This is a genomic window from Spectribacter hydrogenoxidans, assembly GCF_031846275.1.
GTDB lineage: Bacteria > Pseudomonadota > Gammaproteobacteria > Nevskiales > Salinisphaeraceae > Spectribacter > Spectribacter hydrogenoxidans.
In genome coordinates, this window is sequence record NZ_JAVRIB010000006.1 from 55,964 (window position 1) to 108,900 (window position 52,937).

Genomic DNA, 52,937 nt, shown 5'->3' on the forward strand with positions numbered 1-52,937 from the left:
AGCCAGGCGGCGACCGCCATGGCTATGTAAAGCAGCGTCCAGACGATCGGAAACGCGAGGTTGGGTGGCGTGCCGACCGGCTTGACCAGCCCGGCGTACCAGTCCCCCGGCTGGAAAGCGCTGCCAGTGCCGGCAGCGGCTGCCACGAGGGCCGCGCAGATCAGCGCGGCCAAGATACTACGCATGAAAGACCCCGCGGCGGGTGGGCACCCACCAGGTGAAGCCGAACACCAAGGTGTTGATCACCGTCAGGCCCCAGGGAATTCTCCGCTCGGCCACGGCCAGAAAGGCCAGAGGAATTTCCAGGATATGGATCACGATGATGACTGCCCACACCTGGGCCACCGGGCTGGCGAATCCCTGGGTGACGTACAGGCCGAGGCCAGCCGCATGCAGCAGCAGGATGACCAGACTGCAGGCCAGCCAGAATCCGCGGTTGTCGATCACGCACGCACCCGTCGGATAAAGCCGGCGAGTGCCTCGCCGATCGCGGCCGGGGAATCCTCTTGGATGAAGTGCAGCCCGTCGACGGTGATTTCCTCCTGGTTCGGCCAGCTGCGACAGAACTCGCGCGGGCGGCCGGTGAGAATGATGCCGGGGTCGGCGTTGATGAATAGCTTGGGCAGATCCTCACTGGATGCCAGCCACTTGCCGTAGTTCTCGATGATGGCGGTGACGTCGGCGGGCTCGCCGTCGATGGGAATCTGGCGCGGCCAGGTCAGGGTCGGCCGGCGGGCCTCGCCGGCGTCGGCGAACGGGCGGCGATATTCGTCCATTTCCGCCGCCGTGAGTTCACGCTGGATCGAGGCCGGCAGAATGCGCTCGACGAACACGTTCTTGTCCAGCACCATCTCCTCGCCCGCCGGCGAACGCATCGCCTTGAAAATTCCTTGCATCGAGTCGGGCAAGTCGGGCCACGACAATGGCTGGACGATGGCTTCCATGTAGCAGATGCCGGCCACCCTGCCGCGGTGGCGGTTGGCCCAGTCGAAGCCCAGGCCAGATCCCCAGTCGTGCAGCACCAGAATCACGTTGTCGCCGAGGTCCAGGGCATCGAGCAGTGCATCCAGATATCGCCGGTGTTCGACAAAGCGATAGCTGTCGGCGCCAGGGTCCGGGAGCTTGTCGGAATCACCCATGCCGATCAGGTCGGGAACAATGCAGCGGCCCAGGCTGGTGGCGTGCGGGAGAATGTTGCGCCACAGATAGCTCGACGTGGGGTTGCCGTGCAGGAATACCACCGGATCGCCGGTGCCCGCCTCGATGCAGGCCATGCGGCGGCCCAGCACCTCGAAGGTTTGCTTGGCTGGACGGGAAGAAGCGTCGGTCATGTCGGAAAGTCTCCTCAGTGGGCCACCAGGGACAGCAGCAGCTTGGGCAGGGAATCCGCCGTCCCCAGATAGGGATTGAGCACGATGTCCACCTCGGGATGGTTGGCACGCACCTCGGCGATCTCCGCGGGAATGTCCTCGGTGACATGGCGGCCGGCGGCCAGGAAGTAGGGCAGTACGATGATGCGCTCGGCTCCGCCCTGGATCAGCCGGACGAGCCCTTCGGGGATCAGCGGTGCGGCCAGTTCCAGAAACGCGCAGTCCACTTGATGGAAACGGCCGTCGGCCGCTGTGCTCAGCCGGGTGGTCAAGGCCCGGACCTCGTCGTTGGAGGCCTCGCGGCGGCTGCCGTGCGCGACCAGAAGCAGGCTCGTGTTCATGGCCGCGAGGATAGCAAACCCCACCGCGCCGGGCCGCCGGGTTGCTACAATTGAAACCCAGTCATCCGGATAACGGATACCTCAGTCATGCAGATGCCCAATCAGGAACCGGTTACTTTCTTGCGGGATTGCGAGGCCGTGGTGATTCCGGCCGGCGACACCGTGGAAGTTCCGGCCGGCACCCACGGCACTATTACCCAGGCGCTGGGCGGCAGTTTCACCGTCTACATCGCCGGCAACCTGCTGCGCATTGCCGGCAGTGAGGCCGATGCCATCGGCAAGGAAACCCCTGAGCCGATCGCTTTGCCCGAAGGGGCCGACAACGACGATGTCGAAGCCCTGGCCTGGGAACAGATGCGCACCGTCTACGATCCGGAAATCCCCATCAACGTGGTGGACCTGGGCCTGATCTACGGCTGCGAGTTCAACCACGACGACCCCGAACACCGTACCGCCCGCGTGGCCATGACCCTGACCGCCCCCGGCTGCGGCATGGGCGACATCCTGCTCGACGACGTCAAGTCGCGGGTGCGCCTGATACCGACCGTGGACCGGGTGGACGTGGATCTGGTGTTCGACCCGCCGTGGACGATGGAGATGATGTCCGACGCGGCCAAGCTGCAGGTCGGCATGCTCTAGCGGGGCGCCGTTCGGGATTGAGCCGGTCAAGAGCGGGCGACGGCAGTGCCGTCGCCCGAACGCGGAGGGAATCGGTCAACCGAAGCGAATCCGATTCAACAACTGTCCCAGTGACCGGCGCATCGAGCGACGGGGATGCGGGCCACCGCCCCGCGGGCACCATCAGCACCCGCGAGTAACACCGACATTAAACGCTGGGCGCCCGCTTGTACATGGGTAAACTTCCCGACCGGTTCCACCGATGTCTGCCGGGGGCCGAATGGGCTAGAGTCGGCCCCGGGGGCAAACGGGGACTTCGCGGGATGCGACCGATCTATCTCATCGTCAACGGGTTGCTGATCTTTCTGGGCTATCTGGCCTTCATCTTCACCGATTTCGACAGCCCGGACCCGTTCTACTCGGCGGTCCTGCCGCTGGTGGATATGGTCTACTGCATCTATCTGCTGTTGCTGATGTTCGTGGAAATCTACAATCGCACCTGGCGCTGACGCTGGCGCCCGCGACCACGGCAAGAGGAAATCCATGACCGAGTCTCAGCCGATTCACGCGCCGCCGCCCTGGCAACTGCGCGGGCAGGGCTACATCATCCTGATTCGCTGCTCGCGCGACTTCGGTGAACATTGTGCGGCGGACGTGCCGGGCCTGGCCGGGCGAGCCCTGGGCGGTATCGGCACCGTGATGGTGGTCGACTATAGTGAATCCGCGGTGGGCCCTTATCGCGAGTTGCTGTTGGTGCCCGGCCGCTTCGAGGTCGAGGGTCGCAAGCGCTTCGCGGTCACCGACATTCTGGTGTCATCTCAGCCCAGCGTGGACAACGGCCGACGCAACTGGGGGTTGCCCAAGGCGCTGGCTTCGTTTCAGCACCACACGGTGGAAAGCGGCAACGAACACGTTCGCGTGTCGCGCGATGATCGCCCCTTCGCCGAACTGCGTTTCGCCCGCCGGTCCCTGTCCTGGCCGGTCACCACCGCGTTGGCGCCGGGGGGGTGGCACACGCTGGTGCAACCCTGGGAAGGCCGTCGCTACACCACCCGCATCAGCGCGCGTGGGCGGGTGCGGCCGGCGCGGCTCACCAAGTGTCGGATCGACGACGCGGTGTTTCCCGATTTCAGCAGCCAGCGGGTGCTTTCCTGTCTGCAGGTGACCAGCTTTTCCATGGTGTTTCCGCCGGCCATCGTCGAGGACGCGGCCTGACGACCGCACCTCACCCCAGCAATCGTTCCACCCGCCGACGCTCGGCGGTCAGCCAGCCGGGAATGCGGTCGACGGTGGCGGGATTTTCCCGCACCGCCGCGAAGCCCGCGTGCAATAGCTCGTAGAACTCGCCGAAGCCGGCCATGCGCGCGGGCGTGCGCGCCATGCGGAAGGCCATCCAGGACAGGCGGCGGGTGGCCACGCCCGACAACTCATCGACGACGATGCCCACGAGGTCAATCTGCCGATGCCGGTCGACAATCCGGCCGACGCGCCGGGAAGCCCGGGCGAAGCCAATAATTCCTGGCTCGCCGGGCGTGGTTGCCTCGGTCGCCACCGCCTGGTCCAGGGTCTCGGTAAGCGCAAGGAATTCCAGCGCGGCGGCTGCGGCGGTGGTGTCGCCCAGCAGGCGGCCGAGCCGGGCCGCGGTGGCTTCGGGGTCGGCGGTCAGGGCGGACAGGTCCGGGCCCGTCAGCAGCCGGTCGGTACAGAACGTGAGGATCGGATCGGGGCCGTAGTTGTCCTGGATGCGTCGGCGCTGAAAGTCGCGGACGCCGGCCAGCGCCGGTGGTTCCGGTTCTCGGGCCAGCGCGGCCAGTGTGTTGAGGCTGACGGCAAGTTCGGATTGTGCGGGCGGCGTCATCGCGGTCTCGCAAAGCCCTGAGCAGGTGACAAGTGCGGGCGGCGGGCTGGCCCCGCATGCCTGCGGCGCCGATTACCCGCGCCGGACCACCAGCACCAGGCCGATGACGCTGCTGATGGCGCCGCCGATAAGCATCATCAGTGCGCGATCCGTCGGCGAGCCAGTGAAGAACTCCGACACCTCCGACTGCAGCGACTGGTACTCGTTGTAACCGAAAAACAGCAGTAGGACCCCCGTGACCAGTAGTGCCGCGCCGATGGCTTTTTGCATTGTCATGCTTCCCTGTTGGGTGATTGTCAGCCTGCCTGTCAAGCTACCAGATTCCACCGCCCAGTCTCATGGGTACTTGAAAAATGCTGCGTTGCCGCAATCGTCGCAAGTGTACGAGGGCGATCCGGGTTCGTTTCATCGACTGAAGGAAAACCCTTAATGAAAACCCCCTTGCACACCTCGCTGGCGCTGGTCGCGCTGTCAATCGGCGCATTGGGACTTGCAGCCTGTGAACAGGACACCCGTGAGGATATGAGCGAAGAGGCCTCGGAAGCCGCTGAAGAAGTCGGCGAGATGTTCGAGGACGATAATGCGGTGGAGGAGTCCGCGGAATCGATGGGCAACGCCGCCGAGGAGACCGGCGACGAGATGGAAGAGGCTGTTGAGGACAACTAGGCCAGCCCGCTAGCAGGCGCCTCCCTGTGCGTGGGTCCTCGCCGCGGGCTTGGTCGGGCTCGCGGCGATTCATCTCTTCTCGGGTGCCGGCAGCCGGCCGATGGCGGGCTGCAGCAGGCTGCCGAGATAAAGCGAGTCGCCTGCGGCTTCGACGCTGGTGATCGGTGCATAGGCATCCGGTCCGCTGGCCTGCAGGTTGTGGACGACTGTTCCCGACGAATCCAGGCCCAGCACGAAGCCTAGCTTCTGCGGCTGCGGCTGCAACGCCGACGGCAGTCGGTAGGCGATCTTTCGCAACCATGGCTTGTCCGCCATGAAATCCAGGGCCGGATTACGCGGAGCATACAGCGCCAGCCAGAACAGACCGCGCTCGGCGTCAAGGGAAATGTTGTCCGGCAGGCCCGGCAGGTTGTCAGCGAACACCTCGGTTTGCCCGGCCCGGGGTCCTTTCAGCCAGACCCGCTGAACCCGGTAGGCGCCGGTTTCGGTGACCAGGACGTAGCGCTCGTCCGGTCCCACGGCCACGCCGTTGGCGAACTGCAGGCCGTCGGCCAGCACCGTCGTCTCGTCGGCCACCGGTTCGTGGCGGATCAGTCGGCCGTTTCCGCCGTGTTCGAGGATATCGGCCATGACCGCGTGATAACCGAACCGGGTGGAGGCATCCGAGAAATAGATGGTGCCATCCGCCGCCACGTCGACATCGTCGGCGAATCCCAGCGCCTGGCCGCCGGCACTGGTGGTCAGGGTGCGCAGCGAACCGTCCGGTCGCATGGCCAGCAGGCCCTTTGTCGCATCGGCAATGACCAGCGAATCATCCGGCGCCCAGGCCAGGCCCAGTGGCCGCCCACCGGTGTCGGCTAGCGTCTCGGGCTCGCTGCCGTCGGCGGTGAAACGGCGGATGCGGCCGTTCTCGAAGCCCGCATACAGCCGTCCCGCGTCATCCACTGCGACATCCTCGGGCCCGATACCGGCGCCCTCGCCCAGCCGCTCGGCGTCGGCCAGCGCGGGGCCGTCGGCATCGGGTTCGCCGCGGGCCGGGGCCGGTGGCGCCTGCCAGGCTACCGGCTCGATCGGTACCGGCCAGAACAGCAGATAGGCCATGGGCAGGGCGAGAATGGCAAGCAGCAGCAGGGCCAGTCGTTTCATCAGGATTCAATCGCTCGGGTGTCAAAGAGGCAGTCGCGGTTGATCGCGGCCAGCGATGCGCAGCCGCACAGCGACATGGTGTTGGCCAGTTCGCGTCTGAGAATATCCAGGACGGCCGCCACGCCGGCGGCGCCGTCGACCGTCAAGCCCCACAGGGCGGGCCGGCCGATCATCACGCCGTCCGCGCCCAGGGCCAGGGCCGCGAATATGTCCGCGCCGCGGCGAATTCCGCCGTCCAGCCACAGCGGTACCTGGCCATCTACCGCGCGGGCGATCGCCGGCAGGGCCCGGATGGTGGCCGGGGCTCGGTCCAGCTGACGGCCGCCGTGGTTGGACGCCACCAAGCCGGAGGCGCCGTGGTCGATCGCCCGCCGGGCGTCGTCCGGATGCATTACGCCCTTGAGCCATACCGGCAGGGGGGTATTGGTGCACAGCCAGTCGAGGTCGTCCCAGGTGATGCCGCCGTCCACGATCTCGTTCATGTAGGTGGCAAGGCCGGAGCCGCCGCTTTCCGGCAGGCAGTCGGCGCCCGCGGCCAGATTTTCGGCCCGCAGATGCGGCGGCAGCACGAAGTGGTTGCGCGCATCGGCCTCGCGAAGTCCCCAGACGGGGGCATCGGCGGTCAGCACGATGGCCCCGGCGCCGGCGGCTTCCGCGCGGGCCACGAGGTCGCGCGTGGTGGCGCGGTCGCGATACATGTAAAGCTGGAAATGGCGCGGTGCGTGGGTGGCGGCGAATACCGGCTCCATGGCCGTGGTGGAGAGGCTGCTGAGCACGAACAGGGCGCCCGCCTCGCCGGCGGCGCGGGCGGTGGCGGTCTCGCCCTCCGGATGCGCCAGCTTGTGAAAGGCGGTTGGCGCAATGCCCAGGGGCAGCGCCAGCGGCTGGTCATCCAGGTGAGTGGCCAGCTCCGGCCGGGTCGCCCCGCACAGCGTTCGCGGCATCAGGTCGATGCTTTCGAAGGCGGTGCGGTTGGCGGTCAGGGTAAGCTCGTCCGAGGCACCGCCGGCATAATAGTCACGAGTGGCGTCGGACAGTTGTCCGTTGGCCGCCCGTTCATAGTCCCGAACACTGAGAAGCGTCATGGCGCGAGCATATCAAGGACCCTCCCGAGACACGTCCGTCGGCCGGTCCGACAGCCATCTTTCAGAGCGGCGGCAACGCAGCCTGGCGCGGGTGCGGCGCCTGGCCCACTGGCTGGACTCGTCGGTCTACGTGCCGTTCCTGCGCACCCGGGTGGGGCTGGACGCTGCGGTAGGATTGTTGCCCGTGGTCGGGGATTTCGCCGGGGTGATGCTGTCAGCGCTGTCGGTGGGTGAGGCGGTGCGGCTGCGCGCCCCGCGGCCGGTGGTGGCGCGGATGCTGCGCAATCTCGGTATCGATTTTGTTATCGGCCTGGTACCGGTGGTCGGCGATCTGGCCGACATCTATTGGAAAGCCACCACCCGCAATCTGCGCGAATTGGAGAACTGGCTCGACCAGCCGCCTGAGCGGCCACGTGCGCGATGGCCGCAGGCTGTGATGCTCGGTGGTGGGGTTCTGTTGGCAGCCGGGCTGACCTGGTGGATGGTCGACGCCAGCCTGTAACTGGAGAACGACGATATGGCAATGCTTGAACCGGGCGACCCGGCCCCCGATTTCGATACCCTCGATCACCACGGCGAGCCCGTGCGTCTCGGGGATTACCGGGGGCGCCAACCGGTGGTGGTGTATTTCTATCCGAAGGACGATACGCCCGTGTGCACCCGTGAGGCCTGCGCCTTTCGCGACCATTACGAGGATTTCGTTAACGCCGGGGCCGAAGTGATCGGCATCAGCGGTGACGACGCGGACAGTCATCGGAAGTTCGCGGCGACCCACTCGCTGCCGTTCCGGCTGGTGTCGGACGGCGATGGCGAGCTGCGGCGGGCGTTCGGGGTGTCGCGAACGCTGGGCATCATGCCCGGCCGCACCACCTTCGTGATCGACCGCGCGGGTACCGTGCGTCTGGTATTCAGTTCGCAGCTGGCGGCCGAGCGCCATGTTCGCCAAGCGCTGGCGGCCATTGCCACCGGGTAGGGAATCGGGAGAACAACGGGTGCGCGGGGGGTGGCCCCGCGCGACGCTGCTAGCCCAGTCGGTTCTTGACCGCGGCGCTGACCGCGCCCATGTCAGCCCGGCCCTGGACCTGGGGCTTGAGAATGCCCATGACCTTGCCCATGTCCTGCATGGATTGGGCGCCGGACTGGGTCACGGCGGCGGCCACCATATCCGCGAGTTCCTGGTCGCTCAGCGCGTCCGGCAGGTAGGTTTCTAGCACGACGACTTCCGCGGCTTCGGCGTCGGCCAGTTCGCCCCGGCCGGCATCCCGGTACTGGGTTTCCGCGTCGCGGCGTTGCTTGACCATCTTGTCGATCAGCGCCAGCACGCCGGCGTCGTCGAGTTCGATGCGCTCGTCGATCTCGCGCTGGCGCACCGCGGACAGCAGCATGCGCAGCACCGCGAGCCGCTCGCGGTCCTTGGCCCGCAGCGCCGACTTCATGTCGTCGGATAACTGCTCTTTGAGCGTCATGATGTGGGGGTGATGATCGCCGCGATGCGGCGGATGACCCGGATCAGTACTGCCTGGTGAAGCGCTGCTGTTCGCGCTGCACGCGCTTGAGGTGGCGCTTGACCGCTGCGGCCCGCTTGCGCTTGCGAACCTGCGAAGGCTTTTCGAAATGTTCGCGGCGGCGCACTTCGGTGACCACGCCGGCCTTCTCGCAGCTGCGCTTGAAGCGGCGCAGGGCGACTTCGAACGGCTCGTTTTCCTTGACTCGTACGCTTGGCAAAGCGATCACTCTCCGGGGGCTAGAAAGCGGCTGATGCCGCTGCCTTACAATAGGGCGGCGTATTCTAATGCTGGTTGCGGGCGCTTTGCAAAACATTCTGGGTATCGAGACTTCCTGCGATGAAACCGCTGTGGCGGTGTACTCCCGCCAGCGGGGTCTGCTGGCCCATCAGATATACAGCCAGGTGGCCCTGCACGCCGAGTACGGTGGGGTGGTGCCCGAGCTGGCCAGCCGGGACCACGTCCGCAAGCTGGCCCCGCTGATCGCGGCGGCGCTTGACGAGGCGGGCCTGTGCCGGGCCGACGGGATCGCCTACACCCGCGGCCCCGGTCTGCTGGGCGCCCTGCTGGTGGGCGGGGCGGTGGCGCGTGGTCTGGGCATGGCCTGGCGGGTGCCGGTGCTGGGCGTGCACCACATGGAGGGCCACCTACTGTCGCCGCTGCTGGAGACGGATGCGCCGTCCTTTCCCTTTGTCGCGTTGCTGGTGTCCGGTGGCCACACGCTGCTGGTGGCGGTCGAGGGCGTGGGCCGCTACCGTCAGCTCGGCACCACGGTGGACGACGCCGTGGGCGAGGCCTTCGACAAGACCGCCAAGCTGCTCGCGCTGGGGTATCCGGGCGGACCCGCGCTGGCCCGTCTGGCCGAAGAAGGCGACCCGGGCCGATTCGTGTTCCCGCGGCCAATGCTCGACCGGCCCGGCCTGGATTTCTCGTTTTCCGGCCTGAAGACCGCGGTTGCCCTGGCGGTGCGTGATGCCGATCCGGCCGATCACGCCGACATCGCCCGCGGCTTCGAGGAGGCGGTGACCGAAACCCTGACGGTGAAATGCCGACGGGCGCTGCAGGCGACCGGCTATGCCAGACTGGTGGTGGCCGGCGGCGTGGGAGCCAACCGGCGCCTGCGCGAGCAGCTGGATGCCGCCGCGGCGGCAAATGGCTTCCGGGTGTATTTCCCGCGTCAGGCCTTCTGTACCGACAATGGCGCGATGATCGCGCACGTCGGCGCGTTGCGGCTGCCCGGTGACACCGACGCGGCATCGGACCCGATGGCGGTCGCGCGCTGGCCGCTGGCCTCGCTGCAGCCGCCGGGCGCCTGATTACCGAGGGGAGCTGGCTTGGACACGATCTACATCGAAGATCTGCGCATCGATACCGTCATTGGGCTGTACGACTGGGAACGCCGCATTCGCCAGACGGTCCGCTTCGATCTCGATATGGCCTTCGACATCACCGCCGCCGCGGCCACCGACGACGTGGACCGCACGCTCAACTACAAGGCGGTGGCCAAGCGGGTGATTGCCTTCGTGGAGGCGGCGGAATTCGAGCTGGTGGAAACCCTGGCCGAACGGGTGGCGGGGTTGATTCTCGATGAGTATCCGGTCCGGCAGGTGCGACTGCGACTGAACAAGGCCTTCGCACTGCGAGGGGCCCGCGGGGTCGGGGTAGAGATCATCAGGCCGCGGGCGGACCAGACCGTGGCGGGCCGTACCTTTGTCGGCGTGGGCAGCAATATCGAGCCGGCACATTACATCCCGCAGGCTCTGCAGCTGATGCGCGCCCGCTTCGGTCCACTGACCGTGTCGCCGGCCTACACCTGCCCGGCGGTGGGTTTCGACGGCCCGGCGTTCGTCAATCTTGTGGTGGCATTTGACACGGGATCGGACGCGGCGGCCACGGCCGCGGCCCTGCGCGAGATCGAGGACGCCTGTGGCCGCACCCGGGGGGACCGGTCCCGCTCCCGGACCATGGATCTGGACCTCCTGCTGGTGGGCGACCGGGTGGATGAAGCGCTACGGCTACCGCGCGATGACATTCTGCGCTATGCCTTTACCCTCAAGCCCCTGGCCGATCTGGCGCCGGCCGCGCGCCATCCCGTGGATGGCCGCCGCTACGACGAGCTATGGCGTGATTTCGACGATCGCGAGCAGCCGTTGACCACCGCCGATGCGAGCCTCAACGACGCCATAGCCAGAGCAGCAGGGACACCAGCACGCTGACCAGCAGCATGGTGGTCAGCGGGATATGAATGCGCGTGTTGCCGCTGCCGAACACGAGGTCGCCGGGCAGCCGCCCCAGCGGCAACCGCGACAGCCACGGCCACAAAAGCCCGGCAATCATAATCAACAGGCCGGTAACGAGTATCACCTTCTGCATGATGACCAGCGTGCCATGAGCCGGCTCGAGGATGCTGACCCCATTATCGCCGCGATCCGCCGGCTGACCGGATCACGCGGGCCGGACAGGACCTGCTGTCCCTCGGAGGTCGCGCGTCGGGTGGCCGCGGACGACTGGCGGTCCGCGATGTCCGCGGTACGGGCGGCGGCTGTGACGCTGGCATGCCGGGGCGAGATCGACATCTGCCGGGGCGGGCTGACCCTGGACCCCGAAGCGCCGCTGCGCGGCCCCATCCGGCTGCGCCGGCGCGGCTGCTAAACTGGGCGCAAGTTTCGATCAACGCAGGACCATGAGCGAACAGTTCAAGGGCATTCCCATCGTCTCCGGCAGCAAGGTTGCCAAGCCGCAGGGTTTCACCGCGATCAAGAACGGCCAGAAGGTCCGGCGCGGCGCCGACCGCCCGCCGGTCGGCCGCAAGCCTGACTGGCTGCGGGCCAGACTGCCCAGCGGTCCCGATTATCAGGCGGTGAAGAAGAACGTGCGCGAGCATCGGCTGGCCACGGTCTGCGAGGAGTCCATGTGCCCCAACATCGGGGAGTGCTGGAGCCACGGCACCGCCACCCTGATGCTGATGGGGGATACCTGCACCCGGGCCTGCCGGTTCTGCGCGGTGGATACCGGCAATCCTCGCGGCTGGCTGGATCCGGACGAACCCGAGGCCTGCGCCGATTCGGTGCGCCTGATGGGGCTCAAGTACGTGGTGCTTACCTCGGTGGATCGCGACGATCTCCCGGATGGCGGCGCGGGCCACTACGCGGCCTGTGTGCGGGCCTGCAAGGCTGCCAATCCTGAAACCGGCGTCGAGGCTCTCACCCCGGACTTCTGTGGTCGCGAGGTGGACGTCGAAACCGTGGTGGATTCCGGGCTGGACGTGTTCGCCCAGAATCTGGAGACGGTCGAGCGGCTCACCCATCCGGTGCGCGACGCCCGCGCCGGCTACCGTCAGACCCTGGACGTGCTCGCCCACGCCAAGGCGCATCGCCCCGGCGTGCTTACCAAGACCAGCCTGATGCTGGGCCTGGGGGAAACCGAGGACGAAATCGCGGCGACCCTGGATGACTGCGCCGACATCGGCGTGGATATCGTCACCTTCGGCCAGTATCTGCGGCCCACGGTCAATCACCTGCCGGTGGAGCGTTACGTGCCCCCTGCCGATTTCGACAAGTATCGGCAGTGGGGTCTGGCGCGGGGCTTTCTGGAGGTGGTGTCTGGCCCGCTGGTGCGGTCCTCCTACCGGGCGGACCGGGTATTCGACAAGAACAATTGTGGGCTGGCCGACGCCGGTTGAAACGCGGAACGGGCCGTCGTCCCGGCTATTCCCGACCCGGCCGCCACAGGTACAGGAACTGCGCCGAACTCGCCGCGGACAGGCTCAGGTCCAGTGGCAGGATGTTGACTTGGGCGGGCGCGCCACCGGCCGTGGGCAGGCCGCCACTGCGGGAGTACACGGTGTCGGCCCGGCCGCCCTCGCGGGTGTAGCGGATCACCCTAGCGCTGTCCAGGCCGGCCTTCTCCCGTACCCGGTCGATGGCGTCGTCGAGCCGGCCGATGCCGTCGACCAGGCCCAGAGATTCGGCCTGCAGCGCGCTGAAGATGCGCCCGTCGGTGATGGCGGCGCGCCGGTCCTCGTTCAGCTGGTCGCCGCGACGGGTATCGACCACGGTCACGAACCGCTCGAACAGGCTGTCCAGCACCCCCTGGACGATGTCGCGTTCCTCGTCGGTGACGCCGCGCAGCGGCGACAGCAGGTCCTTGTGCGGGCCGGAGGTGAAGGTTTCGTCGGTGACCCCGATCTTATCCATCAGCCCGTCGATGTTCAGCCCCACCAGGATTACCCCGATGGAGCCGGTGACGGTGGTCGGGTGAGCCAGGATCTCGTCGGCGGCCAGCGCCACGTAGTAGCCGCCGGAGGCGGCCACGCTGCCTAGCGCCGCTACCACGGGCACGTCCTGTTCCGCCGCGAACTGCCGCAGACGGTGGAAGATCTCGTCGCTGGCGGTTACCCCGCCGCCGGGGCTGTTGATACGCAACACCACTCCGCGCACCGCCGGATCGTCGGCGGCCCGCTTGAGCTCGGCGGCCACCCGGTCCAGCGTCGAGGCCTCCTGGATCAACCCGAAGGCTCGCTGGGTGGGCTGGTCGCTAATGAACCCGTCCACCGACACCAGCAGGATCTTGGCATCGCCCTCGCCGCGGACCACGTGCTCGACCAGTTCGGGTTTGTCGCCGAACCAGTCGAGCGGGGTCAGCACCACTACGCAGCCGCCCAGCAGAGGCAGGCTGACCAGCAGGGCAATCAGTCGGCGCATCAGTGGACCTGGTTCTGCCAGGCTTCGATCGCGGCCACGATGCGGCGGGCGGCCTGTTCCAGCTGCTCGATGGCGGTGTCGCGATCATCCACCGACAGTGCCCGCCAGGCGGTGCCGATGAACGGGCCGGCAGGTTCGGTCACGTCGTGCTCGGCCAGCTGGGCGTAGGCGGCTTCCAGCGCCGCCAGGCACTGGCCGATGGCGGCTTCCTCAAGGCCGGCTTCCCTGAGCACCATCACGCAGGCAGCCACGGCGGCCTGGTCGAGCCGGTCGTTGTCGGTGGCGTGATGATCCGCCGCCCAGTGGCGTCCCAACTCGGTAACCAGATCGACCAGTGCCAGCATCGCCGGCATGTCGGCGTGCAGGGTGGGATCGCCGCGCTTGGCGGCCAGCGCAGCACAGACCTGCAGGGCCGGTCCTACCACCAGGTGGTAGGTGTCCGGGTCCAGGGCATCCCGCCCCAGTTGTTCCGGGTCCAGGTGGGTTTCTTCAGGCATCGACACGGTCGAACCATTCCTCCAGGGGTTGGGCGTAGTCGTCGCCGGCCTCGCCGAAGGGCATGTGACCGATGCCGTTCAGACGCAGCAGCTCGGCATGGGGCACGAAACGCTGAATGAGCAGACTCTGATCGAACGGCACGATGGGGTCGGCGGTGCCGTGGATCAGCAGGGTGGGGGCCGTGATCGCACCCAGCGCCGAGCGGATGTCGTGATCGTGGATTTCGTCGAAGAAATGCGCCAGGGCGCGAACCGAGCCCCGTCGCAGGTCCGCGACCATAACCCGGGCGATGTCGGCGGCCGGTGGCCAGGCCCAGTAGGCGCGTGGCCGGGTGGTGGCGAACAGCGTGACCACCCGGGCGATCATTGCATGCCGGGCCAGCAGCCACAGACCCGCCGCGCCAAGCCCGGGGCCGATGCCCGGAATGCGCGCCAGGAACTGCAGCAAACCGATGATGCCGCGCCAGCGGCCCTGGGCGAAGGGCGAGATGGCGCACACGGCGCGCACCTGATCCGGGGCTTCGGCGGCGATTGCCAGGGCCGAATAGCCGCCGGTGGAGTGACCCATTACGGTGAAGGATTCCTCGCCGATTACCGCGCGGATTGCTTCCAGCAGACCGTGGCCGAACAGGCTGGGGGGCATGGGCTGGTCGTTGAATCCCGGCGGCGGCTGGCTGGGAAAATGGGCCGGCAGACCCACGGCGTACCAGCGACGATGCCGCAGCGTGTGGTGCAGCGCATGGGGCCAGACATTCAGCGACAGGCTCACCCCGTGGATTACCACCAGTGGTGGGCTGTCGGCATCCGCGTTGTGGCTGGCGATCGCGATGCGATGGCCGTGGACGTCGATGTGACGGAGTGAGTCGGTCATTCGTGACAGTGGCGCGCGGGCATGAGAGATTGCCTGCAAGCCGCCGCGCGGCGCAAGTCATCCCGGCAGCCGCAGTCGCACGCGGCCGCCGCCCAGCGTCGGGGCACGGGTCAGATGGAGGTCGCCACCGTAGGCCTTCACGATTTCCGCTGCCACCGCCAGGCCGATGCCCTGGCCCTCACGGCGCGCGTCGGCGCGCACGCCACGCTGCAGCAGCGCATCCGGCTCTTCCTCGGGGAAGCCGTTGCCGTCATCGTCGATGAAGATCACCGTGGCATCGCCCTCCCGTTTGCCGCTGACCTGAACCCGGTGCCGGCCGTACTTGGCGGCGTTATCCATGACGTTGCCGATCACCTCGGTGAGATCGCCCTCGTCGGCGGCGACGGTCAGCCGCGGATTCAGTTGTACCTCGAAGTGATTGCCGGATTCCGCATAGACCTTGCGCAGGGCCCCGGCCAGCCGCTCGACGATCGGTGCCAGCGATACCGGCGGTGCCAGCGTGCGGGTGCCCGCTGCCGCGGCTCGCTGCACCTGGTAGTCGACGATCTCGTTGATCCGTGCCAGCTGGCCCTGCAGGTGCCGACGCTGCTCGTCGGGCAGGGCGGGTTCGTTGGTCATGCCCCGCAGCACGGCGACCGGGGTCTTCAGGGCATGGGCCAGATCGGCCAAGGCGTTGCGGTAACGCTCCAGTCGCGCCTTCTCGCTGGCCAGCAGCGCGTTGAGGCTGCGCACCAGCGAGCGCAGTTCCTTGGGATGCTGACCCTCGATGCGCTCGCGCCGGCCGGCCTCGATGTCCCGCAGGCTGCGCGACAGCCGGCGGACCGGAGCCAGGCCCCAGCGCAGGATCGCCAGCTGCACCGCCAGCAACAGCCCCGCGGCGCCGCTCAGCCATAGCCACAGCACGCCGCGGAACCGCTCCAGCTGGGCCGTCAGCGGATCCGCGCTTTCGGCCACGATCAGCGTGAAGCGGTAGTCCTGGTCCTCGCCGGCCACCCAGCGGATGCCGAAAGCCAGCTTGATCCAGCGGTTGTCATCGTCCTGCGGCGGCACGAAGCGCCACTGGCCGACGCCCGGCGCGGGCGGCGGTGCGATGAAGTCGATGATGGAGGGTGATTGCCAGATTACCGCGCCGTCACCGTCGGTCACCAGGGCGTAGAGGCCGCCGCCGGGGCGGGCGAGGTCGGAGTCGGGCAGCGAGCGTTCCGGCAGGCGGAAGCTGCCGTCATCGCCGATTTCCGCGCTGCCCAGCAGCGCATAGGTCAGGCCCTGAAGCTTGTCCCGCTCGGCCTGCAGGGCCCGCTGGTAGACGGCGCGCTCCAGCGCCAGGCCGGTCAGGGCCACGAAGGCCAACAGCACCAGCCCGGCCGCCACCAGCAGGCGCGCGGCCAGGGAATTCATCGAGCAGGTCGCGCGGAATGAATCAGGAGGTCTCCGGTCGCAGCAGACGGTATCCGCGGCCGCGCAGCGTCTCGATCGGCTGGCGGTCGCCGTTCGGGTCGAGCTTGGTGCGCAGCCGCCGGATGAACACCTCGATGACGTTGCTGTCGCGCTCGTCGTCTTCCTCGTAGATGTGTTCGTAGAGCTCGGTTTTCGACACCACGTCGCCGGCCCGCAGCATCAGCTGCTGCAGCACGCGGAATTCGTAGGCGGTAAGGCTGACCGGGGCGCCGGCCACGCGCACTTCCTGGCCGGCGGTGTCCAGCGAAATGTCGCCGACCTCCAGCACCGGCTTGGACCAGCCGCGCGAGCGCCGTACCAGCGCCTGCACGCGGGCCATCAGTTCCTCCGGCTGGAACGGCTTGACCACGTAGTCGTCGGCGCCGGCCTCCAGGCCCTCCACCTTGTCCTGCCAGCGGGTGCGGGCGGTGAGGATGAGGATGGGGAAATCCCGCCCCGCCGCGCGGGCCTCGCGGATGATCTCCATGCCGTTCTTGCCCGGCAGGCCGAGGTCGATGATGGCCACATCGATGCTGTATTCCTCGGCGAAGAACAGGCCCTCCTCGCCGTCGCCGGTGGCGTCGACGGCAAAGCCTTCGGCCCGCAGCTGGTCACGGATCTGGCCCTGCAGATCGACATCGTCCTCGATGACCAGCGCGCGCATCAGTCGATGCGGACAACGCGGACGTTGCCCTGCTTGATCAGTTTCACCCGGTAGCCGTTGCCATCGCGGCTGACTGCCAGCACCTTGCCGCCATAGCGCTCGCGCGCCTCGCGGGCGGCCTCGGCCGGGGTCTTGTCGGGTCGGTCGCGGTTGCGATCATTGCCCAGGCGGGGAATCAGGTTGGACTGTGCCAGCTGTTCGCTGGCCACACCCGGCAGCACCGCGTCGAGCGCAGCGGACGGGGACAGACCCGCGGGCCCGGCCGAAACGGTGGCGGCAGCCGTCATCAGGACGGCCGCCGCCAGCCATCGGGGCCCGTTGAGGGCGGATTTGTGGGGAAATCGCTGCATGGTGACGGGATCAGTAGCCCACCCGACGGGTGTCGTAGCGGCTGCCCTGGTTCACGCCCTGCTGGCCGTTGGCGTAACCCTGGTACTGCTGGCACTCACGAACGCGCTGCTCCCGCATGCGCTGGGCATTCCAGGCACCGCTGGCGGCACCCAGGGCGGCACCCACGCCGGTGGCCAGATCGTTGCCGCCGCCGCTGCCGAACTGGTCGCCCAGGGCCGCACCCAGCAGGCCGCCGATGATGGTCTGGCCGGTGGTGCTGGTGGCACCGCGGACCACGGCATTGCGGTTGTCGGCGCCGTTGAAGCAGCTCTGCGCCGGCTGGCCGTCAACCGGGGTTGCGGCGAAAATCGGGTCGAGCTGGCGCTCCCCGGCAAAGGCGGTGCCGGTGGCGAGGATGGCGCCGGTCATCAGGCTGGAAATCAGTACTCGCATGACGGTCTCCTTGGCTTTTGGACTGTAGCGGATCCACGGTTGTCCGCGAATCGTGGCTGCAGCCTAGCCCGTCCCCCCTGAACCGAGTCTGAATGCCGAAGCGGCGGGTGTTCAGCGCCGGTTCATGACCATCTCGCTATACGCGAGGTTCGAATCCTTCACCGGAGTTTGCCATGTCCCGATCCCTTGCCGCAGCCATCGTCGGTGGTTTGCTGGTATTCGCCGCGATGCCGCCGGCCCTGGCGGGTGGTGCCGGCTGGCACGGCCACCGGCTGGCGCCGCAGGCACCGTCGTTCCAATACCGCGGCAAGCACGGCAGTCTGGGGCTGGTGCTGCCGCGCCATTACGAGTCGCGCAGCCGTCACCGGTCGGTGATCATTCTGGGGCCCAATACCGTCTATCAGCAGCGCCACTGGCAGGCCCCGGGCTTCCGCGGCGACCGGTACGACCGGCATCACTGGTACGGGCGCGACCATCGGTTGTGCAAGCGGGGTGACTGCCGGTTCGCGCCGGGCACCCGGGTCTATCGTTTCCAGAGGTGAACGCCGTACTTCCAGTAACCGTTGACGTTGGCGAAGCGGGGGTCCTGCTCGGGTAGTGGCAGGACCTCGTGCTCCAGCAGCGGCTGCAGATAGGGAGCCAGCACCGATCCGCCACCACCAGCCAGGAGTACGGCGTCGACGTCCCAATCGTCCGCCCACAGGCGATTGACTTCCCCGGCGATTGCCGCGGCCAGCTGGCCGAAGGCGCGCTCGGTGATGCGCGCCAGGTCGTAGCTGTTGCCTCGTATCTTGATGCTGCCCGACTGCACCGCCTCGTAGAGCCGGTAAAGCTCCACCGACACTCCGCTGCGCTCCTGCAGGGCGGCGGCGATGGGCTCGAAGGCGCGGGCGATGCCGGCATCCGAGGTGCCGCTGCCGCGTTCCGAATAACGGGTGTGGTCGGCGATGCTGTAATCGGCGGTGCGGAAGCCGATGTCGATGATACCGATCTTGTCCCGGGCGAAACGGGGCTCGGCCACCCGCCCGATGTCGTTGAGCATGGCGCCGAAGAAGGCCCCGAATGGCTGCGGCACCACGCGCACCTTGTCCACCCGTAGCGTGATCTCCTGTGCCTTGCCGGCGACGTCGTGAAGGGTCAGCTTGTGCGCACCGGTCAGCAGGTTGCTGATGGCCTCGCGATGGCGCCGGAAGTAGCGCACCGGCAGGCCTGTGACCACGTGCACCGGGTCGTTGTCGCCGACCATCCGGCTCAGCCCCGCCAATGCCAGCCGTTTGGCATAGCCGGCAATCAGCTGGTCCTGATCCAGGGTGAAGCTGCGCACGCTCGACTGGCGCTCGGCCAGGTCGCCGGCGAAGAAGGCTTCGTCGTCCACGGTCAGGTGCAGATGCTCCTCGTCCCGGCCGCTGTTGCCGATCGGGGCCCGGAATTGGATGTCCGTGGCCTCGCCGATCACCGACTTGAACAGTTCACGCCGGTGGCCGTCGGTCACTTTGGTGAAGCCGAAACCGATGTCCAGGCCGATGATTTTCACGCGTCACGAGCTGCGGGTTGAGTGCGGAAACACCTTTTAGCACGGGGGTTTGCGGCGGTCAAAAGCCGCGCGCCGGCGCCAGGCCGCAGCTGTCGAGCAGTTCCGTCCAGGCTTCGCCGTGTTCCCGCGAGGCGCGCCGGTAGTCCCGCCACACGCGGCTGGACTCGCCCAGGGCCTGATTGCGGTAGCGGGTGATTGCCGCCGGCATGGTCACGGATTGGGCGTCGAACAGCTCGGCCAGGGCCTCGTGCCATAACCGGCCGGCGTCGGACAGCGCGGCCATGTGGGGTTGCAGGGCGGCAATGTAGAACTCGCGCAGCACCGTCTCGGCGATGCGGGCCTGGCGATTGGCACGGCCCCGGAAACAGAGTGGTCGCCGGGCCAGCCGCTGTTCGATCGCCCCGGTCACGGCGTCCAGCGTGGCGGTGACTGCCGTCACCGACTGCAGCAGGCGCCCGCCGTAGTGGCGGGTTTCCAGCACCCGGTAGGCCGGTTCCGTCACCGTCGGCGGCTGTGGCCCGCGCGCGGCCCGGGTCAGTGTTGCCAAGGCGCCCAGCGATTCGCCCGGCATCACGTCGGTATCCATCGGTAGCCGGCCGGCCGCCAGGCTGAAGGCATCAGCCATCGCGTCCGAGCCCAGGGTGGCGTTCCAGATCACCTTCGGCAGCTGCGCCTGTTTGCTGGCGACGAGTTCCGCCAGCCGCGCGGCGAATGCCGGGTCGTCGTCCTGCGCGCCTGCGGGCGTCGACGGCCGGCAGGCGCGCAGGCCGGCGAGCAGCTTTCGTTCGTAGTCGAGGCGCCGGGCCGGTGGTGCCACCCGCCCGAGGATGCTGTTGCGCTGGCCGATAAGGTGCAACAGCCCGCAGCGCTTGAGCTGGAAATAGCCGATCCAGCCGGTGCGCTCCGGGGGCACCGGCAGCTGGCGGTCGCGTGCCCGGGGATAGCGGGGTGGCGCGGGCGTGGCGGGTTCCACCGGCTGGTCGAGAACCCGGGCCACCCGGCTGGCGTAGTCTTCCAGGGGATCGGCCGGCCCGCAGGCGGCCATCAGCAGGGCGACCGGGATCAGCGCGGGCCACCGGTACAATCGGGCTCCGAGGGCTGTCGGCAGGGCGGATGCGATCAGCATGAATACACGAAACGGCGTCGAGCCGGCCCCGGCCCCGGGCGCCGGCGGGTCTGCCAGTGTACGCCCGCCGGCCGGGGCCGAGCCGGTGCGCAAGATCCTGCATGTAGACATGGATGCCTTCTACGCCTCGGTGGAACAGCGGGATGATCCGCGTCTGGCCGGTCGACCGGTAATCGTGGGCGGGCGGCCCGAAGGGCGCGGTGTGGTGGCCGCGGCCAGTTACGAGGCGCGCGCCTTCGGCATTCATTCGGCCATGCCCTGCGCCCGCGCGCTGCGGCTCTGTCCCGAAGCGGTGGTGGTGCGGCCCCGGTTCGATGTCTATCGCGCGGTATCGCGCCAGATCCAGGCCCTATTCCGGGACATCACCCCGCTGGTGGAGCCGCTGTCGCTGGATGAGGCCTATCTGGACGTGACCGGGTCGGACGTCTGCGCGGGCTCCGCCACCCGCATCGCGCGGCTGCTCAAGCAGCGCATTCGCGACACCACCGGCCTGACCGCCAGCGCCGGGGTTTCCACCAACAAGATGCTGGCCAAGCTGGCCAGCGCGATGGAAAAGCCGGATGGGCTGACCGTCATCGCGCCGGGCCAGGCGGCCGCGCTGCTCACTGATCTGCCGGTCGCACGCCTGCCGGGGGTGGGGCCCGCCACTGCACGGCGGCTGGCGGATCTGGGACTGACCACCTGCCGTGACCTGGCCTCATATCCCGCCGCCGGCCTGGCAGCGGCACTGGGTCGTGCCGGCACCCGGCTGGGCGAACTGGCCCGGGGCGAGGACACCCGGCCCGTGCGGCCCGACCGGCCGCGCAAGTCGGTGGGGGCGGAAACCACGTTTGATCGGGACCTGCGCGATCCGGAGGCACTCGACGCGGTACTGGACGAACTGGCCGCCAAGGTGGCCCGGCGTCTGGCGGACGGCCGTGTCGGCGGTCGGCGAGTGACCCTGAAGCTGCGCTACGCCAATTTCGATACCGTGACCCGCAGCACCACGCTGCCGGTGCCGGATCACCGGGCCGAGTGGCTGCGTTCGGTGGCCGCCTCGCTGCTGCAGCGTACCGAGGCCGGCACCCGACCGGCCCGGCTGTTGGGCATTACCGTGGGCGATCTGGTGGCGCTGGCGCCCACCGGCGGACAGGCGGGGCTGTTCGACGACTGAGGCCTGCCGATGACTTGACTGGGTGATCCGGCTGGCTGCGGGCTGCGCGCGGGCGCGCGGTTGCGTAGATTGCTCGATACCGGAATGGTCGACTGTTTCGACCATCAAACCGTCAGGGGAGTGGTCATGTTTGGCAATCGCAGGAAAAGCGCCGGCCCCGCCGGTTCCGAAAACGCGGTGCTGCTGGTGGCGCCGCCGGCCCAGACCGGCGACGAGACTCTCACCCGGGCGCTGGCCGATGCCGCCGGCGGCGAGGTCGTGCCGCTGAGCGTGGGCCAGGTCACCGACAAGGCGCTGCGCGGCGTTCGGGCGGTGGTGGCGCTGTTCCCCGATCCCGATGAATTGGATCAACTGGCGCTGCGTGTCAAGGCCGCCCGCGCCGGCCGGAACGACGGCTGGCCGGTGCTGGTCGTCGGCCTGGCACCGGGGCAGCTCACGGCCTTCGGTGCCTGGTTGACGCGCAACGCCCCGACGGACGGCGTCGACGGTCTGCGCCTGGTGGTTGATGCCGATCCGCTGGCGATTGCCGCGGCGCTGGGCGATCGGCTGGCCCCCGTTATTGGCCCCAACGTGGTGGCGATGCCCGTATCCACCGAGGTTGAAACCGCCGACTACAAGTATTTCTACTGCCTGAGTCCGCAGCTGCGCGGCCTGCTGGCCCAGCTGGCGGAACTGGCGGCCAACGGCATCGAGCGGGTTTACCTGCTGGGTGGTCCGGGGTCGGGCAAGACCTCGCTGGCCTACTACTTCTATCTGGCCCGGGCGCAGGGCAACTTCGTTACTGTCAATCTCACCTCGGAATCCACCGACGACAAGGCGGCGATGAAATCCCTGCTATGCGGCCACGTCGCCGGGGCGTTCCCCGGCGCGGGATCGCGCACCGGGGCATTCGCCCACTCGCGCGAGGGCGTGTGCTTCCTGGATGAATCGCACGGGGTGTCCGGCAGCGTCATGGAAGTGCTGATGGAAGCGCTGGATTCCGGTCAGTACCTGCCCTACGGGGCATCGGCCAAGCAGCCGCTGCGCTGTGCGGTGGTGTTTGCCTCCAACCGGACGTGGGAGACGCTGATCAGCCAGGTCAACCTGGACGAGCACGCGCGGCTGGGGGCGGTGATCCTGCATCTGGCCGACCTGTCGGTGCGCCAGGAGGACCTGATCGCGGTGCTGGCCGCCACCCTGGCCGGAATGGCGTCGAAGGCCACCAGCTGGCAGCCGCCGGCCGGCCTGAGCGACGATGCCTGGGCCCTGATCCGCGACTGTCCCTGGCGCGGCAACACCCGCGCCCTGATGCGCGTGGCCGAAACCGCGTTCGTATCCGCCGCCAGCCTGCGCATGCCCCTGATCGAACGTGAGCAGGTATCCCGGGCCATGGACCTCTGGGAGCCGGCCGAGCACGCCAGCCATGCAATCTACACCCGGGCCGGTGACAGCGGATTGGGGGACGCCGCACCGGGTTGATCGTCCGATCGGCAGCGCGGTGCGCTAACATGTCCGCTTGTTTTGCCGAGGACCAACACCATCATGAGCGATCCCCTTCAGCAGCCGCTGGACCTGCCTTGCGGCGCCACTCTGCCCAACCGCATATGCAAGGCGGCTATGACCGAAGGCCTGGCTGACAACCGGCTGCGCGCGACCGAACGCCATGAACGGCTCTACCGGCTCTGGTCGGAGGGTGGGGCCGGTGTGCTGATCACCGGTAATGTGCAGGTGGATCGCCACTGTCTGGAACGCGCCGGCAACGTTGCCATTGATTCGGATGAGAGCCGCGAGGACCTGGCCCGGTGGGCCAAGGCCGGTACCGGCAACGGCAACCACCTGTGGATGCAGATTTCCCACGCCGGCCGGCAGACGCCGATGTACATCAACCGCCATCCCAAGGCGCCGTCGGACGTGCAACTCAAGCTGCTGGGCAGCTACGGCAAGCCCGAGCCGCTGACCGACGCGGAAATCCGCGAACTGATCGAGCGTTTCGCCGTCGCCGCGCGCACCGCCAAGGAAGCCGGTTTCACCGGCGTGCAGGTCCACGGGGCCCACGGCTACCTGATCAGCGAGTTTCTTTCACCGCTGGTCAACCAGCGCACCGACGACTGGGGCGGCTCGCTGGAAAACCGCGCCCGCTTCCTGCTGGAGACGGTGGCTGCCACCCGCGCGGCGGTGGGATCCGAGTTTCCTATTTCAGTAAAGCTCAACTCTGCCGACTTCCAGAAGGGCGGCTACACCTTCGAGGAATGTCTCAAGGTGGTGAAGTGGCTCAACGACGCCGGCATCGATCTGCTGGAAGTCTCCGGCGGCAGCTACGAGCAGCCAGGCATGGTGGGCTATCAGGGCGACGAGGACACTGCCGACCCGGACGCCAAGGCCAGCACCCGCGAGCGCGAAGCCTACTTCATGGAATATGCGAAGAAGGTGCGCGAGGTGGCCACCATGCCGATCATGGTGACCGGGGGCTTTCGCTCACGCCAAGTGATGGAAGCCGCGCTGGCCTCGGGTGACGCCGACGTCCTCGGCATCGGCCGGCCGCTGGTGACCGACCCGCACTTCGTCAAGCGTCTGTTCGAAGGCACGGTTGACGAGGCCGAAAAGCAGGAGCTCAAGCTCAACATCGGCGGCGGTTTCCTGGGCCCGGCCAGCCGCAGCGTGACGCTGAAGTTCATGAACGTCTTCGGCCAGATGGGCTGGTTCTACATGCAACTGCTGCGCATCGGCAACGGGCGCGAGGCGGATTACCGCATGGGCGCGCTGCGCGGCCTGTTCGGCCATCTCTTCAACGAATACAAGACCGCGTTCCGCATCCGCGGCTTTCTCAAGGAAAAGGCCTGACATCACCCGGCGGCCGGGTGGGCGTCGGCCCGCCCGGTCAGCCGGGGTAGAGCACGGCCCAGGCCAGCACCAGCACGCCCAGGCCGTTGAGCGCGCCGTGGCCGGCGATCATGAAGCCGGGCGGTTTGCGGTCACGAAACACCGCGCCGAACAGCACCGCGCCGCCGGCAAAGCCCGCCGCAATCAGGCCGAAGGCGGCCCAGACCAGGCTGCGGCCGTCGCCCAGGGCGGCGATCAGCAGCAGCGCGAGGCCGACCCCGGCGAAGGCGCCGTGACCCAGACGCATGAACCCGGGCACCTGTTTGGACAGTCCCAGAAACAACCCGCCGGCGGCGGCGCCGGCCAGCACGATGAGTGAAATCGTTAGCATGGTTATCCCCTCCCCGAGATGACCCCGGCCGCGACCGGCCGGGTGACCGGTTCAGGGTGCGCCCGCCGGGGCGGCCTTGTCGACCACCAGTTGATCCCGCACGTCCGCCACGCCGGGAAAGTCCGCGGCCGTGGCCACCGCCGCCTCGCCGGTGGCAGCGTCCGGTACCGAGCCGTTCAGGGTGACCACGCCGTCGCCAACCCCAACCGCGATGGCGGCCCCGTCGAACCGGTCGGCATCGAGCAGTGCGCGCTGTATCGCGCGGAACAGCACGTCGTCGTCGACCGAATCCTGCACCGCGGCCTCGGCTTCCTGCACCCGCGCTTCCGCCGACTCGAGTTTGTCACGGGCGGCCTCCAGCTCGCTTTCGGCCCGGGCCAGGGCGCGCCGGCGCTCGGTGACGGTTTCCGCGGCGCCCTGGCGGGCGTCGCGGGCCTCGGTCAGCGCCTCGGTGGCGCGCTGGTAACGCTGTTGCGGCGTTTCACTGCAGCCGTTCAGGCACAACACCACGGCTGTGGCGAGGGCGATGGCCGGCAGGCTGCGGTAGCGCATTGGATGAGTCGATTTCATGGCGAGAAAGCTTACACGATGCTGCCGATCTGCCGGTCGCAGTAGAATCCGCTCATGCAGATCGGTCCCTATGCCATTGCCAACCGTCTTGCGGCCGCTCCGATGGCAGGCGTCACCGATCGGCCGTTCCGTCAGCTCTGTCGCAGTCTCGGCGCGGGCATGACGGTATCGGAGATGGTGGCAGCCAATCCGCGTACCCGGGACACGGCAAAGTCGCGCCAGCGTCTGGACCACGCCGGCGAACCGGCGCCGCGCATCGTGCAGATTGCCGGCAGCGATCCGGACCAGATGGCCGATGCCGCGCGCTACAACGTGGATATGGGCGCCGATATCATCGACATCAACATGGGCTGCCCGGCCAAGAAGGTCTGCCGCAGGGCCGCCGGATCGGCGCTGCTGGCCAACGAGTCGCTGGTGGGCCGGATTCTTGCCGCCACGGTGACGGCGGTGTCGGTGCCGGTGACCCTTAAGATACGCACCGGCGTCAGCGCCCGAGCGCGCAACGGTGTCGAGATCGCCCGCATCGCGCAGGACAGCGGAATCGTCGCGCTGGCCGTGCATGGCCGCACCCGGGATCAGTTCTACAATGGACGGGCCGAGTACGACACCATCCGCGCGATCAAGTCGGCGGTGTGGCTGCCGGTGTGGGCCAACGGCGATGTCGACTCGCCGGAAGCTGCGGCCCGGGTACTGGCGTTGACCGGCGCGGACGGGGTAATGATCGGACGGGCCGCCTGCCGCCGGCCTTGGCTATTCGGTGACATCGCCCATTTTCTAGCCACCGGCAGTCACCGCCCCGCGCCCACTCCGGTCGAGTGTCAGGGCTGGCTGGAATGGCTGGTCGAGCAGCTGCATGATTTCTACGGCGAATACCGCGGTCTGCGGATTGCCCGCAAGCACATCGCCTGGCACTGGGAGGCCTGTCCGCCGCCGGGGCCGCTGTACCGTGACCTGATGCAGGCCGAATCCGCGGCGCGGCAGTTGCGTCTGCTGCGGGTGTGCGGGTCGCTTCGGGTCGACAGCGATCTCGCGAGAATCGCTTAAGGACCCTCTGATTCATTCCGCGCGGCCGGCGCCGAAGGCTGCAATCCCAGCAGTTCGGTGATGCGTGCTTCCATATTGCCGGCATCGGCAATGGCGCGTGCCCGCCCGGTCTTGAGGTCAGCGGCTAGGTCGGCCAGAGGATACGATTGCACGAAATCGCCGCGCCGGTTGGTGAAGTGGGCGAGCTGCGTGACGCGGTCCAGGGCGGCGAACTTCATCCAGCGTCCGGCCCCGGATGGGCCGGTTTCGAAGCGGAACCAGGTACCGTGCCGACACAGCCGTTCCACTGCGTCGAACAGGGCCTCGGGGGGGCTTGCGGCAACCGGCTTGGCGTCGGGGGCGGCCATGGCCGTTGCCACGATCCGCTCGAAGTGCTGGTCCGCGCCGGCATGGGCACCGCTGTCGTCGAAGACCGTATTGTGGGGTTCCCAGCTGTTCATGGGCCGGCCGGCCGGGGCAGGGGGTGCCTGATTGGCCTGTTCGAAGGCCTGCTCCAATCCGTCCAGCAGATTGATGAGCCGGGCCGGACTGAACCGGATGCGCCGCAGGGCGCCGTGCAGGTCGGACAGCAGTTGCTGCTGGTCCGGTCGGCGGTGGTCGGCCCGTTCGGGTGAATCCGCCGGCTGCAGCAGGTCGAGCAGCTGGTCCAGCTGCGCCGCGGCCCGGCGCCAGGCCGGGCCGCCGAGACCTTCCTGCAGCCAGGCCACCGCCATGCGTGGTCCCCAGGCGCCGAGCAGGAAACGCTGGGCCGGTGCCGGCGGCACCCGATCGAGGGTCTGCTGCCGGAATTCGAGCCGGATCAGCCGGTGGGCCGGTGGCAGACGCTCGCGCCAGTCAGTGGGTTGATGCGCGGTTACGGCCGCTGCAACCTCGTCCACCAGCGGTTCCAGCCGGTCGGGATCATCGGCGAAACTGTCAATCAGGCGTTCAAGCGGATCCCGCCAATGGTCGGTGCCGCCGATCGGGTCCGCGATTGTCTGCAGCAAGCGGCGCGCGGCGTGGTCGCCCACCCGGATACCGGCCGGGTCGAGCAGGGCGGTCTGCAGCAGCAGCGGCCGCAGGCGGGCGATAAACGGGCGGATCGCTGCGTCGATCGGACTGTCGTCCAGTGCATCCCGCCAGATCGCATCGGCTAGGCGCAGGTGTTGCCGCAGATCCGGCTGCAGCCCGCGGGGCGCAGCGTCGGTCTGGTCACGGCGCAGCCTGGCCAGCAGATAGTCGACAATGGGGATGTCCGGCTCAACGGGTGAACTCGTCATGGCTTCCAGAACGGCCATAACCTCGCCGGCACCGAAATGCTGTTCCGGTGACACCGCGTTGCGCGTCTGATCACGCCGGGCCCGCCGGCTGTTGGTAGGAGCGGTCAGTGTGGATCGGTGTTCGTCATGCCCGGTCCGACGCGGGGTGGCCGGCACCTGGTGGCGCTCAAGGACGGCGAGCAGCCGTTCGTAGCAAGTCGCCAGACAGGCCTGCAACGTGTGCTCGAACAGGTCGTCGAGCAGGGCCTGCGCGGGTTCGTCGAGCCCGGCCGTGTCCACCGCCTGGGCGAAAGCCTGGCAGAGCGCCAGCGGGCTGGCCCCGTGTTCAGCGACGCCGGTCTGTCGGGCCGCCAGCCAGGCCAGCCGGGCTTCCAGCGCCTGGACCGCCTCACGATGCGCGGCTTCCGCGCGCGTGGCCATGCCGGACACGGCGATCAGCGACTCAAACGCCGGTGCTGCAGGCAGGTTCGGAATGTCCGGCGGCGGTCCGTAACGTAGCCGGTCGGTGATCTCTTCGATGAACGCGCGGGTCACCGTGGCCTGCGCTCGTCGCAGTGCCCGCAAGCGGGCCGCCGGCGGGGCCGGGCTGCCTCGTGCGTCCGCGAGGTCGAAGACGGTTTCCTCCGCGTGGACGAACAGGTTGTCGACGAGTCCGGAGAACTCGTCCAGCGCGGCGTCGCGAAAGGCGGCGGCCGCGGCGCGACCAGTGGTGCGATGGGCAGCGTCGGGGGTAGGGTCGTGTGTCATCGCGGAGCGGTGTCAGGCGCTGTCCGGGCCACGGCGGCCGGCTGGGGATTGTCCGCTCATCGGCCCAGCCGGCGTCCGCCATCCACCGGCAGGATGGCGCCGGTGATGTAGTCATTGTCCATCAGCGCGCGCACCGCCTGGTAGATCGCCTCGGGATTGCCGGCCCGGCCCAGGAGGGTGTCGGCCAGGATCCGTTGTTGGTCGTCGGGCTTGTGCCAGTTGGTGAAGCTGATCGGCCCCGGCTGGATGACGTTGACCTTGATGCCCGGACCCAGGCGCTTGGCAAATGATAGCGCCAGGTTCTGCAGGCCCGCCTTGGTGGCGCAGTACACGTCGTGCTTTGGCGTCGGGTCGTCCGCATAGATGTCGGTGATCATCACCACATCCGAGGCCCGGTCGCCCGCGGGCGCCAGCGCCGGGGTCAGCAGGGTGGTCAACAGATAGGGGGCGAGCATGTGGATGGCCCAGTAGTCGGCGAAGTCGGCGGCTGCAGACCTGGTGTCGTTCGGGGTGGGTTCGAAGCGCGAGGCGTTGTGGATCAGGCCGGACAGGCGCGGGGAATGAGCCATCACCGCGTCCGCCACCGTGCGGATACTGGCCTCGTCGTCGAGCGATCCCCGGATGACAACGGCGCCGGCAGTTGACAGGGCATCCACCTCGTCGGTAGGCGTGCGGTAATGGGCAATAACCGGCACGCCGTCGGCTAGCAGCCGGCGGGCGATGTGGGCCCCGACATTGCGGCCCGCACCGGTGATGAAAACGGGAAGTCGATCGCTGGACACGGACAGGACATCCTCGGCTGGGTATGATGCGGGCCACGACCCGGCACGTCGGGTCACAGTGTAGCGAAACCGCCCATCGGCGCCGCCCCACCCCGCGAAATCGATGCCTCAAGGGACGCAATGGACCTGCTGCAGCTTCTGGTACTTGCCCTGATTCAGGGTGTGACCGAATTCCTGCCGATCTCCTCCTCGGCCCACCTGATTCTGGTGCCGGTGGTCACCGGCTGGCCCGATCAGGGGCTGGCGTTCGATCTGGCGGTGCATCTGGGCACGCTGGTTGCGGTTCTGGGCTACTTCCGGGAGGACGTGGCGCGGATGCTGCTCGCCTGGACCGGGAGCCTGGCCGGACGCAGCCTTGATCCCGATGCCCGCTTGGCCTGGGGCGTCATTCTGGCGACTATTCCCGCGGTGGCAGCCGGGACCTGGCTGGGCATCAGCGGCGAGTCGGTCATGCGCCAGCCCTGGATCGTGGCGCTGGCCAGTATCGTGTTCGGCGTCCTGCTGGGCTGGGTGGACTGGCGGGCACGCAGCGGCCGCGCGGTGGTTGACTTGGGGCTGCGAGGGTTTCTGGGGATCGGTCTGGCTCAGGCCCTGGCGCTGATTCCGGGCGCGTCGCGCTCCGGGATGACCATCATGGCCGGTCGCGCCCTGGGGCTGTCGCGTCAGGATGCGGCGCGGGTGTCGTTCTTCCTGGCCATGCCGATTACCGTGGCAGCGATTGCCTACGAAGCCGTGCAGCTGATCGCCGAACCGGTGGCCGCGCCCTGGGCCATGCTCAGCCTGGCGGCGCTACTGGCAGCGGTCGCTGCCTGGATCACCATTCACCTGTTTCTGGCGTTGCTACAGCGCATGGGGATGATGCCGTTCGTGATCTACCGCATCGTGCTGGGGGTGGTGTTGCTGGCGGTATTCGGCTTCGAGGGGTGAAAGCCCTGTCGATTGCGGATTAGACGATGTCAATTGCCTCGATGCGGGCCCGGCGCAACGCGGCGCCGATGGCCGGCCCTTTCAGTCCTTCGGCCGCGAACCGGCCGGCGTCCACGGTCGCGGCGGCGGTCAGAGCCTGCCGCACGCGGGCCGGCGGGGCGTAGTGGCGATCCTCCAGCCCCGTGCGCCCGCGGGCGTCAGCCTCGCAGGCCAGCAGGAGATCGTCCAGCCTTTCGGGGCGGCGAAAGGCGTCAGCCGCCTGCAGCAGATCCAGCAGTTTGGCCGGCCGCAGTTGGTCCGCGCGGTGGACATGCAGGTGCCAGCGGGTTACCAGCAGCGCCAGCTCCCGCCAGGCCCGGGGTACGCCCAGCCGTTCGCAGGCGGCGCAAACGGGTTCGACGCCGGCCGCCTCGTGGCCTGGGTGCGAGGGCAGCTTGTCCACCGGCGTCAGGGCCTTGCCGAAATCGTGGCAGAGCACCGCGAAGCGAACCGCGGGTGACGCGTCCAGCCTCACCGCCTGCGCCAGGGCCATCAGGGTGTGCTCGCCGGTGTCGATTTCGGGGTGGTGGCGGGGCGGCTGGGGCACGCCGAACAGGGCGTCGAGTTCCGGCAGTAATCGGGCCAGGGCGCCGGTGTCGCGCAGCAGACGGAAGAAATGCTGCGGCTCGTCGAGCGCCAGGCTGCGTTGCATTTCGGCCCAGACCCGCTCGGGAACCAGATGGTCCACTTCGCCGTTGTCCACCATCCGGCGCAGCAATTGCAGGGTTTCCGGGGCCACACGGAAACCCAGCGGACGAAAGCGGGCGTAGAACCGGGCCACCCGCAGCAGCCGCACGGGGTCTTCGACGAATGCCGGCGACACGTGGCGCAGCACCCGGTTTGCCAGATCGGTACGGCCGTCATGCGGGTCGATCAGCCGGCCCCCTTCGTCCTCGGCCATGGCGTTGACGGTGAGATCGCGGCGCTGCAGGTCTTCGCTGAGGCTGACCTCGGGCCCCGCGTGAAACACGAACCCGTGGTAACCGCGGCCGGCCTTGCGCTCGGTACGCGCCAGTGCGTATTCCTCGCCGGTATCCGGATGCAGGAATACCGGAAAATCCCGTCCTACCGGGCGGAAGCCGGCGGCGGTCATCCGGTCCGGGGTGGCGCCCACCACAACCCAGTCGCGTTCGGTGATGTCGAGGCCCAGCAGGCGGTCGCGCACCGCCCCGCCTACCAGGTAGGTCTGCATCAGCCCTGGTCCCGGGTGCCCAGGTAACCCCGCACCAGGCCGGGCATGGCCTGCGGCCGGATGCCGAGCTCGGCAAACCCCTCGCGATCGCCGCTGCCCGACTTGCAAACGCTGTCGATCTGCAGCGACAGGTAGTTGTCGCGGGAGAACGGCTTGCCCGGGAAGCGTTCCATGAGGGTGGCCTGCAGCTTCGCCATCCGATCGGAGAGGGGCAGGATGCGGCGCCGGTGGCCGGTGATATCGCCCACCAGCGCGACGATCTCGCGCAGGCTGTATTCCTCCGGGCCACACAGGGCCAGGCGCTGGCGGTCGACCCGGTCGTTGTCCAGGCTGCGGGCGAAGGCTTCGGCCACGTCCTCGACGTAGGCCGGGGCGAACCGGGCATCCGGACAGGCCAGCGGAAACACCCCCGGCGCCAGCCGCAGGAGGCGGGCGAAACGGCGGGTGAAGTCGTCGCCCGGGCCGAATATCACCGACGGCCGGAAGATGGTCCAGCCCACGGCTCCGCCCAGTTCCACCTGCAACGCGTTACCGCCTTCCCCCTTGGAACGCAGATAGCGGCTGGGCGCACCCCCGGCCCGGGCGCCCAGTGCACTCATGTGTAGCACCCGGCGCACGCCGAGGCTCTTGGCCACCCGGCCCAGCACCCGCGGCAGCTCTACATGCACCGAGCGGAATTCCCGCCCGCTGTTGCCCCGCTCGTTGAGAATCCCGGCCAGGTTGATGGCGGTGTCGCAGCCGGTGAAAGCGTGCTCCAGGAAATGGGCGTCGGACGCGTTGCCCTCCAGCAGCCGCAGGTTGTCACCGTCATCCAGATCGTCGTGGCGGCGGGCGTGGCGAGTGACCACCACCAGCCGGTGGCCGTCGGCGCGCAGGCGCCGGCACAGCACCCGGCCGACGAAGCCGGTGCCGCCAATCACGCCGATGCGTCGGGGGGCGTCGGGGGTCATGACTCCCGTTCGTCGGCCGCCTCGCGGGCGGCCTCCATCTTCTGCGCTGCGGGCACCGCGGGCATCAGTTCCGACAGCCGGCCCACCGGCTGACCCAGCCGCATGCGAAAGACGATCAGATGGGAAAAGGCGCGCTTCACATACTCGCGGGTCTCGGTGTAGGCGATATTCTCCACCCAGATATCGGCCGGCATCGTCTCCTCCGGCAACCAGCGGTCCACCCGGTGCGGGCCGGCGTTGTAGGCCGCCATGGCCAGCGCCGACTGGCGGTCAAAGCGTTCGAGCATCTGGTCCAGGTAACGGGTCCCCAGCCGGATGTTGGTGGCTGGCGTTTCCAGGTCCGCAATCCCGGGCCGGGGCGCCCCGATGTCCTCGGCCACGCGCCTGGCGGTGGCGGGCATCAGCTGCATCAGGCCGACGGCCCCGGCGGGGGAGTGGGCATTGGCCATGAACAGACTTTCCGTGCGCATGATGGCGAGGATCAGCGCCGGTTCCAGGCCGCGATTGTCGGCCGCGCTGGCCGCCGCGTCGCGCAGGTGCAGCGGGTAGCGGATGTCCAGGTCATCCCAATAGCCGCTCTCCGCCAGAGTGATAATGGCCAGGGGGTGCCATTCCCAGTCGAAGGCCAGCAGCGCTGCCTGCTCGAGCATGGCCGGCGACAGATCGCGCGTGCCCAGGCGCCATTCGGCGCGGGCCGGGTATTCACGCGCCAGTGCCCGCAGTTCGCGGGCCCGCTGCAGCGCGGGGGTGTCGCGCAGCCGGCGTTGGCTTTCGGCATCGGGTGTCAGTGGGTTCGGGTTGAAGTCGTAAGGCAGGTCCAGCCGGTCGGCAGCCAGGTAGCCGTGATAAGAGCGTTCCCTGGTCAGCGCCGCATAGAGCTGGTTGGCGGCTTCGCCACGGCCGGTCGCGGCCAGGCTGCGGGCCCGCCAGTAGCGCCATTCCTCTTCATCCTGCTGATCCGCGGGCATGGCATCGATGACTGCCAGGGCCGTGTCCCAGGCGCGCTGACGGATCGCGCTGCGCACGTGCCAGCCACGGGCGAAGTCGTCCATGCGTTCGGGGTCGAGCCGGGCGAACCAGTCCAGCGCCTCGTCGTTGTGGCCCTGGCCGTGCAGCAGGGCGGTCCAGCGCTGCATCTCGTGACGCTGTCCGGCATCGAGGTCGAAGCGTTGCACCAGCGCTGGCAGGAGGTCACCCGCCCCCTCGAGGTCGCGCAGTGCCAGTTTCTTGTACGCGTGCGCCGCGATGTCGCCGTCCAGGTTCTCGATGTGCCGCAGTTCCCCGGGATTGCGGACCGCGTCGAGCCAGCGGCGGATGGAGGGCTGGTCCGTCTCGGGCAGTTGTCGGGCCAGATAGCGGGCGAGGCCGGTCTGATCCTCGAGCACCGCCAGCCGGGCGCGGGCAACGACCCGATCCCGGGTCAGTTCGCCGCGCTTTTCCAGCCAGGCGAATACCGGATCGCAGGCCTCCGGCTGGCTGCGTCCGCGATGCCAGAAGGCCAGGGCCTGCGCCGTGAGTTCGGCCTCGGATGCCCGGTTCAACTGGATGCGGGCATGGATGGCATGACACTGTAGCGCGGTGCTGTCGTCCTCCCGGACTTCATCCAGCAGTCGGGCCCAATGGCTGCGTTCGGCCAGACTGTCGAGCCAGGTCTGGCGCAGCCGGCGAACCGGCGGCATCGGTTCGTGTTCGGTCAGGAAAGCATCGATCTGATCATCGAGCGCCGGGTCCGGTGCGCGCCGCAGCCGGCGCCGCAGGTCATCGGCCAGTAGATAGGGCGTGAGGGGGTAGTCGGCCAGCTCGACCAGCGCGTCCTGTTGCTGGGCCAGTTCACCCTGTGCCACGGCGGCTTCCAGGTCGCGGAACAGATCGCGCGCGGCCTCGGGGGCCAGGGCCTGGGCGCCGGTTGTCAGCAGCAGCGCGCAGAGTGTCGGGAACAGGCGCATCGGGCTTTGCGATTCACCGCCGGATTGGGCTGCCGAGTGTAACCGATGGCGTAAACTGCGGACATGCTCCTGTCGTTACTGATTTTCGCCCTGGTGGGCATGCTCGCCGGCCTGCTGGCCGGTCTGTTCGGTATCGGCGGCGGTCTGGTGATGGTGCCGGCGCTGATCTATCTGCTGCCGCCGCTGGGGGTGAGTGGCGACACCCTTGCGCATCTGGCGGTGGGCACGTCGCTGGCCTGCGTGAGCCTGATCGCGATCAACTCCGCCCAGGCCCATCACCGCCGGGGCGGGGTCGACTGGCTGGCGTTCCGCTGGCTGGCGCCGGGCATGATCGCCGGGGCGCTGGCGGGCGCGGCGGTGGCGGACAGCGTCTCCAGCCTGTTTCTGCAGCGGCTGATCGGCGTGGCGGCCATCCTCATGGCGGTACGCATGTTCATCGAGATGAAGCCCCCGCCGTCGCGCGAATTGCCCGGCAAGGCCGGGTTGATTGGTGTGGGCGGGGGCATCGGCGGGCTGTCGGCCCTGCTCGGCATCGGCGGGGGGTCGCTGACCGTGCCGTTCCTGTCCTGGTGCCGACTACCGATGGCCCGGGCGGTGGGAACTTCCGCGGCCTGCGGCATGCCGATCGCGTGGGCGGGGACCGTCGGCATGATCTGGGCGGGCCTGGACGAGCCGGGCCGCGGCGCCTGGAGCATCGGCTTCGTGCAGCCGCTGGCAGTGGCCGGCATCGTGCTTGGCAGCCTCGTATTCACGCCGCTGGGTGCGCGGCTGGCCCACCATCTGCCGGGCAACTGGCTGCGACGGGCGTTCGCCGTGCTGTTGATGATCGTCGGGCTGGACATGCTGCTGACGGCGTGACCGTCTGACAGGACGTCACAGCGTCATGGTTTCTATATTGATCGGTGCGTCGCCGGCGTCCATCGGCACCGCGGATTTCAGCAGCGTGACCCCGCCCAGTTCGCAGTCGACGATCGCCTGACGCAGGGCGGCGATGGCCCGCGGGCGGGGAAAACTGCGGCGCCAGACCAGCGCCACACGGCGGGTCGGTCCGTTGCCGGCGAATGGCCGGGTGGTCAGCAGCGGCTGCTCGTCGCGGTTGCGGTCGTCGATGGAGGACTGCGGCAGCACCGTGATCCCCAGTCCGCTGGCAACCATGTGGCGGATGGTCTCCAGGCTGGAGCCGGCCCGCGGCTGCTGATCGGGGTCGGTTTCATTGCAGTCGGGACAGGCCTCCAGCACCTGGTCACGGAAGCAGTGGCCGGGGCCGAGCAGCAGCAGTTCCTCGCCCGACAGGGCGTTGGCTTCGATCGCATCCCGCTTTTCCCATGGGTGGCCCTGCGGCAGCACCACCACGAACGGCTCGTCGTAGAGCGGCCAGCCGAGCAGACCGGGCTGGCTGAAGGGCAGTGCCACGATGATGGCGTCAAGTTCGTTGGCCCGCAGCTGCTGCGACAGGTTGCGGGTGAAGTTCTCCTCGATCACCAGCGGCATGTTGGGGACCTGGGTGCGCAGGGTCGGAATGAGGTGCGGCAGCAGATAGGGACCGACGGTATAGATCACCCCCAGCCGCAGCGGCCCCTGCAGCTCGTCCTTGCCACTGGCGGCGATCGCGGTGAGGGTGTCCACTTCCGAGAGCACACGATACGCCTGATCGATCAGGCGTCGGCCCACCGGGGTCACTGCGGCTTCTCCACGGTTGCGTTCGAAGATGGCGATGCCGAGTTCGGCTTCCAGCTTCCTGACCGCCACCGACAGGGTCGGCTGGCTGACGAATGCGCGTTCCGCCGCCCGGCCGAAGTGGCGTTCCTTGTCCAGCGCGACCAGATAACGCAGTTCGGTGAGGGTCATGACGAGCGACAGGCTCCGGGCGTGGGATCAGACCCAGTCGCGAGGCTGCAGGAAGTGCTCGTAGAGCCGGGCCTCCTCGCTACCGGGTGACGGTTGCCAATCATAGCGCCACCCGGCCAACGGGGGCATCGACATCAGGATCGACTCGGTGCGCCCCTTCGACTGCAACCCGAACAATGTGCCCCGGTCGTAGACCAGGTTGAACTCCACGTAGCGGCCGCGACGGTAGAGCTGGAAGTCCCGCTCCCGCTCGCCCCAGGGTTGGTGCCGGCGGCGGTCGAGGATGGGGGCATAGGCATCGAGGAAGCCGTGGCCCACGGCCTGCAGGAACTCGAAGCAGTGGGCAAAGCCCCATTCGTCCAGATCATCGAAGAACAGGCCGCCGATGCCACGGCGCTCGTCGCGGTGGGGGAGGTAGAAGTACTCGTCGCACCAGTGCTTGAAGCGGGGATAGACATCGTCCCCGAACGGCGCGCATAGATCCCGGGCAGTGGCGTGCCAATGGCGTGCGTCCTCGTTGAAGCCGTAATAGGGCGTCAGATCGAAGCCGCCGCCGAACCACCATACCGGCGGCGCGTCATCGCTTTCGGCGATGAAGAAGCGCACGTTGGCATGGGCGGTTGGGGCAAAGGGGTTGCGGGGGTGCACCACCACCGAGACACCGGTGGCCATGAACCGCCGGCCGGCCAGCTCCGGACGGCGGGCTGACGCGGCAGCCGGCAGCGAGTCGCCGGTGATGCGTGAAAAGCCCACGCCGGCGCGTTCCAGTACGTCGCCGTCGGCCAGGATGCGGGTGTCGCCCCCGCCGCCGGCCTTGCGTGTCCACACGTCCTGGCGGAACGTCGCCTCGGCCTCGAACCCGCCCAGGGTACGGCAGATGTCGTCTTGCAGCCCCTGCAAATAGGCCACCACGGCATCGGCATTGACCGTCCCCGTCATGCGTTGCCGGACGCGCGGACGGTGTGGCCGGCGCCGTCCCGGATGGTGCTGGGCCGGCCCGGGTGCTGCAGATCGCCGGCCAGAACCAAGTCGACGTGATCACCGAGCGCGGCCCGCACCTGCCAGCCGTGCAGGGCCGGCGGATGGCCGGTGCGGTTGGCGCTGGTCGATACCAGCGGGCCGCCCCAGGCGCGGCACAGGGCGGCCGCCAGCGGGTGGTCGGTAACGCGCACGGCCAAGGTGGTTCGGCCGCCGGTGAGCCAGTCGGGGATGCCGGGCGCGGCGGGCAGAAGCCAGGTGGCCGGGCCGGGCCAGCTTTCGCGGGCCATGGCGGGTGGCTCGCCGTCCAGGAACTGCATCAGGGCCTCGGCGGTATGCGCGATCAGGATCAGCCCCTTGGCGGGCGCACGCCGCTTGACGGTCAGCAGGTTAAGGACCGCAGCCGGATCCAGCGGGTCGCAGGCCAGCCCCCAGACGCCCTCGGTGGGGTGGGTGATCAGCCCGCCGGCGTTCAGTATCCGGATCGCGTGACCCAGCCGCCAGGGCGATCCGGGGTAGCGGTCGGCCGCGAGGTTGTCCGGCATTGTCATCCCCTCGATGCAGCGCCGCGGCCCGGCGGAAGCCTGATATCGGTGAAGGGCGGGGTCACGGTGATTGCAGGGTGGGCACCGGTGCTACTTGCGGGCGGCTGCCTTGCGCCGGCCGCCGCGCTTGCGTGCCTTGCGTTCGGGGGCCGCGGCGAGAAGTGCCTCGCACTCGTCGAGGGTCAGCTTGGCCGGGTCTTCGGTTTCCTTGGGCACGCGGGCGTTTTTCTTGCCGTTGGTAATGTAAGGCCCGTACGGCCCGTGCAGGATGCGCGTCTTGCTGCCGTCGAATTCGCGGATCAGCTTCTTGGCGTCGGCCTCCTTCTTCTCGGCCACCACTTCCAGCGCGCGGTCGCGGCCGATGGTGTAGGGGTCGTCCTCCTTGAGCGAGGCGAACTTGCTGCCGTAGCGCACGTAGGGGCCAAAGCGGCCGACGTTGACCTGCATTTCCTCGCCTTCCGGGGTTTCCCCCAGATCGCGGGGCAGGGTGAACAGCACCATCGCCTCGTCGAGGGTGATTTTGTCCATGTCCTGACCCGGTCGCAGGCCGGCGAACTTCGGCTTTTCCTCGTCGTCCTTGCTGCCGATCTGCACGAAAGGCCCGTACTTGCCCAGCCGCACGATCACCGGCTTGCCGGATTCCGGGTCGGTGCCGAGTTCGCGGGCTTGGGCCACTTCCTCGCGGGAAAGGTCCTGCTTGGATTCGATCTGTTCGGAGAAACGCTTCCAGAAATCTGCCAGCAACGGCTTCCATTCCCGCTCGCCGCGGGAAATGGCGTCGAGATCATCCTCCAGCGCCGCGGTGAAGTCGTAGTCCACATAGCGGGTGAAGTGGTCGGTCAGGAACTTGTTCACGATCTTGCCCAGCGAGGTGGGCAGGAACGCCTTGCCGTCCATTTCCACGTACTCGCGGTCGAGCAGCGTGGAGATGATCGAGGCATAGGTCGACGGGCGCCCGATATCGTATTCCTCCAGCGTCTTCACCAGCGAGGCCTCGGTGTAGCGCGGCGGCGGCTCGGTGAAGTGCTGGGTGGTGACGATGTCGGCCAGGGCCAGGGTTTCGCCTTCGGTGAGTGCCGGCAGCCGCTTGTCGTCGTCGCTGTCGTCGACCTCGTCCTTGCCTTCCTGGTAGACGGCGAGGAAGCCCGGGTCGCGCAGGGTCTGGCCGGTGGCACGGAACAGGTGCGGTCCCGCGGCCAGATCGGCGGCCACGGTGTCGAACAGTGCGTGCTGCATCTGGCTGGCCACCGCCCGCTGCCAGATCAGCTCGTAGAGTCGGGCCTGGTCGGTGGTCAGGTGCGTCTTCATGACGTCCGGCGTGCGGGCGCTGGCGGTGGGGCGGATCGCCTCGTGGGCTTCCTGCGCGTTCTTGGACTTGGTCTTGAACGTTCGCGGCGCGTCCGGCAGCGCCTTGTCGCCATAGCGCTTGCCGATGGTCTCGCGCATCTCGCTGACCGCGTCATTGGCTAGGCTGACCGAATCGGTCCGCATGTAAGTGATCAGGCCGATGGCCTCGCCGTCGAGGTCGATGCCCTCGTAGAGCTGCTGGGCGGTGCGCATGGTGCGTACGGCGGTGAAGCCGAGCTTGCGCGACGCGTCCTGCTGCAGGGTCGAGGTGGTGAACGGCGGCGCCGGATTGCGCTTGCGCTGCTTCTTGTCGACCTTGCTGACTGCAAGCTCGCCGTTGGCGGCCTCGCGCAGCGCCTTCTCAACGGTTTCCGCCTGCCCGACGGAGGTGACCGTGAACTGCTCGACCTTGTCGCCGTCGTATTCGTAAAGCCGCGCCCCGAAGGCCTGACCGTCCTTGTCGGCGCGGGCCTCGATCTTCCAGTACTCGCGGGGTTCGAACGCCTCAATGGCGGCTTCGCGTTCGCAGATCAGTCGCAGCGAGGGGCTCTGCACGCGGCCGGCGGACAGGCCGCGCTGCACCTTGCGCCACAGCAGTGGCGACAGATTGAAACCCACCAGGTAATCCAGCGCCCGCCGCGCCTGCTGGGCGTTGACCAGATCGGCGGAAATCTCGCGCGGATTGGCCACCGCTTCCTTGACCGCTCGTGAGGTGATCTCGTGAAACACCACCCGCCTGACCGGCTTGTCCTTGATCTTGCCGCGTTCGCGCAGCAGTTCGAGCAGATGCCAGGCAATGGCTTCGCCTTCGCGGTCCGGGTCTGTGGCCAGGTAGAGGGCATCGGCCTTGGCCAGGGACTTGGCGATCTTGTCCACGTGCTTGGCGTTGCGATCGATCACGTCGTAACGCATGGCAAAGTCGTGCTCGGTGTCGACCGCGCCCTCCTTGGGCACCAGGTCGCGCACATGGCCGTACGACGCCAGGACCTCGAAGTCCTTGCCCAGGTATTTCTCGATCGTCCGGGCCTTGGCCGGCGATTCGACGATGACGAGATTACGGCCCATCAATGTCCATGAATGTGGAAATGGCGGTCAGCGGTCGAAGCGCGCGAACACTAGCACAGGCGTTTGCGGCGACGCGAGACAATGCTGGTGGTCAAATCCGGCCGAGTGGCCCGGATGCCTAGTGGGCCGGAACTGCGTCCTCGGCGTGCAGCATGGCTTCCATGCGGGCGTAGGCGGCATCGTCGGCCTGGCTGGACAGGACCATCATTACCACCCACTTGAGCTGTTCCAGCTCGATCACCCCGTTGTCGGGGCCGTCCTCGTCGGCCAGCGCCATGAGACGGTCGATTACCACCTCGCGGATGGCGCCCGAGAGAATGCCGTGGTGCTGGAGTCGCAGCAGGTAGCCCTGGCAGTCGGCACTCAGGCGTTCCAGTTCGATGTCCGCATACAGCCGGATGGCGTGATCGCCCGGTACGCCCAGCAGGTGCTGGCGGCCGGCATCGGTGCCGCGCAGCCACGCGAAGGCGTCGTCCACCTCCTCTGGCAGAAAGCCGGCTTCGTCGAGGTCGTCGCGCAGCGCGATATCGTCCTGCAACTCATTGTTCGGATAGTTCTCGAACAGGTAGAGCAGGACGTCGAGGATGTTTTCGTTCATGCGCCTAGTCGAATCGGAACGATTCGCGCGTCCGGGTGAATGCGCCGCCGGGAGCGGTCGCGACCAAGCCTTGCAACTCCATAATGAGCAGCATGGAGGATACGGCCTCGGGGGTCAACGCGGTGCGGGCCACCAGTTCATCGACGCGGGTGGGGCCGTCCCCCATGGCGTCGAGCAGGCGTTTCTGGTCCGAATCGGCCGGTGTGGCGGTCGCGGATTCGGGTTCCGGTATCGTCGCCACGGGGGCGTCGGCCGGCAGGCGGTGGCCGATCTCGGCCAGGATGTCGGCGGCCGACTCCACCAGGGTGGCGCCGTCGCGAATCAGCTGATGGCAGCCCCGCGCCAGCGGGTTGTGGATCGATCCGGGAATGGCGAATACCTCGCGGCCGGCTTCCGAGGCCAGCCGGGCGGTGATCAATGAGCCGCTGGCGCGCGCCGCCTCTACCACCAGCGTGCCGAGGGTCAGGCCGGCAATCAGGCGGTTGCGGCGGGGGAAATGGCCGGGACGGGCTTCAGTGCCCAGGTGGAACTCCGACAACAGCAGGCCCTGGCTGCCGATCTGCCGGGCCAGGTCCCGGTTGCGTGCCGGGTAGACGCGGTCCAGCCCGGTACCGCAGACCGCTACCGTCATGCCCCGAGCGGCCAGGGCTCCCTGGTGGGCGGCGGTGTCGATGCCGCTGGCCAGACCGCTGACGATCGACAGCCCGCCGGCCGCCAGTTCCCGGGCGAAGTCGGTGGCGTTCTCCCGACCGCCCGGGGTGGGGTTGCGGCTGCCCACGATGGCCAGACCGGGCACCGCCAGCAGATCGGTATCACCGATGGCGAACAGCCAGGGCGGGGGATCGTCGATCGCCGCCAGGCCAGGCGGGTAGCGGCTGTCCTGCCAGTGGATGAAGTGGCGATCGTCGGCAGCCTCCAGCCAGGCCTTGTCTTCCGTCAGGGCCTGCTCGTCCGGCTTTGCCAGCCAGTCGCAGCCGGCCTGGCTGAGTCCGGCATCCCGCCAGGTAGTGCGCGAGGCTGACAGCACGCTCCGGGGGTCGCCCCCGCAGGCGGCAAGCAGGCGTTGGGCCACCCGCGGGCCCAGTCCGGGGCAGCGGGCGAGCGCGAGCCAGTCCCGAAGCGCTGCCGCCGGGGTCACGAATCCGAGGGATTGCGCACGCTGTCCCGTACGTGCACGGCGCGGGTGGCCTGCATCACCAGCGCGAACGACAGTTCCTGTTCGACATCGAACACCATCAGCGTGCCGGCCTTGAGAGCGGGCAGCGTCAGCCGCTCGCCGGTGAGTGGATCGCGGGCCTGCCGGCCGGTCTGCAGGATGTCCAGCACGTGGCCGCGCTCGATGCCGTCCACTTCGCCGCGGTTGAGCACCACGATCTGGTACTGGCCGATCTCGGACACCCCGTCGAATACCGCGATCAGGCGCCCGTCCACCGGCTGTTCCGGGGCATGGGGATAGAAATCCGACGCCAGCAGGGTTTCGTCGGTCAATGGCAGCAGTCGGTCGCCGACCAGGGATTCCCGGAAGCTGCGCTGCAGCGTGCCGGTCGACACATCGGCGAAGGCGCTCATGGTGACCCGGCCCACCGGGATCGCCTCGTAGCCCAGCAGTTCGCCGTTGTCCGGGTCGATATAGCGCTGGCCCGGCCGGACCAGGGCGTAGTCATCACCATCCGCGGCGTCGGCCTTGCGCACATACAGCTCGTCGCCGGTGCCGCCGATCAGGTGTTCGTCCAGGAAGTGGATCACGTAGGGGGCTTCATCCAGTTCCTCTTCGGTGACCAGGCGCGGACCGTTGAGGAACTGCCGGATAGCGTCCAGCGGAATGGTGGGAATGGCAGCGTCGATCGGCTGTTCGCGTACCTCGGGGGACAGGCGCTCGCCGCGTCGTGGTTCGGCACGCCGCAGCTGCGGACGGCCGTCCACCCACACCAACTCCAGAATGTCGCCGGGATAGATCAGGTGGGGATTGGCGATGTCCGGATTGGCATACCAAAGTTCCGGCCAGTACCAGGGGTCGGCGAGGAAGTAGTCCGCGATGTCCCATAGCGTGTCGCCCCGCTTGACCACATAGCGCAGCGGCTCGCTCTCATCGACGTCGGCGGACAGCCGTGGCGCCGGGCGCGGGTCGCGGGCCCGCGTGGCCGGGGGCTGCTTGTCGGGCAGCGGCCGGGTCTGATCGGCTGCTGCCTGATCGCGGGACGATTCGGTCCCCGCCGGGGTGCCGGTAGCACAGCCGGTGGCACCGACGATGGCTATCACCAGGCCGCAGGCGGCCCAAAGCCGGCGTAACGAACGGTTATACTTGTGGTTTGATTGCACGTGGCTCCCCATGGCCATCCTGGCGAATGCTGCCGGGCATCCGCCCCGGCCCGGCAGCGCTTTTACTCTAGCAGTTTCCAGTCTCACAGCAGCAGACCACCGATGGCCCTACTGACCATATTGCATCACCCGGATCCGCGCCTGCGGGAGGTGGCCGAATCCATCGAGGATATCGACCGCGATCTGCATAGCTTCATAGAGGACATGTTCGAGACCATGTACGACGCGCCGGGTGTGGGCCTGGCGGCCACCCAGGTGGGCGTGGCCAGGCGGGTGGCGGTGATGGATTGCTCGGAAGACAGGAACATGCCCATCGTCATGATCAATCCGGAAATCCTGAGTGCCGAGGAACCGGTGACGGTGGATGAGGGCTGCCTGTCGGTGCCGGAACACTACGACAAGGTCACCCGTTACCGCCGGGTGCGGTTCCGCGCGCTGGATCGCGACGGCGAGCCCTACGAGATGGACGCCGAGGATCTGCTGGCGCAGTGCGTGCAGCACGAGATCGGCCACCTCGACGGCGGGCTCTACATCGACCTGCTCTCGCGACTCAAGCAGCAGCGCATCCGGCGCAAGCTGGAAAAGACCCGAAAGCGGGAGGCGTGATCCGGATGCGGATCGGTGCCCCAGCCGGGAGGCAAGCGTGAGAATCCTGTTCGCCGGCACACCCGGGTTCGCCCTGCCGAGCCTGGATGCGGTGGCAGACAGCGGGCACGAACTGGTCGGCGTGATGACCCAGCCGGATCGTCCGGCGGGTCGGGGCCGGCACTTGCAGGCATCGCCGATCAAGCAGCGGGCGCTGGAACTGGGCATGCCGGTGCTGCAGCCGGAAACGTTGCGCGCCCGTCACGGCGAGGACGAGATCCGCGCCCTGCGGCCGGACCTGGCGGTGGTGGCGGCCTATGGTCTGCTCCTGCCCGGCTGGATGCTGTCGCTGCCGGCGCAGGGCTGCATCAATGTGCACGCATCGCTGCTGCCGCGCTGGCGTGGGGCCGCGCCGATTGCCCGGGCCATCCTGGCCGGGGACTCGCTTACCGGCATCACGCTGATGCGCATGGCCAGGGGGCTGGATACCGGGGACATCCTGGCGCAGGAAGCCACCGCGATTGGCCCCGGCGAGACAGCGGGGGAACTGCACGATCGGCTGGCCGGGCTGGGCGGCGGGATGCTGCCGGCAATGCTGGACGCGCTCGCCCGGGGCGAGGTTGCCGGGCGGGTCCAGGACGAGGCCGCGGCGACCCATGCCCGGCGGCTGGACAAGGCGGAAGCCGCGCTGGACTGGCGCCAGTCGGCGGTATCCCTGTCGCGGGCGGTGCGGGCCTTCAACCCCTGGCCGGTGGCCCACGGGGGACTCGACGGCGAGCGCGTCCGAGTCTGGCGTGCTGAAGCCATCGGTGGCGCCGCCGAGGCCGATCCCGGTACCGTGGTGGCAGCCGACGCAGCCGGCATCGACGTGGCCACGGGCAACGGACAGCTGCGGATCACCGAACTGCAGTGGCCCGGCCGGCGGCGGCTGCCTGCGGCCGAGGTCGCGCGTGGCCGTCCCCTGGTCGGCAAGCGTTTTGAGTGAGGCCGATGACGGCGCCGCCACCCGTGCCGCCGCCGCCCGGGCGGTAGCCGGGGTGCTGCAGGGGCAAAGCCTGGACGCGGTGCTGCCCGCCGCCCAGACGGGTCTGGCCGCGGCCGATCAGAGCCTGGCCGCGGCGCTGGCCTATGGGGTGATTCGTGATTATCGTCGTCTGGCGACAATCGCCGACGGGCTGCTGCGCCGGCCGCCGCCGCGGTCCGTTCTTGCACTGATCCTGGTCGGCTTCCATCAGTTGACCGCCATGCGGATCCCGCCTCATGCCGCCGTGCATGCCACTGTAGCGGCCACCGGCCCCCTCAAGAAGCCGCAGCATCGGGGTCTGGTCAACGCCGTGCTGCGGCGCTTCCAGCGCGAATCCCGGGAGCGGATTGCGGCTCTGCCGGACGCCCCTGGCGTGCAGCACTCCCATCCCGACTGGCTGGTGGCACGCCTGCGCGAGGACTGGCCGGATAACTGGCCGGCGTTGCTGGTGGCCAATAATCAGCCGGCACCCATGACGCTGCGGGTGAATACCCGGCGCGCCCCGCGGGACGCGTATCGGGACCGGCTGCATGCGGCGGGCATGGTCGCTCACCCGCATCTGCATGCGGCAGAGGCCCTGGCGCTGGATGCGCCGGTGGGTGTCACGTCATTACCGGGATTCGCCGACGGCGATGTGTCCGTACAGGACGCTGCGGCTCAACTGGCCGCAGCACTGCTGGCGATTGAACCGGGCATGCGCGTGCTGGATGCCTGCAGCGCGCCCGGGGGCAAGGCCGCCCATTGCCTGGAGTTGGTCGATTGCGAACTGGTGGCTCTGGACAGCGACCCGAACCGGCTTGAGCGGGTTGCCGAAACTCTGGGCCGGCTCGGCCTGCGTGACGGTGCGACGCTACAGGCCGCCGATGCGATGGTAGTCGATGACTGGTGGGACGGTCGCCCCTTCGATCGCATCCTGATCGACGCCCCCTGCACCGGTACCGGCGTGATCCGGCGGCATCCGGACATCAAGTGGCTGCGACGACAGACCGACCCGGCCGCGCTGGCGGTGCGCCAGCGGGCGCTGCTGGATGCACTCTGGCCGCTGCTGGCGCCCGGCGGGCGGCTGGTCTACGCCACCTGTTCGGTACTGGCGGTCGAGGGCGCCGAAGCGGTAGCCGGATTCTGCGGGGATCAGCCGGCGGCCCGGCCGCTTCCCATCGCCGAGGACTGGGGCGAAACCGCCGGGGCGGGACGGCGCATTGCGCCGGGCGAGGCCGACATGGACGGGTTCTTCTACGCGGTGATCGGGCATCAGCGGTAGATCGCGTCCCGTACACACACCCCGCGCTCGGCCAGATAGCCCTTGGCCTGCTGGATGGTGTATTCGCCGAAATGGAAGATGCTGGCGGCCAGTACGGCATCCGCGCGGCCCACTTCCAGGCCATCATGCAGGTGTTCCAGCGAGCCGACCCCGCCGGACGCGATCACCGGTACGTCCACGGATTCGGAAATCGCCCGCGTCAGTTTGAGGTCGAAGCCGGTCTTGGTGCCGTCGGCATCCATGCTGGTCACCAGCAGTTCCCCGGCGCCGTTGGTCACCATGCGCTGTGCCCACTCCACTGCATCCAGTCCGGTGGACTTGCGGCCGCCATGGGTGAACACCTCCCAGCGGGGTTCTTCCTTTTTCTTGTTGACGCGCTTGGCGTCGATGGCCACCACGATGCATTGCTGACCGAAGCGGTCGGCGGCTTCGGTGACGAATTCCGGCCGGGCGATGGCGGCGGTGTTGATGGACACCTTGTCGGCGCCGGCCTGCAGCAAGCGGCGCACGTCCGGAAGGGTCTTGACGCCGCCGCCCACGGTCAATGGGATGAAAACCGCGCCGGCCACCCGTTCCACCACGTCGATCAGGGTGTCGCGGGCTTCGTGGGAGGCGGTGATGTCAAGAAACACGAGCTCGTCGGCCCCCTGCTGGTCGTAGCGGCGGGCGATTTCCACCGGATCGCCGGCGTCGCGGATCTCGAGAAACTTGACGCCCTTGACCACCCGGCCCTTGTCGATGTCCAGGCAGGGGATGATGCGCTTGGAAAGACTCATGATGCCTGTTGGCGTTCCTCGACCAGCTTGCGGGCGGCGGCCAGATCCAGGCCGCCTTCGTAGAGCGCGCGGCCGATCACGGCGCCGGCCACGCCATCTTCCTCGGCGTCGCACAGGGCCTCGATGTCGGCCAGCGTGGTGACCCCGCCGGAGGCCAGCACCGGGATGGTGATGGCGCTGGCCAGTTCGCGGGTGGCCTCGATGTTCAGGCCTTCCATCATGCCGTCGCGGGCGATGTCGGTGTGGATGATGGCCACCACGCCATCGCGCTCGAACTGCTGGGCCAGATCGAGCACGTCATGGTTGGACAGCTTGGACCAGCCATCGGTGGCCACCTTGCCGTTACGGGCATCGAGGCCGACGATCACGTGGCCGGCGAATTCCACGCCGACGTCGGACACGAAGTGCGGTTCCTTGATTGCCCGGGTCCCCAGAATGACGTATTCCACGCCCAGTTCCAGGTAGGTGTCGATGGCTTCCTCGTTGCGGATGCCGCCGCCTACCTGCACCGGCACCTGGCCGCAGGCGCGGATGATGCGTTCGACCGCTACCTTGTTGACCGGCTTGCCGGCGGTGGCGCCGTCCAGGTCCACCACATGGATGCGGTCGGCCCCGGCGGCCAGCCAGCGTTCCGCCACGGCGGCGGGGTCTTCGTCGAACACCGTGACATCGTCCATGCGTCCCTGGCGCAGGCGCACGCACTTGCCGTCCTTGATGTCGATGGCGGGAATAAGCAGCACGATCTCCTCCGACTCGTTGTTGTATCGATAAGCGCCCGATCGCGATCAGGCAGCGCCGTCCCATTCCAGGAAGTTGGCCAGCAGTTGCAGGCCGGCGGACTGGCTCTTCTCCGGGTGAAACTGCACCGCGAATACCTGGTCGCGCAGTATCACCGAGGCGAAGCGGTGACCGTACTCCGTGGTGCCGGCCACGTGGCGCTCGTCCTTGGGCGCCACGTAGTAGCTGTGCACGAAGTAGAACCAGCTGTTGGGCGCGATGTCCTTCCACAGCGGATGGCTGCGTTCCTGGCGCACCTGATTCCATCCCATGTGCGGGATCTTGCGCCGCACGCCGTCCGGCTGATGATCGGGATCGGGAAAGCGTACCGCCTCGCCAGGGAAGGCACCCAGGCCCTGCACCCCGCCGCTTTCCGCGGAGTAGGTCATCAGCACCTCGATACCTAGGCATACGCCCAGCAGCGGCTTGGTGCCGAGTTGTTCGCGCACCATGGCGTCGAGTTCCAGTCGGTGCAGTTCCGCCATGCAGTGGCCGATCGCGCCCACACCGGGCAGCACCAGGCGGTCGGTCTTGGCCAGCACATCCGGGTCGTAGTGCACCTCGATCTGCTCGTCGCCGGCCACGTACTGCAGTGCCTTGGCAATCGAATGCAGATTGCCCATGCCGTAATCAATGATGCCCACCGTGGCCATCGTCAGTCGCCCCTGATCGCGTGAACGGATGAACCCTAGAGAGAGCCCTTGGTCGATGGTGTGGCATCACCCAGCCGGGCGTCGCGTTCCACCGCCACGCGCAGCGCGCGGCCGAAGGCCTTGAACACAGTTTCGGCGACGTGATGCGCGTTGAAGCCGCGCAGGCCGTCGATGTGCAGCGTCATGCGGGCGTGGTTGACCAGTCCCTGGAAGAACTCCCGGACCAGATCGACGTCGAAGCGGCCGATGCGCTCACGCGGATAGTCCACGGCGTACTGCAGGCCGGGTCGGCCGGACAGGTCGACCACCACGCGGGACAGGGCTTCGTCGAGCGGTACATAGGCATGACCGTAGCGGGCGATGCCGGCCTTGTCGCCGAGGGCTTCCGCCAGTGCCTGCCCCAGGCAAATGCCGACGTCCTCCACCGTGTGATGATCGTCGACCTCCAGATCGCCGCTGGCCTCGATGGTCAGGTCCACCAGCCCGTGCCGGGCGATCTGCTCCAGCATGTGGTCGAGAAAGGGAATCCCCGTATCCAGCCGGGCCTTGCCGGTGCCGTCCAGGTCCAGGGTCAGGCGGATGCGCGTTTCCCGGGTTTCCCGGCGAATGTCGGCGGTTCGCGTGGTCATGGCTACTGTCTTGGGGGCGGGACACACCGCGGTTTCAGTCATGATACGCCGTGGCGCGGCGGGGTGAAACTCTTCGCGGCGTCCGGTTACGTTTCCAGCCAGAAGGTTACCGGCCCGTCATTGGTCAGGGACACCGCCATGTCGGCCCCGAAACGACCGGCCTGTACATCGGCATGGCGTCCCCGGGCAGCGGTCACCAGCGTCTCGAACAGCGCCCGCGCCTGATCCGGTGGTGCCGCGCTGGTGAAGCTGGCGCGGGTGCCCTTGTCGGTGCGCGCCGCCAGGGTGAACTGCGGTACCAGCAGCAGTCCGCCGCCAGTGTCGGCCAGCGCCAGATTCATGCGGCCGTTCGGATCGGGGAACACCCGATAGGTCAGCAGGCGTTCGGCCAGCCGCTGTGCGGCGGCCGGCGTGTCCTCGGGGTTGACTGCCACCAGCACCAGCAGTCCGGTCTCGATACGGGCCACCGTCTCGCCCTCGATGTCGACGCCGGCCCGGGTCACCCGCTGCAGCAGACCGATCATGGCTGCCGGCCGCCGGGCTTGTTCGGTGTCGGAAAATGCTCACAGATCATCGCTGGATCGTCCGATAGGCGGTTTGCGCCGATCCTGCCAAGCTTCCTCTGTGCCGATGCCACTGGACTCCACGGACGGAATGAGGTCGGCGCGGGAGGCATCCATGGATGGATCAGGACCGGATGACAGGCTACGGGACTCGCCTGCTGTCTCGCCTCCGCTAGCCTAGCACGGCTACCCCTTGGCCCGGCACCGCGCCCCCCTGCGGTGTCGGGCCTTTTCGTGCGGCGGGTTAATGCTCGGCTTGGGTACACTCCGGGCTCGTGAATCCTGTTGTGCCGGGAGTTGCTGATGAAACGCCGTGACCTGATGCTGGCGCTGGGCGCCGGCGGCCTTGCAAGTGCCTGCGGACGCACCGGCGATGCCGGCCCGGCGCCGGCCCGCGAGTCCATCACCTGGAACATGGTGACCACCTGGCCGAAGAACTTCCCCGGGCTGGGCACGGCTGCCCAGCATCTGGCGGATCTGATCACCCGGATGTCCGATGGTGAACTCACGGTGCGGGTCTACGGCGCCGGCGAGCGGGTGCCGGCGCTGGAAGTGTTCGATGCGGTGTCACGCGGGGCGGCGCAGATGGGCCACGGGGCGGCGTATTACTGGAAGGGCAAGTCCCCGGCCACGCCCTTCTTCACTGCGGTGCCGTTCGGCATGACCGCTTCGGAGATGCAGGCCTGGCTGCACGTCGGTGGCGGGATGGAATTGTGGCGGGAGCTCTATGCCGAGTTTGATCTGGTGCCCTTCGAGGCCGGCGACACCGGCACCCAGATGGGCGGCTGGTTCCGTGAGCCGGTGGCCGATCTGGACGGGCTGCGACAGCTTAAGGTGCGCATGCCCGGGCTGGGCGGCGAGGTACTGCAAGCGCTGGATGTGACCACCGTGAACATCCCCGGCAGCGAACTGTTCACTTCGCTGCAGCAGGGCGTGATCGATGCCGCGGAATGGGTCGGCCCCTACAACGATCTGGCCTTCGGCTTTCACAAGATCGCCCGCCATTACTATTACCCAGGCTGGCACGAGCCGTGCGGCAACCTCGAGGCCATTGTCAACAAGCCGGCCTGGTCGGCCCTGCCCGAACGACTGCAGACGGTGGTCAGCACTGCCTGCATGGCCGCCGGCCGCCACATGCAGGCACAGATGCGGGCGAATAATCAGCGGGCGTTGCGTTCGCTGGTCGACGAGCATGCGGTAACGCTGCATCGGTTTCCCGATGACATTCTGGCGGCCCTGCGCGAGGCCACGCCTGGGGTACTGGAAGAATTGGTGGCCGGGGACGCCTTCGCCGGCCGCGTGCACGGCGCCTACCGGGATTTCGCCGCCCGCGCCCGGGACTGGACCGCGCTCGGCGAGGCCGCCATCCTGGAACTCCGACCGTAGGGGCTATCGCGGACCAGTCAACGTCGTCATGGCGCGGCGGACCGCCATCGTCAGGCGGGCCGGTGCATGGCGATGAAGTAATCGTCCGTCCTGACCACGCGGAACCCGCACCGGATATAGAACTGGTAGGCGGCCGTATTCACTCGGAAGCAGCGCAGGGTTAGTGGCTTGCCGGGGCGTTCGTTTTGCAGCTTGTCGAGTACTGTCGGGCCGTATCCGCGTGAGCGGCATCCCGGCTCGAGAATGATCATGGCGATGAAGGTGCTGTCGCGATTGTTCCTGACCTGGAGATAGCCGAGCCGGCAATCGCTATCCTCCAGCACCAGCGTCTCGTACCTCCGCAAGCCCTTCGCGAAGTCGTTTTCCTGCCATGCCGCATCCCATCCCCACATCCTCGAGATATGTGGCTTCATTGCCTCGACGTAGGTCGTCCAGAGATAGGGTTTGTCGCCGGCCCGATACGGCTGAAACGCAAGGCGCATCCGCTCACCCGGCTATCGATAGACCAGGCCCGGCAACCAGGTCACCAGGCCGGGCCAGGCGGCCAGCAGTCCCAGCATGCCCAACTGGATCAGGATGAACGGCACCACGCCACGATAGATCGCCCCGGTTTCCAGTGATGCCGGCGCCACCCCGCGCAGGTAGAACAGCGCGAAGCCGAAGGGCGGGGTGAGAAACGAGGTCTGCAGGTTGATCGCCATCATCACCCCGAGCCAGATCGGGTCGAGCCCCATGGCCAGTAGGGCGGGCGCCACGATAGGCACCACCACGAAGGTGATCTCGATGAAGTCGAGGATGAAACCGAGCAGGAACATCGCCGCCATCACGACCAGCATGGCCCCCAGCGCCCCGCCCGGCAGGCTATCGAGCAACTCGTGGACGGCATGGTCGCCGCCGTAGGCCGAAAACACCAGCGAGAACAGCGAGGCGCCGATCAGGATCATGAACACCATGCTGGTCAGACGGGCGGTCCGGTCGGTTACGGCGGTGAGTTCGGTGCGACCGAGTCGTCCCCGCGCCGCAGCCAGCAGCATGGCGCCCAGCGCTCCGATGGCGGCGGCCTCGGTGGGAGTGGCCGCGCCGATCATGATCGATCCCAGCACCGCCACAATCAGGGCCAGCGGCGACAGCAGTCGGGTGATCAGAACCAGGCCGGTGTGTTTGCCACGTTCGTCGTCGGGCACCGCGGGCATGGTCGCCGGCCAGCGCCAGGCCACGAACAGCAGATACAGCAGATAGGCCGCCACGGTCAGCAGGCCCGGAATCAACGCGCCCACGAACAGATCGCCCACGGACACCGTCTGCATGCTGAAAACACCCATGGTGGATTGGGCCTGCTGGTAGGCCGAGGCAATCACGTCGCCCAGCAGCACCAGCATGATCGAGGGCGGAATCACCTGTCCCAGGGTGCCGGCCGCGCAGATGGTGCCGGCGGCCAGTGCCGGGTCGTAGCCCCGGCGCAGCATGGTGGGCAGGGCCAGCAGCCCCATGGTCACCACCGTCGCCCCGACGATGCCGGTGGAGGCTGCCAGCAGGGCCCCGACGAGCACCACGGTGATACCAAGACCACCGCGGCGCCGGCCGAACAGGGCGGCCGTGGCTTCGAGTAGTTCCCGGGCGATCTGCGAGCGCTCCAGCATCACTCCCATGAACACGAACAGCGGCACCGCGATGAGGGTTTCGTTGGTCATGATCCCGAACACGCGGCTCGGCAGGGCGAGCAGTTCGCCGGCCGGAAACGCCCCCGCGGCCGCGCCGCCCAGCCCGAACAGCAGGGCCACGCCGCCCAGGGTGAAAGCCACCGGATAGCCGGCCAGCAGGACCAGGCAGACCACCGCGAATATCAGCCCGGCGATCAGCGCCATGAACCGGCCTCGGTCGGGTTGTCGCGCAGGGTCAGCCAACTATGTCCGGCCCGGGCCAGGGCCGCGGCGGCCAGCTGCGCAGCCACCACCAGGATCAGTGTCTTGAGCAGATACACGAAGGGCAGGCCGCCGGGCTGGGCCGAGGTTTCCATCCGCCGCCAGGCGTCGGCGACATAGCCGAGGCTGAGTGCGGCCAGGGTCACCGCCACCGGCAGCAGCAGGCACAGGCTGCCCAGCAGGTCGACCAGGGCGCGCCGGCGGAGCGACCACTGCCGCTGAAAGATGTCCACCCGAACATGGTCGTCCCGGTTGAGGGCATAGGCCGCGGCCAGGAGGAATACGGTGGCGTGCATGTAGGTCACGCTCTCCTGCAGCCCGGTCCAGCCGATGCCGAAGCCGTAACGTAGCCCCACCACCAGGGCGTCGGCCAGTACCATCGCCAGGGTCAGCCAGGCCACGCCGCGGCCGATGGCGTTGTTCACCGCGTCGATGCCGGCCACCAGCCGGGCGAGCCGGGTCATCAGTTGAGCAGGCGGGGTGGTGCGTCCCGATGGGCGATCAGCAGTTCCGCAAAGGGCTGTGGATCCTTCTGGTGGGTGTCGTGGCCGGACTGGGGGAAGTGCCAGTCGGCCAGGCGCGAGACCCAGAAGCGCAGCGCCGCGGCCCGCAGCATTGCCGGCCAGGCATCATTCTCGGCCGGAGCGAATGGCCGGCG

General features: G+C 68.2%; 63 protein-coding genes and 2 pseudogenes (2 of these 65 running past the window's edge). 22 read left to right on the forward strand and 43 right to left on the reverse strand.

The window, feature by feature from the left end; all coding sequences use genetic code 11:
* The 4 genes in view from RM532_RS07020 to RM532_RS07035 are tightly spaced (at most 14 nt apart) and all read right to left on the reverse strand, a layout consistent with a single transcriptional unit that may run on beyond the window.
* Nucleotides 1-185, reverse strand: the start of a protein-coding gene (locus RM532_RS07020; protein ID WP_311652509.1) for a TspO/MBR family protein. 265 nt of this gene lie to the left of the window's left edge; the window shows 185 of its 450 coding nt (coding positions 1-185); its start codon is at nt 183-185; its stop codon lies beyond the left edge, outside the window.
* Nucleotides 178-447, reverse strand: coding sequence for a hypothetical protein (locus RM532_RS07025; RefSeq protein WP_311652510.1), 270 nt, complete (start codon nt 445-447; stop codon nt 178-180). Before RM532_RS07025 ends, RM532_RS07020 begins: the two co-directional genes overlap by 8 nt.
* Nucleotides 444-1,331 carry a haloalkane dehalogenase gene (locus tag RM532_RS07030; protein WP_311652511.1) on the reverse strand — a complete coding sequence of 296 codons (888 nt, stop codon included), beginning with the start codon at nt 1,329-1,331 and terminating at the stop codon, nt 444-446. Before RM532_RS07030 ends, RM532_RS07025 begins: the two co-directional genes overlap by 4 nt.
* 14 nt (nt 1,332-1,345) lie before the next feature.
* Nucleotides 1,346-1,711 carry a sirohydrochlorin chelatase gene (locus tag RM532_RS07035; protein ID WP_311652513.1) on the reverse strand — a complete coding sequence of 122 codons (366 nt, stop codon included), beginning with the start codon at nt 1,709-1,711 and terminating at the stop codon, nt 1,346-1,348.
* 87 nt (nt 1,712-1,798) lie between these two features.
* Between RM532_RS07035 and sufT the strand changes: the two genes are divergently transcribed.
* From sufT to RM532_RS07050, 3 genes are all read left to right on the forward strand, one after another.
* Nucleotides 1,799-2,350, forward strand: coding sequence for a putative Fe-S cluster assembly protein SufT (gene sufT / locus RM532_RS07040; RefSeq protein WP_311652514.1), 552 nt, complete (start codon nt 1,799-1,801; stop codon nt 2,348-2,350).
* 302 nt (nt 2,351-2,652) lie between these two features.
* Nucleotides 2,653-2,838, forward strand: coding sequence for a hypothetical protein (locus RM532_RS07045; protein ID WP_311652515.1), 186 nt, complete (start codon nt 2,653-2,655; stop codon nt 2,836-2,838).
* A gap of 34 nt (nt 2,839-2,872) precedes the next feature.
* Nucleotides 2,873-3,544: an acetoacetate decarboxylase family protein gene (locus tag RM532_RS07050; protein WP_311652516.1), complete on the forward strand. Its 672-nt coding sequence runs from the start codon at nt 2,873-2,875 to the stop codon at nt 3,542-3,544.
* Nucleotides 3,545-3,554: 10 nt separating this feature from the next.
* Here RM532_RS07050 and RM532_RS07055 read toward each other — a convergent pair whose 3' ends face one another.
* Both RM532_RS07055 and RM532_RS07060 read right to left on the reverse strand, forming a co-directional pair.
* Nucleotides 3,555-4,187, reverse strand: coding sequence for an FFLEELY motif protein (locus RM532_RS07055; RefSeq protein ID WP_311652517.1), 633 nt, complete (start codon nt 4,185-4,187; stop codon nt 3,555-3,557).
* Nucleotides 4,188-4,259: 72 nt separating this feature from the next.
* The gene (locus tag RM532_RS07060) at nt 4,260-4,463 is read right to left on the reverse strand and encodes a DUF3185 family protein (RefSeq protein WP_311652518.1); all 204 of its coding nucleotides are present in this window, start codon (nt 4,461-4,463) and stop codon (nt 4,260-4,262) included.
* 153 nt (nt 4,464-4,616) lie between these two features.
* On the opposite strand from RM532_RS07060, the gene RM532_RS07065 reads away from it, so the two are divergent.
* A complete protein-coding gene (locus tag RM532_RS07065; RefSeq protein WP_311652519.1) occupies nt 4,617-4,853 on the forward strand; it encodes a hypothetical protein in 237 nt (78 codons plus the stop codon).
* A gap of 69 nt (nt 4,854-4,922) precedes the next feature.
* Here the strand turns inward: RM532_RS07065 and RM532_RS07070 are convergent, their stop codons facing one another.
* Both RM532_RS07070 and RM532_RS07075 read right to left on the reverse strand, forming a co-directional pair.
* Entirely contained in the window at nt 4,923-5,999 is a 1,077-nt protein-coding gene (locus RM532_RS07070; RefSeq protein ID WP_311652520.1) for an SMP-30/gluconolactonase/LRE family protein, read from the reverse strand.
* Nucleotides 5,999-7,084 carry an alpha-hydroxy acid oxidase gene (locus RM532_RS07075; protein WP_311652521.1) on the reverse strand — a complete coding sequence of 362 codons (1,086 nt, stop codon included), beginning with the start codon at nt 7,082-7,084 and terminating at the stop codon, nt 5,999-6,001. Before RM532_RS07075 ends, RM532_RS07070 begins: the two co-directional genes overlap by 1 nt.
* A gap of 91 nt (nt 7,085-7,175) precedes the next feature.
* Here RM532_RS07075 and RM532_RS07080 point away from each other — a divergent pair, with 91 nt between their 5' ends.
* Both RM532_RS07080 and RM532_RS07085 read left to right on the forward strand, forming a co-directional pair.
* Entirely contained in the window at nt 7,176-7,586 is a 411-nt protein-coding gene (locus RM532_RS07080; RefSeq protein ID WP_311652522.1) for a DUF4112 domain-containing protein, read from the forward strand.
* A 15-nt stretch (nt 7,587-7,601) separates the two neighbouring features.
* Nucleotides 7,602-8,057, forward strand: a complete 456-nt coding sequence (locus RM532_RS07085; RefSeq protein WP_311652523.1) for a peroxiredoxin — start codon at nt 7,602-7,604, stop codon at nt 8,055-8,057.
* A 49-nt stretch (nt 8,058-8,106) separates the two neighbouring features.
* Here the strand turns inward: RM532_RS07085 and RM532_RS07090 are convergent, their stop codons facing one another.
* Together RM532_RS07090 and rpsU are read right to left on the reverse strand one after the other, a co-directional pair.
* Nucleotides 8,107-8,550 (reverse strand): GatB/YqeY domain-containing protein, encoded by a 444-nt coding sequence (locus RM532_RS07090; RefSeq protein WP_311652524.1) that lies wholly within the window; start codon nt 8,548-8,550, stop codon nt 8,107-8,109.
* A 43-nt stretch (nt 8,551-8,593) separates the two neighbouring features.
* Nucleotides 8,594-8,809, reverse strand: a complete 216-nt coding sequence (rpsU, locus tag RM532_RS07095) for a 30S ribosomal protein S21 (RefSeq protein ID WP_311652525.1) — start codon at nt 8,807-8,809, stop codon at nt 8,594-8,596.
* 67 nt (nt 8,810-8,876) lie between these two features.
* Between rpsU and tsaD the strand changes: the two genes are divergently transcribed.
* The 3 genes and pseudogenes from tsaD to folK form a co-directional block, all read left to right on the forward strand.
* Entirely contained in the window at nt 8,877-9,905 is a 1,029-nt protein-coding gene (gene tsaD / locus RM532_RS07100) for a tRNA (adenosine(37)-N6)-threonylcarbamoyltransferase complex transferase subunit TsaD (RefSeq protein WP_349255281.1), read from the forward strand.
* Nucleotides 9,906-9,923: 18 nt separating this feature from the next.
* Nucleotides 9,924-10,274: pseudogene (folB, locus tag RM532_RS16020) on the forward strand (dihydroneopterin aldolase); the annotation flags it as partial.
* 36 nt (nt 10,275-10,310) lie between these two features.
* Nucleotides 10,311-10,805, forward strand: a pseudogene (folK, locus tag RM532_RS16025) (2-amino-4-hydroxy-6-hydroxymethyldihydropteridine diphosphokinase); the annotation flags it as partial.
* Here folK and RM532_RS07110 read toward each other — a convergent pair.
* Complete coding sequence (locus tag RM532_RS07110; RefSeq protein WP_311652529.1) at nt 10,762-10,962, reverse strand: DUF2905 domain-containing protein; 201 nt, start codon at nt 10,960-10,962, stop codon at nt 10,762-10,764. The pseudogene folK and the gene RM532_RS07110 sit on opposite strands and share 44 nt — an antisense overlap.
* A 15-nt stretch (nt 10,963-10,977) precedes the next feature.
* On the opposite strand from RM532_RS07110, the gene RM532_RS07115 reads away from it, so the two are divergent.
* Together RM532_RS07115 and lipA are read left to right on the forward strand one after the other, a co-directional pair.
* The gene (locus RM532_RS07115) at nt 10,978-11,241 is read left to right on the forward strand and encodes a DUF3253 domain-containing protein (protein WP_311652530.1); all 264 of its coding nucleotides are present in this window, start codon (nt 10,978-10,980) and stop codon (nt 11,239-11,241) included.
* Nucleotides 11,242-11,272: 31 nt separating this feature from the next.
* A complete protein-coding gene (lipA, locus tag RM532_RS07120; RefSeq protein ID WP_311652531.1) occupies nt 11,273-12,271 on the forward strand; it encodes a lipoyl synthase in 999 nt (332 codons plus the stop codon).
* A 25-nt stretch (nt 12,272-12,296) separates the two neighbouring features.
* Here the strand turns inward: lipA and sppA are convergent, their stop codons facing one another.
* The 7 genes from sppA to RM532_RS07155 are packed head-to-tail and all read right to left on the reverse strand — an operon-like array spanning nt 12,297 to nt 17,544.
* Nucleotides 12,297-13,292, reverse strand: coding sequence for a signal peptide peptidase SppA (gene sppA / locus RM532_RS07125; RefSeq protein ID WP_311652532.1), 996 nt, complete (start codon nt 13,290-13,292; stop codon nt 12,297-12,299).
* On the reverse strand, nt 13,292-13,795 hold the full coding sequence (locus tag RM532_RS07130) for a hypothetical protein (RefSeq protein ID WP_311652534.1): 504 nt from the start codon (nt 13,793-13,795) through the stop codon (nt 13,292-13,294). The genes sppA and RM532_RS07130 overlap by 1 nt, the downstream gene beginning before the upstream one ends.
* Nucleotides 13,782-14,660, reverse strand: coding sequence for an alpha/beta fold hydrolase (locus tag RM532_RS07135; protein WP_311652535.1), 879 nt, complete (start codon nt 14,658-14,660; stop codon nt 13,782-13,784). Before RM532_RS07135 ends, RM532_RS07130 begins: the two co-directional genes overlap by 14 nt.
* A gap of 57 nt (nt 14,661-14,717) precedes the next feature.
* Nucleotides 14,718-16,058 carry an ATP-binding protein gene (locus tag RM532_RS07140; RefSeq protein ID WP_311652536.1) on the reverse strand — a complete coding sequence of 447 codons (1,341 nt, stop codon included), beginning with the start codon at nt 16,056-16,058 and terminating at the stop codon, nt 14,718-14,720.
* A 22-nt stretch (nt 16,059-16,080) separates the two neighbouring features.
* Nucleotides 16,081-16,761: a response regulator transcription factor gene (locus RM532_RS07145; RefSeq protein ID WP_311652537.1), complete on the reverse strand. Its 681-nt coding sequence runs from the start codon at nt 16,759-16,761 to the stop codon at nt 16,081-16,083.
* Nucleotides 16,761-17,111 (reverse strand): hypothetical protein, encoded by a 351-nt coding sequence (locus RM532_RS07150; protein ID WP_311652538.1) that lies wholly within the window; start codon nt 17,109-17,111, stop codon nt 16,761-16,763. Before RM532_RS07150 ends, RM532_RS07145 begins: the two co-directional genes overlap by 1 nt.
* A 10-nt stretch (nt 17,112-17,121) precedes the next feature.
* Nucleotides 17,122-17,544: a glycine zipper domain-containing protein gene (locus RM532_RS07155; protein WP_311652539.1), complete on the reverse strand. Its 423-nt coding sequence runs from the start codon at nt 17,542-17,544 to the stop codon at nt 17,122-17,124.
* A gap of 173 nt (nt 17,545-17,717) precedes the next feature.
* On the opposite strand from RM532_RS07155, the gene RM532_RS07160 reads away from it, so the two are divergent.
* Entirely contained in the window at nt 17,718-18,086 is a 369-nt protein-coding gene (locus tag RM532_RS07160) for a hypothetical protein (protein WP_311652540.1), read from the forward strand.
* Here RM532_RS07160 and RM532_RS07165 read toward each other — a convergent pair.
* Nucleotides 18,068-19,078, reverse strand: a complete 1,011-nt coding sequence (locus RM532_RS07165) for a ParM/StbA family protein (RefSeq protein ID WP_311652541.1) — start codon at nt 19,076-19,078, stop codon at nt 18,068-18,070. The two genes, RM532_RS07160 and RM532_RS07165, sit on opposite strands and share 19 nt — an antisense overlap.
* A gap of 58 nt (nt 19,079-19,136) precedes the next feature.
* Nucleotides 19,137-20,162, reverse strand: a complete 1,026-nt coding sequence (locus RM532_RS07170) for a DUF3080 family protein (protein WP_311652542.1) — start codon at nt 20,160-20,162, stop codon at nt 19,137-19,139.
* A gap of 40 nt (nt 20,163-20,202) precedes the next feature.
* Here RM532_RS07170 and dinB point away from each other — a divergent pair, with 40 nt between their 5' ends.
* The 3 genes from dinB (at nt 20,203) to RM532_RS07185 (ending at nt 24,177) form a co-directional block, all read left to right on the forward strand.
* Entirely contained in the window at nt 20,203-21,357 is a 1,155-nt protein-coding gene (gene dinB, locus RM532_RS07175; RefSeq protein WP_311652543.1) for a DNA polymerase IV, read from the forward strand.
* A 126-nt stretch (nt 21,358-21,483) separates the two neighbouring features.
* Entirely contained in the window at nt 21,484-22,815 is a 1,332-nt protein-coding gene (locus tag RM532_RS07180) for a sigma 54-interacting transcriptional regulator (protein WP_311652544.1), read from the forward strand.
* A gap of 63 nt (nt 22,816-22,878) precedes the next feature.
* Nucleotides 22,879-24,177: an NADH:flavin oxidoreductase/NADH oxidase family protein gene (locus RM532_RS07185; RefSeq protein ID WP_311652545.1), complete on the forward strand. Its 1,299-nt coding sequence runs from the start codon at nt 22,879-22,881 to the stop codon at nt 24,175-24,177.
* A 37-nt stretch (nt 24,178-24,214) separates the two neighbouring features.
* Here the strand turns inward: RM532_RS07185 and RM532_RS07190 are convergent, their stop codons facing one another.
* Nucleotides 24,215-24,547 (reverse strand): hypothetical protein, encoded by a 333-nt coding sequence (locus RM532_RS07190; RefSeq protein WP_311652546.1) that lies wholly within the window; start codon nt 24,545-24,547, stop codon nt 24,215-24,217.
* Between the two features lie 51 nt (nt 24,548-24,598).
* Entirely contained in the window at nt 24,599-25,099 is a 501-nt protein-coding gene (locus RM532_RS07195; protein WP_311652547.1) for a BON domain-containing protein, read from the reverse strand.
* Between the two features lie 72 nt (nt 25,100-25,171).
* Between RM532_RS07195 and dusB the strand changes: the two genes are divergently transcribed.
* The gene (dusB, locus tag RM532_RS07200) at nt 25,172-26,161 is read left to right on the forward strand and encodes a tRNA dihydrouridine synthase DusB (protein WP_311652548.1); all 990 of its coding nucleotides are present in this window, start codon (nt 25,172-25,174) and stop codon (nt 26,159-26,161) included.
* Here the strand turns inward: dusB and RM532_RS07205 are convergent.
* Nucleotides 26,158-28,167, reverse strand: coding sequence for a DUF1631 family protein (locus RM532_RS07205; protein WP_311652549.1), 2,010 nt, complete (start codon nt 28,165-28,167; stop codon nt 26,158-26,160). The two genes, dusB and RM532_RS07205, sit on opposite strands and share 4 nt — an antisense overlap.
* A gap of 56 nt (nt 28,168-28,223) precedes the next feature.
* Nucleotides 28,224-28,949, reverse strand: a complete 726-nt coding sequence (locus RM532_RS07210; protein WP_311652550.1) for an SDR family oxidoreductase — start codon at nt 28,947-28,949, stop codon at nt 28,224-28,226.
* 120 nt (nt 28,950-29,069) lie between these two features.
* Here RM532_RS07210 and RM532_RS07215 point away from each other — a divergent pair, with 120 nt between their 5' ends.
* On the forward strand, nt 29,070-29,876 hold the full coding sequence (locus RM532_RS07215) for an undecaprenyl-diphosphate phosphatase (RefSeq protein WP_311652551.1): 807 nt from the start codon (nt 29,070-29,072) through the stop codon (nt 29,874-29,876).
* Nucleotides 29,877-29,895: 19 nt separating this feature from the next.
* Here the strand turns inward: RM532_RS07215 and RM532_RS07220 are convergent, their stop codons facing one another.
* Genes RM532_RS07220 through RM532_RS07230 form a run of 3 tightly spaced genes read right to left on the reverse strand, consistent with a single transcriptional unit; the run spans nt 29,896 to nt 34,003 of the window.
* Nucleotides 29,896-31,107: a multifunctional CCA addition/repair protein gene (locus tag RM532_RS07220; protein WP_311652553.1), complete on the reverse strand. Its 1,212-nt coding sequence runs from the start codon at nt 31,105-31,107 to the stop codon at nt 29,896-29,898.
* The gene (locus RM532_RS07225; protein ID WP_311652554.1) at nt 31,107-32,057 is read right to left on the reverse strand and encodes a complex I NDUFA9 subunit family protein; all 951 of its coding nucleotides are present in this window, start codon (nt 32,055-32,057) and stop codon (nt 31,107-31,109) included. The genes RM532_RS07220 and RM532_RS07225 overlap by 1 nt, the downstream gene beginning before the upstream one ends.
* Complete coding sequence (locus tag RM532_RS07230) at nt 32,054-34,003, reverse strand: transglycosylase SLT domain-containing protein (RefSeq protein WP_311652555.1); 1,950 nt, start codon at nt 34,001-34,003, stop codon at nt 32,054-32,056. Before RM532_RS07230 ends, RM532_RS07225 begins: the two co-directional genes overlap by 4 nt.
* A 63-nt stretch (nt 34,004-34,066) precedes the next feature.
* On the opposite strand from RM532_RS07230, the gene RM532_RS07235 reads away from it, so the two are divergent.
* Entirely contained in the window at nt 34,067-34,861 is a 795-nt protein-coding gene (locus RM532_RS07235; RefSeq protein WP_311652556.1) for a sulfite exporter TauE/SafE family protein, read from the forward strand.
* Nucleotides 34,862-34,876: 15 nt separating this feature from the next.
* Here RM532_RS07235 and RM532_RS07240 read toward each other — a convergent pair whose 3' ends face one another.
* From RM532_RS07240 to RM532_RS07270, 7 genes are all read right to left on the reverse strand, one after another.
* Nucleotides 34,877-35,851, reverse strand: a complete 975-nt coding sequence (locus RM532_RS07240) for a hydrogen peroxide-inducible genes activator (protein WP_311652557.1) — start codon at nt 35,849-35,851, stop codon at nt 34,877-34,879.
* Between the two features lie 27 nt (nt 35,852-35,878).
* A complete protein-coding gene (gene hemF / locus RM532_RS07245; RefSeq protein ID WP_311652558.1) occupies nt 35,879-36,790 on the reverse strand; it encodes an oxygen-dependent coproporphyrinogen oxidase in 912 nt (303 codons plus the stop codon).
* A complete protein-coding gene (locus RM532_RS07250) occupies nt 36,787-37,374 on the reverse strand; it encodes an L-threonylcarbamoyladenylate synthase (RefSeq protein WP_311652559.1) in 588 nt (195 codons plus the stop codon). Before RM532_RS07250 ends, hemF begins: the two co-directional genes overlap by 4 nt.
* Nucleotides 37,375-37,464: 90 nt before the next feature.
* Nucleotides 37,465-39,786 carry a DNA topoisomerase I gene (locus RM532_RS07255; RefSeq protein ID WP_311652560.1) on the reverse strand — a complete coding sequence of 774 codons (2,322 nt, stop codon included), beginning with the start codon at nt 39,784-39,786 and terminating at the stop codon, nt 37,465-37,467.
* A gap of 118 nt (nt 39,787-39,904) precedes the next feature.
* On the reverse strand, nt 39,905-40,384 hold the full coding sequence (locus RM532_RS07260) for a Smg family protein (RefSeq protein ID WP_311652562.1): 480 nt from the start codon (nt 40,382-40,384) through the stop codon (nt 39,905-39,907).
* 4 nt (nt 40,385-40,388) lie between these two features.
* Nucleotides 40,389-41,522, reverse strand: coding sequence for a DNA-processing protein DprA (gene dprA / locus RM532_RS07265; protein WP_311652563.1), 1,134 nt, complete (start codon nt 41,520-41,522; stop codon nt 40,389-40,391).
* Nucleotides 41,519-42,643: a LysM peptidoglycan-binding domain-containing protein gene (locus RM532_RS07270; protein WP_311652564.1), complete on the reverse strand. Its 1,125-nt coding sequence runs from the start codon at nt 42,641-42,643 to the stop codon at nt 41,519-41,521. Before RM532_RS07270 ends, dprA begins: the two co-directional genes overlap by 4 nt.
* 162 nt (nt 42,644-42,805) lie before the next feature.
* Here RM532_RS07270 and def point away from each other — a divergent pair, with 162 nt between their 5' ends.
* From def to rsmB, 3 genes are read left to right on the forward strand one after another with little or no spacing between them, the layout of a single operon-like run.
* Nucleotides 42,806-43,309: a peptide deformylase gene (gene def, locus RM532_RS07275; RefSeq protein ID WP_311652565.1), complete on the forward strand. Its 504-nt coding sequence runs from the start codon at nt 42,806-42,808 to the stop codon at nt 43,307-43,309.
* 37 nt (nt 43,310-43,346) lie between these two features.
* Nucleotides 43,347-44,273 (forward strand): methionyl-tRNA formyltransferase, encoded by a 927-nt coding sequence (gene fmt / locus RM532_RS07280; RefSeq protein ID WP_311652566.1) that lies wholly within the window; start codon nt 43,347-43,349, stop codon nt 44,271-44,273.
* Entirely contained in the window at nt 44,266-45,573 is a 1,308-nt protein-coding gene (gene rsmB / locus RM532_RS07285) for a 16S rRNA (cytosine(967)-C(5))-methyltransferase RsmB (RefSeq protein ID WP_311652567.1), read from the forward strand. Before fmt ends, rsmB begins: the two co-directional genes overlap by 8 nt.
* Here the strand turns inward: rsmB and hisF are convergent.
* The 5 genes from hisF to dtd form a co-directional block, all read right to left on the reverse strand.
* Nucleotides 45,564-46,349: an imidazole glycerol phosphate synthase subunit HisF gene (gene hisF / locus RM532_RS07290; RefSeq protein ID WP_311652569.1), complete on the reverse strand. Its 786-nt coding sequence runs from the start codon at nt 46,347-46,349 to the stop codon at nt 45,564-45,566. The genes rsmB and hisF overlap by 10 nt on opposite strands.
* Nucleotides 46,346-47,089: a 1-(5-phosphoribosyl)-5-[(5-phosphoribosylamino)methylideneamino]imidazole-4-carboxamide isomerase gene (gene hisA, locus RM532_RS07295; RefSeq protein WP_311652570.1), complete on the reverse strand. Its 744-nt coding sequence runs from the start codon at nt 47,087-47,089 to the stop codon at nt 46,346-46,348. The genes hisF and hisA overlap by 4 nt, the downstream gene beginning before the upstream one ends.
* Before the next feature lie 45 nt (nt 47,090-47,134).
* The gene (gene hisH, locus RM532_RS07300; protein WP_311652571.1) at nt 47,135-47,779 is read right to left on the reverse strand and encodes an imidazole glycerol phosphate synthase subunit HisH; all 645 of its coding nucleotides are present in this window, start codon (nt 47,777-47,779) and stop codon (nt 47,135-47,137) included.
* 35 nt (nt 47,780-47,814) lie between these two features.
* Nucleotides 47,815-48,408, reverse strand: coding sequence for an imidazoleglycerol-phosphate dehydratase HisB (gene hisB / locus RM532_RS07305; protein ID WP_311652572.1), 594 nt, complete (start codon nt 48,406-48,408; stop codon nt 47,815-47,817).
* Nucleotides 48,409-48,494: 86 nt separating this feature from the next.
* Nucleotides 48,495-48,932: a D-aminoacyl-tRNA deacylase gene (gene dtd / locus RM532_RS07310; protein ID WP_311652573.1), complete on the reverse strand. Its 438-nt coding sequence runs from the start codon at nt 48,930-48,932 to the stop codon at nt 48,495-48,497.
* Nucleotides 48,933-49,274: 342 nt separating this feature from the next.
* On the opposite strand from dtd, the gene RM532_RS07315 reads away from it, so the two are divergent.
* Entirely contained in the window at nt 49,275-50,357 is a 1,083-nt protein-coding gene (locus tag RM532_RS07315; protein ID WP_311652574.1) for a TRAP transporter substrate-binding protein, read from the forward strand.
* Between the two features lie 50 nt (nt 50,358-50,407).
* On the opposite strand, the gene RM532_RS07320 is transcribed toward RM532_RS07315, so the two are convergent.
* The 4 genes in view from RM532_RS07320 to RM532_RS07335 are tightly spaced (at most 12 nt apart) and all read right to left on the reverse strand, a layout consistent with a single transcriptional unit that may run on beyond the window.
* Nucleotides 50,408-50,839, reverse strand: coding sequence for a GNAT family N-acetyltransferase (locus tag RM532_RS07320; protein ID WP_311652575.1), 432 nt, complete (start codon nt 50,837-50,839; stop codon nt 50,408-50,410).
* Between the two features lie 12 nt (nt 50,840-50,851).
* Entirely contained in the window at nt 50,852-52,222 is a 1,371-nt protein-coding gene (locus RM532_RS07325) for a TRAP transporter large permease (RefSeq protein WP_311652576.1), read from the reverse strand.
* Complete coding sequence (locus RM532_RS07330; protein ID WP_311652577.1) at nt 52,213-52,743, reverse strand: TRAP transporter small permease subunit; 531 nt, start codon at nt 52,741-52,743, stop codon at nt 52,213-52,215. Before RM532_RS07330 ends, RM532_RS07325 begins: the two co-directional genes overlap by 10 nt.
* Nucleotides 52,743-52,937, reverse strand: partial view of a homoserine kinase gene (locus tag RM532_RS07335; RefSeq protein WP_311652578.1) — the final stretch only. It continues 747 nt past the right edge of the window; the window shows 195 of its 942 coding nt (coding positions 748-942); its start codon lies beyond the right edge, outside the window; it ends in the stop codon at nt 52,743-52,745. Before RM532_RS07335 ends, RM532_RS07330 begins: the two co-directional genes overlap by 1 nt.

Excerpts from the sequence above, each read along its gene's own strand:
- RM532_RS07030 (WP_311652511.1), bottom strand. The coding sequence starts at position 1,331 with ATGACCGACGCTTCTTCCCGTCCAGCCAAGCAAACCTTCGAGGTGCTG.
- RM532_RS07035 (WP_311652513.1), bottom strand. The coding sequence starts at position 1,711 with ATGAACACGAGCCTGCTTCTGGTCGCGCACGGCAGCCGCCGCGAGGCC.
- sufT (WP_311652514.1), top strand. The coding sequence starts at position 1,799 with ATGCAGATGCCCAATCAGGAACCGGTTACTTTCTTGCGGGATTGCGAG.
- RM532_RS07045 (WP_311652515.1), top strand. The coding sequence starts at position 2,653 with ATGCGACCGATCTATCTCATCGTCAACGGGTTGCTGATCTTTCTGGGC.
- RM532_RS07050 (WP_311652516.1), top strand. The coding sequence starts at position 2,873 with ATGACCGAGTCTCAGCCGATTCACGCGCCGCCGCCCTGGCAACTGCGC.
- RM532_RS07055 (WP_311652517.1), bottom strand. The coding sequence starts at position 4,187 with ATGACGCCGCCCGCACAATCCGAACTTGCCGTCAGCCTCAACACACTG.
- RM532_RS07060 (WP_311652518.1), bottom strand. The coding sequence starts at position 4,463 with ATGACAATGCAAAAAGCCATCGGCGCGGCACTACTGGTCACGGGGGTC.
- RM532_RS07065 (WP_311652519.1), top strand. The coding sequence starts at position 4,617 with ATGAAAACCCCCTTGCACACCTCGCTGGCGCTGGTCGCGCTGTCAATC.
- RM532_RS07070 (WP_311652520.1), bottom strand. The coding sequence starts at position 5,999 with ATGAAACGACTGGCCCTGCTGCTGCTTGCCATTCTCGCCCTGCCCATG.
- RM532_RS07075 (WP_311652521.1), bottom strand. The coding sequence starts at position 7,084 with ATGACGCTTCTCAGTGTTCGGGACTATGAACGGGCGGCCAACGGACAA.
- RM532_RS07085 (WP_311652523.1), top strand. The coding sequence starts at position 7,602 with ATGGCAATGCTTGAACCGGGCGACCCGGCCCCCGATTTCGATACCCTC.
- RM532_RS07090 (WP_311652524.1), bottom strand. The coding sequence starts at position 8,550 with ATGACGCTCAAAGAGCAGTTATCCGACGACATGAAGTCGGCGCTGCGG.
- tsaD (WP_349255281.1), top strand. The coding sequence starts at position 8,877 with ATGCTGGTTGCGGGCGCTTTGCAAAACATTCTGGGTATCGAGACTTCC.
- RM532_RS07110 (WP_311652529.1), bottom strand. The coding sequence starts at position 10,962 with ATGCAGAAGGTGATACTCGTTACCGGCCTGTTGATTATGATTGCCGGG.
- RM532_RS07115 (WP_311652530.1), top strand. The coding sequence starts at position 10,978 with ATGAGCCGGCTCGAGGATGCTGACCCCATTATCGCCGCGATCCGCCGG.
- lipA (WP_311652531.1), top strand. The coding sequence starts at position 11,273 with ATGAGCGAACAGTTCAAGGGCATTCCCATCGTCTCCGGCAGCAAGGTT.
- sppA (WP_311652532.1), bottom strand. The coding sequence starts at position 13,292 with ATGCGCCGACTGATTGCCCTGCTGGTCAGCCTGCCTCTGCTGGGCGGC.
- RM532_RS07135 (WP_311652535.1), bottom strand. The coding sequence starts at position 14,660 with ATGACCGACTCACTCCGTCACATCGACGTCCACGGCCATCGCATCGCG.
- RM532_RS07140 (WP_311652536.1), bottom strand. The coding sequence starts at position 16,058 with ATGAATTCCCTGGCCGCGCGCCTGCTGGTGGCGGCCGGGCTGGTGCTG.
- RM532_RS07145 (WP_311652537.1), bottom strand. The coding sequence starts at position 16,761 with ATGCGCGCGCTGGTCATCGAGGACGATGTCGATCTGCAGGGCCAGATC.
- RM532_RS07150 (WP_311652538.1), bottom strand. The coding sequence starts at position 17,111 with ATGCAGCGATTTCCCCACAAATCCGCCCTCAACGGGCCCCGATGGCTG.
- RM532_RS07155 (WP_311652539.1), bottom strand. The coding sequence starts at position 17,544 with ATGCGAGTACTGATTTCCAGCCTGATGACCGGCGCCATCCTCGCCACC.
- RM532_RS07160 (WP_311652540.1), top strand. The coding sequence starts at position 17,718 with ATGTCCCGATCCCTTGCCGCAGCCATCGTCGGTGGTTTGCTGGTATTC.
- dinB (WP_311652543.1), top strand. The coding sequence starts at position 20,203 with ATGAATACACGAAACGGCGTCGAGCCGGCCCCGGCCCCGGGCGCCGGC.
- RM532_RS07180 (WP_311652544.1), top strand. The coding sequence starts at position 21,484 with ATGTTTGGCAATCGCAGGAAAAGCGCCGGCCCCGCCGGTTCCGAAAAC.
- RM532_RS07185 (WP_311652545.1), top strand. The coding sequence starts at position 22,879 with ATGAGCGATCCCCTTCAGCAGCCGCTGGACCTGCCTTGCGGCGCCACT.
- RM532_RS07190 (WP_311652546.1), bottom strand. The coding sequence starts at position 24,547 with ATGCTAACGATTTCACTCATCGTGCTGGCCGGCGCCGCCGCCGGCGGG.
- RM532_RS07195 (WP_311652547.1), bottom strand. The coding sequence starts at position 25,099 with ATGCGCTACCGCAGCCTGCCGGCCATCGCCCTCGCCACAGCCGTGGTG.
- dusB (WP_311652548.1), top strand. The coding sequence starts at position 25,172 with ATGCAGATCGGTCCCTATGCCATTGCCAACCGTCTTGCGGCCGCTCCG.
- RM532_RS07205 (WP_311652549.1), bottom strand. The coding sequence starts at position 28,167 with ATGACACACGACCCTACCCCCGACGCTGCCCATCGCACCACTGGTCGC.
- RM532_RS07215 (WP_311652551.1), top strand. The coding sequence starts at position 29,070 with ATGGACCTGCTGCAGCTTCTGGTACTTGCCCTGATTCAGGGTGTGACC.
- RM532_RS07220 (WP_311652553.1), bottom strand. The coding sequence starts at position 31,107 with ATGCAGACCTACCTGGTAGGCGGGGCGGTGCGCGACCGCCTGCTGGGC.
- RM532_RS07225 (WP_311652554.1), bottom strand. The coding sequence starts at position 32,057 with ATGACCCCCGACGCCCCCCGACGCATCGGCGTGATTGGCGGCACCGGC.
- RM532_RS07230 (WP_311652555.1), bottom strand. The coding sequence starts at position 34,003 with ATGCGCCTGTTCCCGACACTCTGCGCGCTGCTGCTGACAACCGGCGCC.
- RM532_RS07235 (WP_311652556.1), top strand. The coding sequence starts at position 34,067 with ATGCTCCTGTCGTTACTGATTTTCGCCCTGGTGGGCATGCTCGCCGGC.
- RM532_RS07240 (WP_311652557.1), bottom strand. The coding sequence starts at position 35,851 with ATGACCCTCACCGAACTGCGTTATCTGGTCGCGCTGGACAAGGAACGC.
- hemF (WP_311652558.1), bottom strand. The coding sequence starts at position 36,790 with ATGACGGGGACGGTCAATGCCGATGCCGTGGTGGCCTATTTGCAGGGG.
- RM532_RS07250 (WP_311652559.1), bottom strand. The coding sequence starts at position 37,374 with ATGCCGGACAACCTCGCGGCCGACCGCTACCCCGGATCGCCCTGGCGG.
- RM532_RS07255 (WP_311652560.1), bottom strand. The coding sequence starts at position 39,786 with ATGGGCCGTAATCTCGTCATCGTCGAATCGCCGGCCAAGGCCCGGACG.
- RM532_RS07260 (WP_311652562.1), bottom strand. The coding sequence starts at position 40,384 with ATGAACGAAAACATCCTCGACGTCCTGCTCTACCTGTTCGAGAACTAT.
- def (WP_311652565.1), top strand. The coding sequence starts at position 42,806 with ATGGCCCTACTGACCATATTGCATCACCCGGATCCGCGCCTGCGGGAG.
- hisF (WP_311652569.1), bottom strand. The coding sequence starts at position 46,349 with ATGAGTCTTTCCAAGCGCATCATCCCCTGCCTGGACATCGACAAGGGC.
- hisH (WP_311652571.1), bottom strand. The coding sequence starts at position 47,779 with ATGGCCACGGTGGGCATCATTGATTACGGCATGGGCAATCTGCATTCG.
- hisB (WP_311652572.1), bottom strand. The coding sequence starts at position 48,408 with ATGACCACGCGAACCGCCGACATTCGCCGGGAAACCCGGGAAACGCGC.
- dtd (WP_311652573.1), bottom strand. The coding sequence starts at position 48,932 with ATGATCGGTCTGCTGCAGCGGGTGACCCGGGCCGGCGTCGACATCGAG.
- RM532_RS07315 (WP_311652574.1), top strand. The coding sequence starts at position 49,275 with ATGAAACGCCGTGACCTGATGCTGGCGCTGGGCGCCGGCGGCCTTGCA.
- RM532_RS07320 (WP_311652575.1), bottom strand. The coding sequence starts at position 50,839 with ATGCGCCTTGCGTTTCAGCCGTATCGGGCCGGCGACAAACCCTATCTC.
- RM532_RS07325 (WP_311652576.1), bottom strand. The coding sequence starts at position 52,222 with ATGGCGCTGATCGCCGGGCTGATATTCGCGGTGGTCTGCCTGGTCCTG.
- RM532_RS07330 (WP_311652577.1), bottom strand. The coding sequence starts at position 52,743 with ATGACCCGGCTCGCCCGGCTGGTGGCCGGCATCGACGCGGTGAACAAC.